We start from the raw sequence: 48651 nt of genomic DNA, 5'->3' as shown, positions 1-48651 counted from the left end.
TAGAGAAACCTTGGTAGATGCTATGGAAAATCCAGAAAAGTATCCGACACTTACAATAAGAGTATCAGGATATGCTGTTCATTTTAACAGATTAACTAGAGAGCAGCAAATGGAAGTTATAAGCAGAACTTTCCATGAAAAGATGTAGTTTAAAATGCCAGATTCAGGTGCTTGAAAAGAAAAATCTTTTCAAATGCCTAAAATATAATAAAATCCTTATAATAAATGTACCCGTTGTATTAAGCAGCGGGTATATTTACAATTAAGATAGTGAATTAAAAAAAGTTTTTGAATAAGGAGGTAAAAGTATGACTTTGGGTAAAATGCATTCATTTGAAAGTATGGGGCTAGTTGATGGACCAGGAATAAGAACAGTGGTATTTATGCAGGGGTGTTCTCTAAGATGTGCATATTGTCATAATCCTGATACTTGGAACTTTCAAGGAGGAACAGAAATTACACCAGAAGAACTTGTTAAAAAAATTGTTAGATTTAAGCCTTATTTTAAAAATGGCGGCGGAGTTACGTTTTCAGGTGGAGATCCTCTAATGCAGCCAGATTTTTTAATAGAAGCATTAAAATTATGTAAGGAACAAGGAATTCATACTACAATAGATACTGCTGGATATGGTGTAGGAAAATATGATGAAATTTTGAAGTATACAGATTTAGTATTACTTGACATAAAACATGTAGATGATTGTGGGTATAGAAATTTAGTAGGCCAAAGTAAAAAAGGTTTTGATGAATTTTTACAAGCAGTTCAGGAAGCCAATACAAAGTTATGGATAAGACATGTAGTAGTACCAGGAATAACTGATTCAGAAGAACATATAAAAAAGCTAGCTAGCATAATAAAAAGTATAAAAAATGTAGAAAAAGTAGAGCTTCTTCCATATCATACTTTAGGAGTGGAAAAATATAATAAAATGGGAATTGAATATAAATTATCGAATGTAGATTCTATGAATAAAGAAGAATTAAATAAGTTATATAAAATACTTAACAAGGAAATGGAAGATAGGTAATGAAAACTAAAAAAGAACCTGTAACTTCAAAGTTCAGGTTCTTTTTTAGTTTTTATTATTGGAGAATGAAAAATGAGTAAAACAACTAAATAAAAATATATTAAAAATTATTTTGAACCAGTTTGTGTAAGTAATTCTAGAAAAAGCTTATTTAGTAGTCATTTTGATATTAAACGTGTGAATCATTATCATTATTGCGCATAACTCTTCCTTTGGCTGCATAAACGGATGGATTTCCTCTTTCCATATATCCATTTTGAGATTCTTGGCTATTATCGCTGTGATCTAATGCAGATCTAAGCTTTGCATCTTCGCCATGATGTGGTTTCTTTTTAGTCATAAGTATAACCTCCTATCTTCCAGAAAATTTACCGGATACTCCAGGTGTTTCCTTCTGTTGTCGTTTTTCGTCTTCGTATTTAGGTTCGTTTCTAAATTCTTTATCTCTTGTATATAGATCTTCTCTGTTATATATATTTGGTTTCTTTTTTGGCATAGCTAAGCACTCCTTTCGTATTTATATTTTCCTGTAAAAAAACTTTTATACTTGTGTGTTGATACGTTTAAAAATTAATTGGATGTGTTAAAATAATATTAAGACAAAAAGGAGATGGTGATTCTGTATACAAATATCTTGAAAATTGATAATGCATGCATATTTATTGCTGATATAAAAGAAGAATCAAATATAGTTATAGGAGTACCTCATCATACTCCATCTGGTACAATAAAGATGCCGTGTAATTCTCATCCATATAGTGACGAAAATGCGGGATATATAGGAAATTACATTGCAGAAAAGCTTAAAGCTTCTTTTTTATGTGCATGTAATTACTTTATAGATGTAAATAAAAATCACAATGATAATTACAGTGACTATTATACAGCACTTAAAAAATGTAACCCTAGCTATCTAATAGAAATTCATGGACATGGTATAGAACATTCAGGAAATGATATAGAAATATCCAGTGGGTGTAAAGAAGATGAAAAATATGCATTGGAATTGAAAGAAAGCTTAGAAAGTATTATTTTTAGAAAATGGAATGAAGATAGAGAAGATAGAGATATTTGTAAGATTAAAGAACTTAAGATAAATGCAAGCTTTGATAAAATATACTTTAAAGCTACAAAATCTTCTACAATAATAGATAAAAGATGGAGTAGCTATCACATAGAATTACCAGTAATATTAAGAATAATTCCTGGTGAAAAAAATAAATTACCTTCTTGTGGACAAAAATTCACTGAAATACTTTATGAAGCTATAAAAAGTGTATGTTAGTAATTTGAAAATTAGTTATCTTAAATAAATTTTAAAAAATGGTTGACATGTTTCGATTGAAATGGTATTATATAATAAATTTAAAAGTAAATCCTTTGATAAGGAAGAGTAACCAGGATGTTTAGTCATAGAGAGTTGAGGATGGTGTAATCTCAATACAATAACGAATGGTGAATGGACCTTTTAGGAGTAAATCGAAATTCAAAGTTTTGAAGAGTAGTGGTTACCGTTATCCATACGTTACAATGGATAGGATATGTTAGTATCCGAAAGAGTGGTGTTTTAGTACACAATTTAGGTGGTACCGCGGAAGTATCTCCGTCCTAATATATTTTTTAGGACGGAGTTTTTTTTATGCAAATTTATAAAGCCGGCTTTTTATATAAATTTGATTGTAGACATCTTGATGAAACTAGTATTTCAGCTATAAGGCATCATTCATTATACAAATGTTAATTGAATTTGGAAATATAAACTGTATATTTAAAAAAAGTATTAATTTTTAATTGAAAAGGAGATATTTATTATGAATTTAAAGAGATTGATTACAAATTCACTACTTTTAGCTATAGGTGCAGTATTGCATCAGATTACCCCTCCATTAGTACTTGGAATGAAACCAGATTTTTCACTAGCTATGCTATTTATAATAATGATACTAAATGAGGATTATAAATCTTGTATAAGTGCAGGGCTTATAGCAGGTATATTAGCAGCTGCAACTACAGGATTTCCAGGTGGACAAATACCAAATGTAATAGACAAATTGATAACTGCTAATTTAATGTTTTTATTCTTGAAACCTATTAGAAAAGCTTTGAATAATCAAATAAAAATAATTATAACTACGGCTATAGGAACACTTATAAGTGGTACAGCATTTTTGACATTAGCTTCAATTATGGTAGGTCTTCCAACTAGCTTCCGTGTATTATTTTTATCAGTAGTACTTCCAGCTATTGTTATAAATACTGTTGCAGGCTCAGTTTTATTTAATGCTATAAATGTAGCGCTTAAGAGAAGAGCAACAACTTAAAAAATGGTAATTTCATGAAAGTAAAATTTTTAAATGCAGTTAGTTTTCAATGAATTAAAACTAGCTGTATTTTTTATTGAAATAGTTTGCTATTGTAAAATACCTGTATATGGACATAATAATATAATCATATTAATAAATTTGATAAGAAAGTTGGAATGTTATGGTACAGGTTGGAATACTTCATTACACATATATAGCAATAATAGTATTTATTTTAATTATGATGATTTATAAAAAAGATATAGTTTTGCCTTGTCTTATAGGAATAGGAATTATAGGATATATTGCTACAGGAAATGTTTTAAATTCAGTACAAATTATATATAAAGCATTAGTGGTATCTGCAAGAGAATTTATCGAAATAATAGTTATAATTTCATTAATAAGTGCTATGTCTAAATCGTTGAGAGATATTAGAGCAGATGAGTTTATGGTGAAACCTATAAAAAAGTTTATGACAAATCCTACATTATCTTTTTTTATATTAGGATTTACAATGCTTATTGTATCATGGTTTATATGGCCGACTCCTGCAGTAGCTTTTATAGGAACTATAATGGTTCCAGCAGCACTAAAATCTGGCTTGCCAGCCATCTGGGTTGCAGTAGCTTTAAATTTATTTGGAAATGGAATGGCACTATCAAGTGATTTTTTCATACAAGCAGCACCAGCCATTACGTCTAAAGCATTAGGGCTTGATAATCCATTTTATTTAATAAAATCTAGTTTATTGCTTTGGTCAGTAATGAGCATATCAACCATTGTAAGTTCCTTTATTATGCTGAAAAAAGATATTGTAAAAAACCCAAAAGAAGAATTAGAAGAAGTTAATGAAGTTAAAACTATTTTAGTAAAAATCTCTACAAAGGTGATAGCTGTAGCTACACCCTTAATATTTATTATGGATATATTCTTAATATATAAATTTAAATTGAAGGGAACAGAAGCTACATCACTTATAGGTGGTACTGCAGTAATAGTTACTGTGGCGGTTTCTATAATAAAGTATAGTTTTAAAAGTGCTTTAGGAGAAGTGGCAGGGAGTATAAAGGATGGTTTTGTATTTGGCATGAAGGCATTTGCACAAGTTATTATTATAGGAGCTTTCTTTTTTCTTGGAAGCAAGGAAACTGCTTTGGATATATTAGGTAAAAGTGCTGGTTCTACAGGGATTCTTTCAGATTTAGGATTATATATATCTGAAAGGTTTCCTATAAATAAAATTTCGGTAATAACAATGCAATCATTTATAAGTGCTCTTTTAGGAGTTGGAGGTTCAGGATTTTCTGGGTTACCTCTTATAGGAACCTTGTCACAAGTTTTTTCTTCTAGTATTAATATAAATAAAGAGGGGCTTGCAGCTTTAGGACAGATAATAACTATATGGGTTGGGGGAGGAACTATAATTCCATGGAGTTTAGTACCCATTGCTGCTATATGTGATGTACAGCCTTTCGAGCTTGCAAAAAAGAATTTAATGCCTGTGTTTATAGGAATTATATGTACTGTTATAACAGCTATAGTATTTTTATAGAATTAAATAAAGTTCAACTAAACTTTTTTATGTCATAAGTTTAGTTGAACTTTATTTTTAGTTTTATAAGGAGTTTTATACATGGTCTAATAAGTTAGATTCTTCATGCTTAAATCTAAGACTTTAAATGAATGCGTTATAGCACCTGTTGATATATAATTTATCTTTAATTTGGATAAATTTTTGATGCTTTTCAAATCTACGTTACCCGAAACTTCTATTTCAGCGTTACCATTTATTATTTTTATAGCAGATTCCATTGTAGGAATGTCCATATTGTCTAGCATTATTATGTCAGCTTTGGCATCTAAAGCTTCAGTCAACTGTTCTAAACTTTCAACTTCAACTTCTATTTTTCTAACAAAAGGAGCATTGGATTTTACCATGTTAACTGCATTTTTTATGTTTCCAGCAGCAGCTATATGATTATCTTTTATGAGAACTCCATCATTAAGTCCAAATCTATGATTACAACCTCCACCAATGGTTACGGAATACTTTTCAAATATCCTTAAATTAGGTGTAGTTTTACGTGTATCTAAAAGTTTAATTTTAGTATTTTCAAGTTCGGCTGCAAAATTTCTTGTGAGAGTTGCTATTCCACTCATTCTTTGGAGAAAGTTTAAAGCAACTCTTTCACCGGTGAGAAGAATTCGTACATCTCCAGAAAGTTCTCCTATTTTTTTACCTTTAAAAACATGATTACCATCTTCTACAAAGAATTTAACTTCAGCATTTTGAAGAATAGTAAAAACTCTTTTAAAAACCTCTAAACCACATATTATTCCATCTTCTTTTGCTATTAAATCTACTTTTGCTTTTTTATAATTTTTTATAATGGATTCTGTGGTTATATCTCCATAGGAGATATCTTCATTGAGAGCATTTTTAATTATTTCATCAGCAATTAACCAATTCATTTTTTATATCTCCTCTCACCTTAACTAAAGAATCTATAAATATTTTATTATTTAATTCTTCATAGTATTTTTTATCATAATCTAATGAAGGCGTATCAAAGTCAATCATGGGAACTTCAAAAATGTTATTATTTATTTTTTTTGCACCACGTTTTGAAAAAACTAATGCTTCCAGTAAAGAATTACTTGCAAGTCTGTTAGCTCCATGAACGCCAGTACAGCTACACTCTCCAAAGGCAAAAAGATTTTTCATAGAAGTTCTTCCAAAGGTGTCTACTTCTATACCGCCCATAAAATAGTGTTGGGCTGGAGAAACAGGGATAAATTCTTTAGATATATTTATTCCATTTTCTAAACATTTTTTATATATAGTTGGAAATCTGTTTTTCAAAAATTCTTCTTCCATAAAGGTTACATCAAGATATACATTTGAAGTATGGGTGCTTTTTTCTTCTTCATATATATATTTGGTAACTACATCTCTAGGAAGCAATTCGTCTACGAATCTGTTTCCGTTACAATTTATGAGCTTTCCACCTTCACCTCTAACAGATTCTGATATTAAAAATTTTCTCTCATGTTCATTAGAGTTGAAGAAAGCTGTAGGATGAAATTGAATATAGCCCAGATTTTTTACTTTTATGTTATTTTTTAAAGCTATAGCAACCCCATCTGCAGTTAATATTTTTTGATTAGTGGAATTTCTAAATAGACCACCAATACCTCCAGCAGCCATAATTGTAATTTTAGCATGAATATTAAATTGACTATCGTCCTTTATGCATAGAGCACCTGCACAAACATTATCTTTTTTTAAAATATCCAGCATGGTGCAATTTTCAAAAATAGTTATATTTTTTTTTGATGGAATTTGCTTTAATAGAGTTTCTTCTAATTTTTCACCGGTTTTATCTTTATAATGTACTATTCTATTTATGCTATGGGCTCCTTCTCGAGTATAAGATAATTCATCATTATCGCTATCAAAATCAAAATCCATTTTACAAAGATCATCTATATTCTCCATGGATTCTTCTGCAAGTATTTTTACAGCATTAATATCATTTTTGTAGGAACCTGCCATTAAGGTGTCATTTACAAATAAATCTATATCATTTGTACCCCTAGCTACAGAAATACCACCTTGTGCTAGAGCGGTATTACATTGGTCTATTTTACCCTTTGAAATCATTGTTATTTTTAAGTTTTCTCTCAAGTTTAGTGCTGAATAAAGTCCTGAAACTCCAGTACCTATAACTAAAATATCAGTATAAATATCCATTTTATTTTCCTCCAAGTTCATGCATATTAATAAGTGCTTTATAAGCTTTCTTTCTTATGGATTCATCAAGTTCTATAGCATACTCCATATTTAATAGACTTTCATAAACATTATTTAAATAAGTTTTTTTCATATTTATGCAGGTCATACCTCCACTTGGAATATAAAATTCTTTATCTTTATTTTTAAGCTTAATTTTATGAAGAACACCTTCTTCAGTACAAATTAAGAATTTTTTATCAGTACTATTGTTTACAAAATTTATGATTTGCCCTGTACTTCCTAAAAAATCAGCAAGTTCTCTCACAGATTTTTCACATTCAGGATGTACCAATACTTTTATGTCAGGATGAAGCCTTTTAGCTTTCAAAATTTCTGTTGCTGAAACTTTTTTGTGAGTTATGCAGAAACCATTCCAAAGTATAATTTTTTTGTTTTTTACTTGTTGCTGAACATATTCTCCTAAATTTTTATCAGGAAGAAAAATTATTTCATCTTCTTGCAAATTATTTATTATAGTTACAGCATTAGAAGAAGTACAGCATATATCTGATATTGCTTTAACTTCAGCAGAAGAATTTATATAACACACAACTTTAGCATTAGGATGCTTGTCTTTTAATTCTAAAATATCATTAGGATTAGCCATATCAGCCATAGGACAACCAGCATCAAAGGCAGGTAGTAAAACTGTCTTTTCAGGTGATAATATCTTTGCACTTTCAGCCATAAATTTAACACCACAAAAAACTATTATATTTTCACTGCAATCTTTTGCAATTTTACTTAGATAGTAAGAATCTCCAACAGCATCTGCAATATCTTGTATTTCAGGTCTTTGATAATAATGAGCTAGAATTATTGCTCCCTTATCTTTTTTCAACTTTAGCAGTTTATCTTTTAAATCATTTTTCATATTCATACCTCCGATGTATACATATATTATTTTACATGTGTATATACAGTTATATATAGAATATAACATCAAAAATAAATAATATCAACTACATATATAAGTAAGTTAAGAGAATTTTACTTATAGTTATCCAGTATATGGTTGCTAAATTAACTTGATGAATTTTCAATGTAATGATAAAATATTTTTTATAGATACAAGTTTATTAATTCAGATACTTTGGATAACATCTGATGTATTTGATGCAATAAGTGTTATTTTAGTTCTAATTAAAAATGATGCCACCTAACAGAAAGGAATAGTCTAATCTGGAAGGGAAGTTTAAATACAAAAGGTGTTTGTAAAATAATGACCTTCCCTGAAACTATTGTTTTGGGGAAGTTTTTTGTATTCAAGAAAGGAATTATATGAAAAAATTTAAAGGATTAGTCATACCGTTAGTTATTATATTTATATGGTGTATTGGTTCTAAATTTCACATATTTAATGATTATATAATACCTAGTCCAATGACTGTGGCTAACACTACTTTAGAATTAATTAAGAGTGGTATACTCATAAAGAGCTTAGGAGTGAGCTTTAGTAGAGTTTTTATAGGATTTTTTATAACTTTTGCAATAGCATTTCCAATGGCTATTGTTTTAGGAATGAAGAAAGAACTTTTACCTTATTTAGAACCCTTTTTAGAATTTATGAGACACGTACCGCCTATTGCAGTTATTCCTATATTAATACTATGGTTTGGAATAGGAGAAACTTCAAAACTAGCAGTCATATTCCTTGCTACATTTTTTCCTATATTTTCAAATACTTTAAATGGAGTTACTAATTATGATGAAAAACTTCTAGAGGTAGGTGAAATCTTTGGATTTACCACTACGGATAAGTTTTTTAAGATAATTTTACCTCAAGCAGTACCTTCTATAATAACAGGTATTCAATTAGGATTAGGATACAGCTGGAGATCACTTATGGGTGCAGAACTTATAGCAGCTTCCTCTGGTATAGGATATATGATAATGGATGCAGAGCAATTATCCAGACCAGACATAATACTAGTTGGAATTTTTTCTATAGGAATTTTAGGGTATTTGGTTGATTATATTTTCATTAGGATAACTAGTAAGTTTGCACATTCTTATGGGAGAGAGGTGGACTATGGCAGGACTGGAAATAAAAAAGCTGTGCAAGAGCTTTGATATAAAAGGTACTAAGGTCAGTGCATTGAATAATATTAACTTATTAATAGAAGACGAAAGTTTTGTTACTATAGTTGGAAAAAGTGGATGTGGTAAAACTACTTTACTTAGAATAATATGTGGACTTGAAAATCAGACAGAAGGAAATATAAGTTTTATATATAGAGATGGAAAACTAAAAGAGAAGGATTCTAAAAAGAAGGTTGGTATAGTTTTTCAAGAACCCAGATTGATGCCATGGCTTACAGTAGAACAAAATATGGCTTTTCCACTTATTAAAAATAAGAATAGACAGGAAGTTTGTGATATAGTTCATAAATATTTAAATATGCTGGGATTGGAAAATTTTAAAGAAGCTTATCCTTCTCAGATTTCAGGAGGTATGGCTCAAAGAGTATCATTAGGAAGAACCCTTTGTTATAATCCTGAAATAATTCTCATGGATGAACCCTTAGGTGCTCTTGATGCATTTAATAGGAGTAAACTTCAAAGAGAGTTTATAAACATATTTTTAGAAAATAAAAAGACTATAGTTTTTGTTACTCATGATGTGGATGAAGCTATTTACTTAGGACAAAAAATAGTAGTTATGGACAAAGGTCATATAATAAAGGAAGAAATTATTGATATGGATTATTATAGAGATAGTTCTTCCAATAAGTTTTTAGAGATAAAAAACAGCTTGCTCAAAGAAATTTTAGCCTAAAGAACAAATGAAAATGTTAATTAGCCTATGGCTTAAATTAATAAAAAACAAGGGGGACTAACAATGAAAGCATTAAGAAAATTAAGCTTAGTATTAACAGCTGCTATGATTACTACAGCATTAGCAGGTTGTGGTGAGGCTCAAAAAAGTTCTAATAGCGCTGCTCAGCAGAAGGTAAGCAACATAAATATTTCTTATGTTAAATCACCTTTAAATGTACCATCTATAATAGAAAAGAGAAAAAATTTATTCCAGGATGAGTTTTCAAAGGATAACATAAAAGTAACATTTCCTGAGATTACAGAAGGATCAAAGATGACAGAAGCTGTAGCTGCAGGTTCATTAGATTTTTGTAATGCAATTGGAGCTACTTCAGTTATTTTAGGTGCTGCCAATGGTGTTGATATTAAGATAATAGGAATGTACAGTAGAGCACCAAAAGCATTTACAATTATGGCTAAAGATCCAAGTATAAAATCTATAGAAGATTTAAAAGGAAAAAAGGTAGTAGGTCCTAAGGGAACAATACTTCATCAATTACTTTTAGGTGCACTTAAAAATAAAAATATGAAAGCAAGCGATGTTCAATTTATAAATATGGGAATACCACAGGGAGTTTCAGCATTAATGTCTGGTAGTGCAGATGCAGCATTAGTTGCAGGAGCATCAGTACCACAAGCTTTGACAAAAGGAGCACATATTGTTACCACAGGTGAAGGAATACTAGATGCTACTATAGTGATTGCAGCTAGAAAGGATTTCTTGGATAAACATATGGATATAGCCAAAAGATATATGAATGTTCATAATAAGAGTCTTCAATTCATGAAGGATAATCCAGATGAAACTTATAAATTAGCTTCAGAAGAAACCCAGATATCTGTTGACCAAGTTAAGGAAATGTACAATTGGTATGATTTTAGTCCTAAGATAACGGATAAAGATATAAAAGAACTGGAAAAAACACAGGATTTCTTAATGGAAAATGGAATGCTTAAAAAGAAAGTTGATATAAAATCATTAATACAGGATATTAGTAAGTAATTTAAATTTTAGTTACATCATAACTAAATTAGGGAGCGTAAACAGATTTGTATAAGTTTAAATCTATTTACGCTTTTTTTATGTTTCAATTGACTTTAACTTTTTAACACCATATTGTAAAAATTCATATAATGAAGCAGGAGTCATGTTAAATATAAGGAGATGATGTTTTGGATAAAGTATGTGTAAAAAGTATTTATATGAACTACCATTCTTTAAAAGGTTTTACTAAGGCATTAGCAAATATAAATTTTGCTGTAGAGGAAGGGGAATTTTTAAGTATAGTTGGACCTTCTGGTTGTGGTAAATCAACACTTTTAAATATAATAGCAGGATTATTGAAGCCTTCTTTTGGCGAAATATATATAGATAATGAAAGTTTAACTAGTTTTTCTAGTAAAATGGGTTATATGTTTCAGCGTGACCAATTATTTGAATGGATTACTGTGTGGGATAATATAATGTTAGGTATTAAAATTCAACATAAAAAGGTAAGCGATTATACTGAGAATATAAATAAATTGCTTAGAAATTATGGATTATGGGATTTTAGATTTCATTATCCAAAGGAACTTTCTGGTGGAATGAGACAAAAGGTAGCACTAATAAGAACTTTAGCTGTAAACCCTGAAGTATTGCTTTTAGATGAACCTTTTTCAGCATTAGATTATCAAACTAGACTTAATATAAGTGATGAAATATTCAAGATAATAAAAAAGGAAGGTAAAACGGCAATTATGGTAACTCATGACATATCAGAGGCTATATCTATGTCTAATAGAGTTATAGTGTTATCCAGTAGACCTGCACAAATAAGAAAAATATTTAATATAGAATTTTCAGTTCCACAGGAATCACCATTGAAATCCAGGGAAGAACCAGAATTCAGAATATATTTCAATAATATATGGAAGGAGCTAAATTCATAATGATAGATGAAGTAAAGGAACATTCCTTATATATTAGTAATGTTGAAAAAAGAAAAAGAGAAATAGTATTTACGAGATTTTTAATTTTGATATTAATTTTTGCTTTATGGGAAATATTGGGAGATTTAAAGATAATGGATCCATTTTTAACTAGCACTCCATCAAGAATGTGGAAAAGCTTATTAAAATTATATTCAGAAGGCGCTTTATTTAATAACATAGGAATTACATGTATAGAAACTATATTTGGATTTTTATTAAGCACTATTCTTGGTACTTTAATTGCCATACTTCTATGGTGGTCGGATTTTGTATGTAAGGTTTTAGATCCATACATTGTAGTACTTAATGCACTTCCTAAAATAGCACTTGCTCCTATTATAATATTTTGGGTTGGAAATGGAATTAAGGCAATAGTAGTAGTAACGTTACTTATAGCTATAGTAGTTACGATAATATCCGTATTGAATGGATTTAAAGAGGTTGATACGGATAAAATCAAACTTCTCAGAACATTTGGTGCGTCTAAACTTCAAATATTGATACATCTTATAATTCCAAGTTCAGTACCCACTTTAGTTTCTGCTCTTAAAATAAATGTGGGTCTTTCTTGGGTAGGCGTTATAATGGGTGAATTTTTAGTAGCAAAGGAAGGGCTTGGTTTCTTGATAATATATGGAGGTCAGATCTCTCAATTAGATACAGTTATGCTAAGTGTGATAATATTATCTGTTTTAGCTTATGTAATGTATGAAGGTGTTGAATTTGTTGAAAAAAGACTTATATTGAGACGTTAATAATTAAACTATAAATAGCCTTAGGGTATAAGGCTATTTTTTACTATTTCTGATTTATGATGTAGGATTATTTTCAACAATATCAAGTTATATACAATTAAAATGAAGTGATAGTTTAGATTTTAATTGAATATATTTCATTGCATACATATGGATAATATAAAAAAGATAAATATTCTGCACAAATATTCTAATTATTTAGTATTTGTCATATTTCCTTGTTTTAAGCATTTTTTATTGATTATTATAACTTTAAGTCATTATATCTCAAAATATGACATTGGAAAGTATTGTAGGTTATTTGTTATAATGCTACTTAATTAATATAAATTTTAAATATTGCCAATTAAAACTGCTTACAAGAACTGAGTGCTATATATTAATGTTTTTAAAGCAATTATAAGCAGACAGAGAATTACTTTTACGACAATAATGATCTTGTAAAGAGTGGTATTTGTAGGAGAACAGTATAATTTAGAAGGAGTGACAAGATAATGGTATCAAAAGAGATGCATGAATTAGGATCAAAACGTTCCGTAATTAGAGAATTATTTGAGTATGGAAAACAGCAGGCTGCAATTGTTGGAAAAGAAAATGTATTTGATTTCAGTATTGGAAATCCAACTGTTCCAGCACCAGAATGTGTAAAAGAAGCTATTATAGAATTGCTGGAAACAAAAAAGTCAGATGAAATTCATGGATATACTTCTGCACAGGGAGATTTTGAAGTAAGAAAAGGTATAGCTGATTATATGAACAATACATATAATTCACAGCTTAAAGCAGACAATTTTTACATGACATGTGGTGCTGCAGCTTCATTATGTATTACACTTAAGGCCCTTACCGTAAATTCAGAAGATGAATTTATTATTGTTGCACCTTATTTTCCGGAATATCTAGTTTTTATAAAAAGTGCAGGTGCAAAGGCTGTAGTAGTACCAGCAGATACAGAAAACTTTCAAATTCAGATGGATTTATTAGAAAAATCTATTACTTCTCATACAAAAGGAATTATAATAAATTCGCCTAATAATCCATCAGGCGTTGTGTATTCAGAAAAAACCTTTAAGAATTTAGCAGATTTGTTAAAAAAGAAATCTGAAGAATATCAAAATACTTTATATCTAATATCAGATGAACCTTATAGAGAGATTGTTTATGATGATATACAGATACCATATGTTCCATCTTATTATGATAATACGATTTTATGTTACTCATATAGTAAGTCAATTTCCCTTCCAGGAGAAAGAATAGGGTATATATTAGTTCCTGATTCTGTGGAAAATGCTAAGGATGTTTATACAGCAGTATGTGGAGCTGGACGTTCACTTGGATATGTATGTGCGCCAAGTTTATTTCAAAAGGTAGTATTTAAGTGTTTAGGCAAAACATCAGATATAGCGCTATATGATACAAATAGAAAATTATTATACAATGAACTTACTAAAATGGGTTATCAATGTGTAAAGCCAGATGGTGCTTTTTACTTGTTTGTAAAGGCTTTAGAGGAAGATGATGTGAATTTTTCTGAAAATGCGAAGAAATTTAATCTTCTAATTGTTCCAGGAGGAGATTTTGGATGTCCAGGATATGTGAGAGTTTCTTATTGTGTTGATACAGAAATGCTAAAAAGATCTTTTGATGCATTTAAGAAGTTAAGAGATTTGTATAAATAAAAGTAGATGTAAATTGGACTATATCTAGGAATTAGTATTAATTTTTAGATATAGTCTTTTTTATATGATGCTGCAATATTTTTAGATTTATAATAAAATTTGCTACTTGAGTAAAGTTTTAAGTTTTATACCACTACTGTTAAATAAGATGTTATAATGTATTTGAATTAAAAAGTGTGTGAAGATTATAATAATTTAGAAATGGAGGGAATCTAGTTAAAAAGTTAGTTTAACTAGAGATTTGTATGACTAAAATAATGAGAATAGGAAAGAAAGATTTTGAAATTGGTAAAAGAACTTATATAATGGGTATTTTAAATGTTACTCCAGACTCTTTTTCAGATGGTGGTAAATTTAATGATATAGAAAAAGCTATACAGCATGCCAAGGAGATGATAGAGCAGGGGGTAGATATAATAGATATAGGTGGAGAATCTACGAGACCTAATCATACATCAGTGTCAGAGGAAGAAGAATTAAACAGAGTTGTTCCTGCAATAAGAGCATTAGTTAAGGAAATAGATGTACCAATTTCTGTTGATACATATAAGGGGAAAGTAGCAGAAGAAGCTGTAAAAGCAGGTGCTGCTCTTATAAATGATGTTTGGGGATTTAAAAAGGATAATTATATAGCAAAAGTAGCAGCAAAGTATGAAGTACCATGCTGTTTAATGCATAATAGAGAAAATAAGGATTATAAAAACTTAATGGAAGATGTATTAAGTGATTTAAAAGATAGTATAGATATTGCATTAAAAGCAGGTGTAAAACCTAAAAACATCATTTTAGATCCAGGAATAGGTTTTGCTAAAACTTATGAACAAAATTTGATTGTTATGAACCATTTAGAGGATTTTCGTAAATTTGGATATCCGTTGCTTTTAGGAACTTCAAGAAAGTCTATGATAGGCAATGCTTTAAATCTTCCTACAGAAGAAAGAGTTGAAGGTACTGTAGCTACTACAGTTATAGGAATAATGAAAGGCTATGATTTTGTAAGGGTTCATGATATAAAAGAAAATAAAAGAGCATCTATTATGACTGATGCTATAGTTAGGTTAAGTTAATAGAAAAGTGTATATAAATTTCTAATATTAATCACAAAGTAGCTAGTTTTTTAATAGTATAATATAGTGTATTAATATTAAAAAGGTGATGTAGCTTGAAGGCATATGCTGTTTTTCAAGGTGGAGGAGTTAAGGCTATAGGATTTGTAGGAGCAATTACTAAGTTTGAACAAATGGGATATAAATGGGAGAAGTTAGCTGGAACTTCTGCAGGGGCAATTATAGCTTCATTATTGGCAGTAGGATATACTAGCAAAGAATTGAAAAATGTAATGAGTACATTGGATTATACTAGATTTTTAGATAAAAATAGATTACAGTCTATTCCTATTATAGGCAAAGTGCTAGGAATTGTTGCTCAAAAAGGACTTTATCAAGGAAATTATATAGAAATTTGGATGGATGAGCTATTAAAAGCTAAAGGTAAAACTAAATTTAAAGATGTAAGTAAAAATGGAGCATCAAATCTTAAAATAATAGCTTCGGATATAACCAAAAAGAGTATCCTTATTCTACCAGATGATCTTGGGAAATATGGAATTGACCCTATGGAATTTGAAATTGCAAAAGCCGTCAGAATGAGCACTAGTATACCTTTTTATTTTAAACCTGAAAAATTAAGATATAGAGATAAATATAGTTTTATAGTAGATGGAGGAATATTAAGTAATTTTCCAGTTTGGATATTTGATGTTACAGGAGTGCCTAAATTGCCTACTTTTGGATTTAAGTTTCAAAAAGTATCTAAATCATGTGGTGAAAAAGAAAGAAATGATTTTTTATGTTTTGTAATGGATTTAGTGGAATCTGTAATTGATAATTATGATGAAACTTATTTAACAGATAAAGATCGAGTGAGGACTATATCTATACCTACTGCTGATGTCAAAACTACAGATTTTGATATAACAAGAGGTAAGGGGTTAAAGCTATTTGATTTAGGATATGAAAGTGCAGAAAGGTTTCTTAGTGAATGGGATTTTAGAGAGTACATTAGATGTTATGTTCAGAAAAAAGTTTCAATATAAAAATATTGCGAAGCAATATTTTAAGAGGACAATTAACAATTGTCCTCTTAAAGATGTATTTTCAAAAAGTGGTATTTAGGTGATTTCCAAGTTTTTAAATAGGATATGTTTAATGCTTCACGAGAATGTTGAGAAATTAAGGGCTTATTTTGAGAAAAACCTGTTATAATTGCTGAGTGAAATATAATTTTTTTACTATTTTCATAAAATATTAAATCTCCTAATTTTAGAGAATTAATATCAGTTGTTTCAACTCCTTTACAGCCAGGAAGATTTAATTCTGTATTTATTTTTAAATACCAGTAAAGAGAATGTGCTAAAGTCCAAGAAAGTGACTGATTAATATTGTTGTACCACCATGGATTTTTGGAGTTAAAAATCATTGGTGCTCCTCCAGCATATAAGCATTGTGAAACAAAATTTGAACAATCACCACTGTTATTTTCTATTAAAGGAAAATATCTATATTTTTTATTAGGGTTTAAAGCATACTTCAAAGCGTATTTTACAGAATCGCTTTTGGAATATTGTGATGCTCTAAGTATATACATAATTATTTATACCACCGTAATTATAGTATTATAGTAATAGTATATGTATTATATAGTGTAATGTTAAATGTATCTTCTCTATAGATATTTAAGAGAAGATACATTTAAAAGTTTATCTATGCTTTTTACTCCATTGTTTATATAAATATGGGTATTCTTCCTTCAATATTTCCATAAATTTAGATAATACTGATAGTTCTCTTAATCCTTTCATTATTTTGAGAGGGTAGTTAAGTTTCCTTTCAAAAACTTTTCTAGGATCTATTACTCTAACATCTTCATTAGGTTGAACAAAAATATGAGCAAGTCTTATATCTAGTTTTTGGAATCCATCAGCTTTAAAGCTTTCTACAAGTTTAATAAGATTTATAGCTAATTTTTTAGAAAGTCCATTTTTGCTTATATAATTTTTAATGCATATTCCAGGAATATATTCCCTTATCATAGCTTTATTACTATAAGAATATACTTTAGCAAAATGAGGATTATTTTGTACCCTTAGTAATATTTCTGTTTCACCTTTGCAACCTTTTTCTTTATTGTATATTTTAATAATTCTTTTTTTGTCTGGAAGAAGGTATACTGATCCTTGACGACCCTTACCAATGAATTTACATTCCTTTAGATTAACTCCTAAATACTTCTTATCTACTGAGTTATTCATTTTTTTACCTCCATATTACGTGATTTTAACAGTATATGATGTCTGTTTAGTATATAATATTAAATGTTATTTAAATTTGACATCACTATAATAAAAAATTACTATAAATATAGATGATGATTATAAATAATAAAATTTGAAGGGAGATTTATATAATGAATAATATATTAAAAATAATAAAAGATAAGACATTAACTTATCAACAAAGATTAATAGCGCTTGCAGGTGGAGCAGAATCCAGCTTAAACGTATTAAATATAAGTGATGATGTACAAAAACTTAGAGAGGAAGGAGTAATTTGTGACCTTAATGAAGGTAATGCACCTTATAGGCCAAGATATGTATTGCCTGATTATGAAAAATTCATGGAACAAGGAAGTGAATTTTTAGGATTGAAGCCTCCAAAAGATATTTGGGAAGCTGTAAATAATTTATTAATACTGTATAAGCATGTGCCATCAGTTACAACAATGCCTGTTTATGTAGGAAATGTTGATACTTTATTAGAACCTTTTATTGAGGATGAAGAAGAAGCGTATAAGGCAATAAAATTATTCTTCATTCATATAGATAGAACTGTAACAGATTCTTTTTGCCATGGTAATATAGGGCCTAAGGATACAAAGGCAGGTAGAATAATATTAAAGGTACAAAGGGAAATCCAAACAGCTATACCTAATATAAGTTTAAAATATAGTAAAGAAGAAACATGTGATGATTTTGCTGTGGATGCTGTAAGTACAGCATTAGTTACAGCAAAGCCAAGTTTTGCAAATCATGAAATGTTTTTAGAAGAGTTTAAACCTAATAGATATGCTATAGCAAGTTGTTACAATGGTCTATGTATAGGTGGAGGAAGTTATACTCTAGTTAGATTAAATTTAAAAGCTTTAGCTGAAAAAGCTAGTAGTGAGGAAGAATTTATAAATGAACTTTTACCTAATACTATGGAAAAAATGGCTTTATATATGGATGAAAGAATAAGGTTTTTAGTAGAAGAAAGTGGATTCTTTGATTCTAACTTTCTTGTAAAAGAAGGTCTTATAAGTAGAAATAAATTTACAGCTATGTTTGGTATGTTTGGACTTGCTGAATGTGTAAATACACTTTTAGGTGCGGAAAACTTAGATAAGAGATTTGGGCATAATAAGAAAGCTGATGAACTAGGGTTGAGAATTATACAAAAAATGTATGATGTAGTGAATAAGAGAACTAATCCATATTGTGAATCAGCTAAAGGTCATTTTTTACTTCATGCTCAAGTTGGAATAGAAACTGATAAGGGAACAAGTCCAGGATGTAGAATACCTATAGGAGAAGAGCCAGAATTATACGAACATCTAATTCAAAGTGCTAAATTCCATAAGTATTTTCCATCTGGAATAGGAGATATATTTCCATTTGAAGTAACAGCAAAGAAAAACCCAGAAGCTATTTTAGACATAATAAAAGGTGCATTTAATAATGGAATGAGATATTTTTCATTATACTCATCAGATAGTGATGTAATAAGAATAACTGGATATCTTGTGAAAAAATCAGATTTGGAAAAGTTAGATAGAGGAGAAGCTGTACTTCAGGATACAGTAGCATTAGGATTGGGTGCAGTTAAAAATTCGAAAATATTGGAGAGAAAGGTAAGAGGATGTTAAAGGGAATTGTAAGGAAAATTATACTGTTTAGTTTTGTAGATGGTCCAGGAAATAGGGCAGCTATATTTTTTCAAGGATGTAATTTTGATTGCCTTTATTGTCACAATCCAGAAACTATAAAAAGCTGTATTCAGTGTGGAGAATGTGTGGATAATTGTCCATATGGTGCAATATCTTTAGTTGAAAAGTCCGTGATATGGAATCCAGAAAAGTGTGAGGATTGTGGGTTGTGTGTTAAGATATGTAAAAATCAATGTGGACCTAAATTTAGAAGTATGGATACAGATGATATATTAGAACAGATATTAAAGGTTAAGCCTTTTATTTCTGGAATAACTGTATCAGGAGGAGAATGTACCCTTCAATGGGAATTCCTCGTGGAGTTATTTGAAAAGGTAAAAAAGTTAGGATTGACAATATTTGTAGATAGCAATGGAAGTACTGATTTTAAGCAGCATAAAGAACTTACTGATTTGTTAGATATGGTTATGCTAGATGTGAAATCCTTCGATAAAGATGAACATAAGATGCTTACGGGAAAAGATAATAGTATAGTTATAGAAAATGCAAAATATTTAGGTGGTATAAATAAGTTATACGAAATTAGAACAGTAATAGTACCTGAAGTTTTAGATAACTATAGAAATGTAGATGAAATAAGTAAGCTTATAGTCAGTATTAATCCTAAAATAAGATATAAACTTATAAAGTATAGAAGCATAGGTACTCGTGATGATAAGATTAATACACATCAACCTACTAATGAAATGATGGAACAACTTAAAACTAAAGCTTGTAGTAATGGATGTGAAAATGTAATTATAGTGTAAGGTTTTTATTAACATAACTTTTACAGTTTAAAAGTTATGCGATGCAAGGGTGCAGTGGAAGTTTGGATTTTAACTTTCATTCCGTGATACCCTTATCATATATCACTGCATAAAAGTTAAAATTCAAACTAGTAACTTCAAGTATATGCACATAATTAAATTGTTATAAGTTGCTTTCTATTCTGTTGAAATGTCTTAAAAGAGGCTTATTATTTATGTGATTGAAAAATGTGATACTAAAACATACAAATATTTTAAACTTACTACTTTTTTCTAAAGAGCTATAATTATAAGCAATTTGTCATATTAGAATTACAATAGTTACTACACAACTTTTTAGGTGGAGGGAGCTTTGAATATATGATGTATAAAAGCTTCTGAGAGAATTTAGAAGCTGTTAAGCAGTGAACCAAAATCTATGATTTTGTGTGAATCGCTTACTCCTCTGACATAAGGAAGAGGAGTTTCCTTAACTAAAAAATTCCGTAATTTGAATCAGGACGATTCAAGCCGCGAAAGTCCCAGGACGGGGCATTTGAGCGGGTATGGATTTTTCTAATTTTAGGCATTAGAGCTCCTTAATGAACGGTTGGCTTTTATACACCATATATTCAATGCGGACTCCACCTAAAAAGTTGTGTAGCAATGTACTTGCATTAAGTTAAAATTTTGTTCTTAAATATGTTTTATTGTATAGAGTAGCCTGTATTTCTAATGCACTGCTCTATTTTTTTTGTATCTGCAGGAGTATTAAATTCTACTTCCACAGTTCCACGAGCTATGTCTACTGCAATTTCTTGAACTCCTTCTATTTTATCTAAGGCATTTTTAAGTTTAGTTTTACTTTCAGGATATACCATTCCTGAAACATTATAATGAACTGTTTTCATTTTTTATCAACTCCTTAATATATTTAAAATACATATTTTAGTATTATGAGAAATATAAATTTTTATTCAAAATACATATAATGTTAAAAAAGAAGTATTATAATTAAAGTATATTCAATAGTTAAAAGTATGAAAGTAAAGGTGAGTTCAATGCCAGAAAAATATTGGCCTGAAACCGTAATATTATGGGGAGCTGGTGCTACCAATTCTTTAGGACTTTATGCTACAAAAGAATTAATTCAAATTGTAATAAAGATAAATAAAAGTGATTTTTCTTTTTTAGATGGTAAAGATGAAAAATTGAAATCATCTTTTAAAAAATTAGTGACAGAGTATTTAATAGAAGATGGAGAGCTTTCACAGACATATGATTTAAAAGCGTTGCAAACTATTATAAATACAAATACAAAAATTAATATGCATGAACTTTTTACTATGTTGGATCAATTAATAGATAGTAATATGGGGTTTAATGCCTTTTGTAATGGGAAAACAGAATTTTTAAGAGTAGAGAGAGTAAAGGCCGCTAAGAGGTGCTTAATTCTTTTGATTGAGGAATTAGAAAGGTTAAGCATACAAAAAAAACCAGGGTATATGGATAGAAAAAGTTTAGATCCATATTATCAATTTACTAAAATATTGACAGATATTATGAAAGAAGAAGGAGATATTTTTGATAGGCGAGGTTATAAAAGAGATACAAGAAGATTTTATTTATATTCTTATGCTATAATATCATTTAATTGGGATCCTGTGATTCTATGGAATATATTTAATTCGCATAAGGAACAAAATGATAATTCATATTATTTAAAAGATGGTCTAAAGCTTAGGCTTTTTGATGATTTTGGTACTCAAATTGCTTCTATAAAAATAGACAGTGATGAGCCAGAAATATGGTATACAGTAGAGGAATCACAATGTAAAAGGATAAATGATTATAAGTATCCATCTAGAGTTGTAAGAATAGGAAAAATTCTTTTTCCTCATGGTATTTTTGGATCAAGGATATGTCCTGAGTGTGGAAAGTATATAACAACCTTTGGAGGAACCTGGAATAGATTATCTACAGAAGCTTTCGGACCATCTGTATTGGAAGATTTACAAAGATCATGGAAATATAAAAGTGAAAATGAAAAAAAGAACAAAAAAGGAGCTATAGAGTGTCCGTACTGTGGACAAATAACTTATCCTTTTGATATGCCGCTTATAATGCAAACTTTAGCAAAACAAAAAAGTATAGCGCCTTTAGAGGAAATAAAAACAGAAATGGGACTTTTAATGAAGAATGCAAAACATATAATATTTGCAGGATATAGTTTGCCATTGGATGATATTATGGTGAAAACCTTTTTTATGTCTTCAATTTCAGGAAACGATAAAAATAAACTTAAGTGTACAGTTGTAAATTATGATGAGGATTATAAATGTTCAAAGGAATGGCTTAATGGCAGTGATATAGAGAGATATTTAAAGAAAAGTAAGAATTCTACTGTAGTAGAATGTATAGAAAATGTCTGTGATATATTTAATTTAGAAAATGTAAGAGTTTCTCTCAAGGGAATACCTAATGTTTTTATGAAAAATGGAAAATGTAACAGGCATAAAATTATAGATTTATTGTATCCAAAAGAATATTTTCCAGAAGGTTTTCCTGTTAGCAGAGAATAGAGTGTTATTAACTCAGTTTTATATATAAGATTTTTAACTAGTACAAAAGTTGTGTCGCAATGAGTTCAAATTGTGAAAGTTAGCTATTGAATCGTAATTGTAAATTGTAAGTAAACTTGGTATATGGTGGTTATAATATAAATAATGTGGTATAATTGTTAAAATAAAAATTATTAGGGGGCTAACTAATGAGTGTAGAAAGTGTAAAAAAACAATTTCATGATGAAAATTTAAAATTGAAAGTATTTGAGCTTGATGAAAGCACAGCAACTGTACAATTGGCAGCTCAGGCCATAGGGGTAGAGCCTGAACGTATAGCAAAAACTATGGCTTTTAAATTAAAGGATAGGGATATTTTGATAGTTTCAAAAGGTGATGCCAAAATAGATAACAGAAAATTTAAAGATTGCTTTAGTACTAAAGCTAAAATGCTAAACTCAGATGAAGTGCTAGAAGTAACTGGTCATCCTGTAGGAGGAGTTTGTCCTTTTGGACTTAAGAATCATATGGATACATATTTGGATGTATCACTCAAAGAATTTGATTTTGTGTATCCAGCAGCAGGATCACCACATGCTGCAGTAAAAGTAGCTGTTAATGAATTAGAAAATATAACTAAAGGTACATGGGCAGATTTATGCAAGTAAATGCGTAAGTAATCATGAAGGTTGAAGAATTATATTAAGTACAATATGATTCTTCAACTTTTTTATTGAAAATATTAAAAAAATGTATTGCAATTCAAATTTAAATAAGCTAAAATTAATTTAGTAAACAAAAGTTAAGAAAAATGAAAGTTATATTATAAAGAGAGGGAGTTACGTGACAAATAGAGAAGAAGAAATTTTAAAGCTTATAAAAAGTAATCCTATGATTTCTCAAAAAGAGCTTTCAGAAATTTTGGGTATTACCCGTTCTTCAGCAGCAGTACACATTACAAATTTAATGAAAAAAGGATATATAAAGGGGAAAGGATATGTATTAAATGAAGCCCCTTATGTATGTGTAATAGGTGGTGCAAATGTTGATATTCAGGGATTTCCTAATCAGATATTAATACAAAAGGATTCTAATCCTGGTCAGGTAAAAATATCATTAGGTGGTGTTGGAAGAAACATAGGAGAAAACTTAAGAAAAATGGATGTAGAGACTAAACTTATTACTGTTATAGGTAATGATGTATATGGTAATAAAATAATAGAAGAGGGAAGAAACATAGGACTTGATATGGAACACTCTCTTAGACTTCAAGAACAGCCAACTTCTACTTACTTATGCATATTAAATGAAAAAGGAGATATGCAGGTTGCCATTGCATATATGGATATTTTAGAGCAAATGACAGTTGAATTTATACAGAAGAAAAAACATGTAATAGATAATGCTAGCATTTGTGTTATAGATACAAATATACCACAGAAAACTATTGAATACATTGTAACAAATCATAAAGATACTGAACTATTTTTAGATACAGTATCCACAACTAAGGCAAAAAAAGTTAAGGATATTATAGGATGTTTTCATACTATAAAGCCTAATAAAATTGAGGCAGAAATCCTTTCAGGGATAGAAATTAAAAGTAATGATGATTTGAATAAATGTGGAAAGTATTTTTTAGATAAAGGTGTTAAAAGAGTATTCATAACGCTTGGAGAAGATGGAGTTTATTATAATGATGGATGTGAAGAAAATATTGTAAAAACACCGAAAGTTAATGTTGTAAATGCTACAGGAGCAGGTGATGCATTCCTGGCAGGATTAGTTTTTTCCAGAATGAATAAGTTATCAATGGAAGATAGTACTAAGGTTGCAATGACAGCATCTATTTTAGCTCTATCTCATGAGAATACCATAAATCCTAATATGTCAATTGAAAATATAAATAAAAAAATGGAGGAATTAAAATTATGTTAGAAAAATACTTAGATATAAATCCTGAGGTTAAAAAAGCACTAGAGGAAGGTAAACCAGTTGTGGCATTAGAGTCTACTATAATATCTCATGGTATGCCATATCCTAAAAATGTTGAAACAGCAAGAAATGTTGAAAAAATTATAAGAGATAAGGGAGCAATTCCAGCAACTATTGCTATTTTAAATGGTAAATTAAAAGTTGGTCTTACTAATGATGAACTTGAATACTTGGGTAATGGTAAAAATGTGATAAAAACAAGTAGAAGAGATATTCCATTCATAATTGCAAAAAAAATGGATGGAGCAACTACTGTGGCATCTACAATGATTATTGCAGAACTCGCAGGAATAAAAGTATTTGCTACAGGTGGAATTGGAGGAGTTCATAGAGGAGCTCAGCAAACTTTTGATATATCAGCAGATTTAGAAGAATTAGCACATACAAATGTAGCAGTAGTTTGTGCAGGTGCAAAATCTATATTGGATATAGGATTAACTTTAGAATATTTAGAAACTAATGGAGTTCCAGTAGTGGGATTTGGAACAGATGAAATGCCAGCTTTCTACACAAGAAAAAGTGGTTTCGGAGTTGATTATAAAATTGATTCAGTTAAAGAACTTTCAGATGCTATAAAAGCTAAATGGGATTTAGGATTACAAGGTGGGCTTATAGTTGCAAATCCGATTCCTGAGCAATATCAAATGGATTATGATATAATAAGCAAAGCTATTGAGGCTGCCTTAAAGGAATCAGAAGAAAAAGGTATAAGAGGTAAGGAATCAACACCATTTTTACTTGCTAAGATAAAAGAAATAACTGGAGGAGACAGTCTAGAATCCAACATAAGACTTGTTTATAATAATGCTGCATTAGGTGCAGAATTAGCAGTAGAATTATGTAAATAAAATTTTGTAGTATGTAAGCATAGATATATCGCACTAGTTGTGAATATCTATGCTTACTTTTACAGTGTATTTATTTGAAAATATGCAATGTTTAGAAAAAATAAAATTATTTTTTTTTTACTTTTTATATTGAATTTTATCTCCTAGGTGATAAAATTAAATCGTCGGTATTCTTTGAAACCGAACGGAAATTTTTTAATAAGAAATTCCGAATTATATCCAGAAAAAGGAATAAGAACGGAGGTAATTATCAATGGAAAGAGGATTAAAATCTACAACCAAGTTTAGCACAAGACAACTTGCTGTTATAGGCATGTTGTCATCAATTTCAATCATACTTGGGGTAACTGGGTTAGGGTTTATACCAGTACCACCTGTAAAAGCAACTATTATGCATGTTCCAGTTATTATTGGAGCTATACTAGAAGGGCCTGTAGTAGGTGCTATGGTAGGATTGATTTTTGGGATATTTAGTGTTGTACAATCAATAATTGAACCAACGCCAGTTTCTTTTGTATTTATGAACCCATTGGTCTCTGTATTGCCTAGAGTACTTATAGGATTAACATCTTATTATATTTATAAGATTGTTAAGTTAAAGTCAAAATCTCTAGGAATTGCAATAGGAGCTGCAGTAGGTACACTTACCAATACTATAGGTGTACTTGGAATGATATACCTTATATACTTGGGGCCTTATGCAAAAGCTTTAAATTTAAGCTTAAGTGCTGCTAAAAAAGGTATAATAGCAGTTGCTGTAACAAATGGTATTCCAGAAATAATTTTGTCAATGATTATCGTAGTCTCAGTAGTAACTGCAATTAATAAAATAAAGCATAGATAGAAAAATCTTCCTTGAGTTCAGAATTAATTGAACTCAAGGATTTTTTAAATTCTAAATTTAATAAATATTAGAAAATTATAGGTATACTGTGCTATAATAAATTTGAATTCTATTTTTACTAGGAGGAAGAGGAATGTTAAAAAAGAAATTTTGTTTATTAGTTTCAGTTGCAGCAGTTGGTTTATCAATGTTATGTACAAGTAAAGTTAATGCTGCGTCTCCTGAAGTTAAAAGAATTTGGGGAGCCGATAGATATGAAACTTGCAGTAAAATTGTACAAGAAGGATGGAAGAGTACAAGTGAATATGCAGTAATAGTTAATGGAGAAAATTTTCCGGATGCTTTAAGTTCATCTGTACTAGCTAAAAAATATAATGCACCTATATTGCTAGCTAAAGGTAGCATTTTAGGTGATAAAACTTATAATGAATTAAAAAGATTAAAAGTACAACATGCATTTATTGTAGGTGGAACAGCTGTTATTACTCCTAGTGTAGAAAATACAATGAAAAGCATGGGAATAACTACTGAAAGATTAAGTGGACAAGATAGAAATGGAACTTCAGCAGCAGTAGCTGAGAAAATTGGCACTGATAATGGAGTTATACTTACGACAGATAATGATTTTACAGATGCATTATCTATTGCACCAATAGCGGCTAGATATCAAATGCCTATTATTTTAATGCCTAAAGATGGAATACCTGGTTCTGTTGAAAAATTTATGGCTGGTAAAAATATTTCTAAAACTTACATAATAGGGGGAGCGGATGTAATATCTGAAGATACAGCACTTAAATTTTCTAATGTTGAGAGAATTGATGGTAAGGATAAGTATGAGAGAAATATAAATATCATTAAAGCTTTTGGAGATAAGGTTAATTTTAGTAATGTATGTATGGCTTATTCCGAGCAATTTGCAGATGCTTTAAGTGGTTCTGCTTTTGCAGCACAAGGAGCTAATCCTATTATATTGATGGGTGATAAAAGTAGTGAGTATACTAAATACTTTTTAACTACTAAAGAAAGTGAAATTAAAAATATTACTGTTTTTGGTGGAACTTCGGGAATTAAAGAATTACATGAACAGGATGTATTTAATGGTGCTAGTGACGATAATTCAAATAGTACTTCAACTACAGAGGTAGGGGTTGAGAATAATGGTTCAGCTATAGTTAAACAGGGAAATTGGGTTTATTATAGTGTAAATGATGGTAAGTCATTATCAACTAGCAAATTTTATAAGGAAAAAAGTGATGGATCAGACAAGGTGAAATTATCTAATGATTTTGCAAAAAAAATCTGGATTGATGGTGATTATATTTATTATATTAATTACTATGGAGAAAATCAAAAAAACTGTTTTTATAAAATGAAAAATGATGGTAGTGAAAGAAGCGAAGTGACAAATGATGCACCGGTCTATGTGAATTTTCAAGATGATTGTATTTACTATGCTAAATATAATAAGGTAGATTCAGACAAGTTCTCCATATATAAAATAAAAAAAGATGGAACTGGAAAACAAGCTATAGGAAATGAACATGGAATGTATCTAACATTAAAGGATGGTTGGTTATATTATGCTAATTTAGATGATGGATCTAAGATATATAAAATGAGAACAGATGGATCAGACAAAAAGCTTTTATGCAATGATTCTGCAGAAAATTATATGAATATTATAGGTAATTGGATCTACTATTGTGACAATGAGAATAATAATTTATATAGAATTAAACTAGATGGTTCAGAAAAACAAAAACTTAATAATTCAAAAAGTAGAAATATAAATATTGTAGGAAATTATATATATTACAGCTCAATAGATGATAATGATAATGGTTTGTTATGTAAAATGAAATTAGATGGATCAGAAAATAGGACATTAAGTGATGTAGATTGCTCTACTGCAATAGAGGTCCAAGGTGATTATATTTATTGTTCAGGATTCAACTCAAATGGAATTTATAAAGTAAAAAATGATGGAACTGGATATGAAAAGATAAGCGAAGATAAATATGTTATTTCTTTGTATGTATTAGGGGATTGGGTATACCATGTAGATCTTATGTCTGGCAATATGACAAGTAAATTATATAGAATGAAACTGAATGGATCTTTAGATCAAATTGTTCAATAAAAATTTTAGCCTATAATAATATAGTTTAAGTGAAAATTATTTATTTATAATTTGTAAAATTAGTGCGTTTTTTATATTCGCACTAATTTTTATTTTAAATTTTAATTTTTTGCATATAAGAATATTTTTATTATTTAGACTTGGACTATATTACCAATAGATGTGTCAAAAATAATTGTTTATGTGAAATTAAAGTATTGACAGTAAAGACTGCATGTACTATTATGTAATAAAGTAAACTTATAGTTTACTTTATTACATAATTGTGTTGGAGGGCTTTATGGGAATAAGAGAACGAAAAGAAAAAGAATTATTAATAAAGAAGAATGATATTATAGATGCAGCAGAAAGAGTTTTTTTTCAGAAGAGTATGCAGCAAGCCACTATGGATGAAGTTGCAAAAGAAGCTGAATTCAGTAAGAGAACGGTTTATGTTTATTTTAAAAGTAAAGAACAGATTTATTGTGAAATTATGCTTAGGGCATTCAAAAATTTAAATAGTATGATAAATGAAAATTTGAGAAAATATAATTCGGTTAATAGTATAGAAAAAATCAAATTGTTAGGAAAAACTTTCATTGATTTTAGTATTAAGTATCCTGATTATTTTAGAGTTATAGTAGACTATGAAAATCAGCAATCAGATTTTACCAGTAATAATAAAGTAATTATGGAATGTTATAAAGAAGGTGAAAAGGCATTAGATAATTTGAAAGAGATACTAAGGCAAGGAATGGATGAAGGAGAGGTATTGGAAAACATAAATATAGATAATACTGCAATTATTTTATGGTCAAGCATTTCAGGTATTTTCAATAACATTGTTAAAAAACAAGACTATTTAGAACATTATTACCGTATAAAAGCATCTCAGCTAATAGAGGAAACATTTGAATTCATGATAAGATCTATAGTTAAATGTAAAGGTGGGAATTGATTATGAAAAAGAGAATAGTGTTTTTATTTATGGCATTTGTTATTGCAGCGTTGGCATTGTATAAAATTATAGATACAATAAAAATTAACAAAACCAGTAATATTTCAATAACAAGTGAAAATCAAGGAAAAAAATTATCTTTTTCAGTTATAAAAGGACAAGAATATCTTCATAAATTCCACATTAATTCTTTTATTAGCATAAAAACGCCTCCACAATTTGCTATTTGGATAGAAGATTTAAATGGAAATTATGTTGATACAATATATGCAACTTCCAAAATTGTTAATCAAAATTGGAGTAGGTCGCCAGGCGATTCAGAACAAGGTGGCAAAATCAAACGAAAGGAAGCATTGCCTTATTGGACTCATAAACGTGGAAATAACAAAATTAATCCAGATACTATGTCATCAGCTACACCTAAGGGCAGTTCTGTAATAAGTAGTAAAATTAATGAAAAGCAAGGTGAATATATAATTTTTGCTGAAGTTAACATGTCAACAGATTTTAATGAATATTACCCTAAAAACGCTGAACAAGGAAAGGATAATTATTCAGGTGGGCCTTGGGGGAGTGGTCAACCAGCTTTGATTTATAGCTCAAAGATTAATTTAAATTCAATAAATAAAATATATGATTTAAAACTTATTGGACATAGTAGCCCTGATGGATCTGATGGAAATTTATATGAAGATTTATCCAAAGTAACTACAGCAAAAAATATAATTAATAAGATAACAGTTCAAATAAAGTAAAATATGTTTTATATTATTTAAAGTAGAGGATAGTGAATGGTGTGTAATGAAAAAGATACTTGTATTAAATGGAAGTCCACGTAAAGGTGGTATAGTTTATAATTTATTAAAAGAAATAGTTAATGGTTCAAAAGATAATAATGAAATAGAATGGATTGATGTATATAATTTAAAAATGAAACCATGTATAGCTTGCATGAAATGTAGGACAAATAATAAATGTATATTGACTGAAGATGATGCGCATATTGTTGGAGAAAAGATACGAAAGTCAGATGTATTGATAGTTGGTACTCCAACTTATTGGGGAAATATGAGTTCTCAATTGAAAGTTTTGTTTGAACGTAATGTTCCAGTTTTTATGGGAGAAAGTGATAGTGGTATGCCAATAGCAAGGCAGAAAGGAAAAATAGCAGTTATAGTTGCAGCATGTAGTACACCATGGCCATTTAACTTTATAGCGTCAGAAAGTAGGGGAGCAGTAAAAGCTATAAAAGAGGTTTTGCATTATGGTGGATATAAGATAGTAGGTAAGATTGTAAAGTCAGGAACTAAAACAAATAGAAATATTTCTGAAAAAATGTTAGATAAAGCAAGAAAAATAGGAGCTAAATTGTAGTAAGCATAATGCGACACAAGAATGCAGTGGAAGCTTGAATTTTAACTTTTACTCCGTGATATATGATAAGTGTGTCATCACGGCTAAATGTTTTAATTATTCTAAAGCTCGAAGTTTTTGAAAGCCTAAGAACTTTGTCAAACTCGGTTCCCTCAGACAGGACTAAAGTTCTAAGACTTTCAAAAACTTCAAGCTAAGAATAATACTAAAACAATTTAGCTAATGTGATGAAACACTTATCATATATCACTGCATAAAAGTTAAAATTCAAACTAGTAACTTCAAGTGTAGGCACCTAAGTTCATTATTATAGGTAATTTTAGTAAGCAAAAATTATATTTATAACTATAACTTATAATGATTAAAAATTAATGCGAAGTATGCTGTTGTGCTAATATATTTAGTTTTCTCCTAAAAAATATTATCTATATTATGATAAAATTATAGAAAAGGTTTTAAATAAGGAGTATAAAAAATGAAAGAAATAAGTTTTAGTAACATAGAAGGAATAAAAATAGGAAATTTTCAGGATTTAAATGGACCAACGGGCTGTACAGTAGTAATTTGTGAAGAAGGTGCATCTGCTGGAGTAGATGTTAGAGGAGGATCGCCAGGTACTAGAGAAACAGATTTACTGGACCCTGTAAATTTGGTAGATAAAATTCATGCAGTAACATTAGCAGGAGGAAGCGCTTTTGGATTGGATGCAGCTAGTGGAGTAATGGAATATTTAGAGAAAAAAAATGTAGGTTTTGATGTTAAGGTTACAAAAATACCAATAGTATGTTCTGCTGTATTATTTGATCTAGTTATTGGAGATTATAGAATAAGGCCAGATAAACTTATGGGATACAAAGCTTGTGAAAATGCTGAATTAAATGAATGTAAAGAAGGTAATGTAGGAGCTGGTACAGGTGCCACAGTTGGTAAGATATTGGGCAGTGAATATTCAATGAAGGGCGGCCTAGGTTGTTATGCTGTTCAAGTAGGAGAACTTCAAGTTGGTGCATGTATTGCAGTTAATTGTCTTGGCGATGTAATAGATCCTTTAACAGGAAAAATTATAGCTGGAGTCTTGAAGGAAGATAAAAAAACTTTTGCAAGTACAGAAGAAATTATGATATCGCGATATTCAGAAAAGAAAAATTTGTTTAGTGGTAATACTACAATAGGAGTAGTAGCTACTAATGGTAAATTTACAAAGTCAGAAATGAATAAAATAGCTTCCATGGCTCACAATGGTTATGCAAGAACTATGAGACCTGCTCATTCAATGTTTGACGGAGATACAATATTTACTATGGCCACAGGAAAGATAGAAGCGGATATAAGTGTAGTAGGACTTTTATCTGCTAGAGTAGTTGAACAAGCAGTTATAAGAGCTGTGAAAAGCGCAAAATCAATATTAGGATACAAAGCATATAAAGATTTAACTAAATAGTAGATAGCACTATAATTTTTAAATATTACTTGAACAGTAGCCGTAAATATTATAAAATTTATTTGCAGAGATAAAAACACAGTTCGGTAGGTAGTCCGGACGCATATTAAGTAATTTTAATATGTCAGTAGCCTTCCCCCTCGGGATGTCCATTTTCTGTATGAATTTAACTTGGAGGGGAAAAAATGAATATCAAACTTACTGTCTATTTTGAAGATCCGTTTTGGGTAGGAGTTTTTGAAAGAACTTCAAATAATCTTTATGAGATTTCTAAAGTAACATTTGGTTCTGAACCTAAGGATTATGAGATTTATGAATTTGTGCTTCATAATTTTTATAACCTAAAGTTTAGTAAACCTGTTAAGCTAATGGACTTGAGAGAAAAGAAAATAAATGCTAAAAGGCTTCAGAAAAAAGTAAAAAAAGAAACTGAAAAAAAAGGAATATCAACTAAAGCTCAAGAAACAATGAAACTAGAACAAGAAAGTAAAAAAGTAGAAAGAAAAGAAATTTCTAAGGATAAGAAAGATGAAGAAAAGAAAAGGCGATTTGAACTTAAACAGGAAAAAAAGAAAAAAAAGAAAAAAGGGCATTAGATAGATGTTTTAGACAAAAATTATTAAGTTAGGAGAGATAAAGATGGCAGAAGAAATTAAAGATACAAACTCTATGAAGGGATTCATGGAGGATATAGAATCTTCTATGAAATCAATTAGAAGAGGAGAAATTGTAAAAGGAAAAATTATATCTGTAACAGAAAAAGTTGCAATAGTAAATATAGGATATATGTCAGATGGAATATTATCTAAAGATGAAGTTGTTGAAAATGAAGAAGACAATCTTATGAATGTTTTAAAGGAAAATGAAGAAATATATGTTTATGTATTAGACATGAATGATGGAGAAGGTAATGTGCTTTTATCTAAAAAGGCAGCAGATAAAATAAAGTCTTGGGATGAATTAGAAAAGATTTTTGAAGAAAAAACAGATATTGAAACAACAGTAAAAGAAGTAGTAAAAGGTGGAGTTGTAACATACATAAAGGGTATAAGAGCATTTATACCTGCATCTCAGTTATCATTATCTTATGTAGAAGATTTGAAATCATTTGTAGGTAAAACATTAACTGTAAAAGTAATAGAATTTGATAAAGATAAGCAAAAGGTTGTTTTATCAAGAAAAGTAATAGAGAGGGTTGAAGCTGAAAACAAAAAACAACAGCTTCTAAATAGTCTTAAACCAGGAGAAAAAAGAAGCGGTGTAGTAAGTAGACTTGCTAAATTTGGAGCCTTTGTTGACTTAGGTGGAGTAGATGGACTTATTCATGTTTCAGAATTATCATGGAAGAGAGTTAATAATCCAGCAGATGTGGTTTCTGTAGGAGATAAGGTTGAAGTTTATATATTGTCTGTGGATAAAGAAAGTAATAGAATAGCATTAGCATTAAAAGATGTAAATGAAAACCCATGGAAAAGTATAGGTGATAAGTTCAAAGTTGGAGATGTAGTAGATGGTGAAGTTTCAAAACTTGCAAGCTTTGGAGCTTTTATAGGAATTCAGCCTGGTATAGAAGGTCTTGTACATATTTCAGAAATATCAGAGGAAAGAATAGTAAAACCTTCAGATGTACTAAACTTAGGAGATAAAGTTAGAGTAAAAATATTAGATATAGACAATAAGGAAAATAGAATTAGCTTAAGCATTAAAGATGCGATTGAAAGACCAAAAGAGGATTTAGATAAATTTAATGATAATGAAAGTGCAGGTACCAGCTTAGCAGATTTATTAAAAGATTTTAAATTTTAAAGTGAAAAAATAAGCTTCTAATGGATTTGAAATTCATTGAAGCTTATTTTTAATTTCAGTGCTGAATATGGGTATATATTATTATCTATTGTAAACGATAATAACTTTATTTTAATGAATTATTTTCCATAATGTAACTTTAAAAAAGCATGTAAATAGTATATTATTATAGTTAGGCTATGTAAATTGATATTAAATTGTATTTAGTAATATAGCTTTATTATAAGTTCACAAAATATTTTATAATAATAAATATTTTTTAGTTATAAGTATTTTTTGTTATTATATTGATATAGAGGTGGTATTGTTTGAATTATGAATTGAAAAAAAGTGAACTGGATTTACAAAGTTTTATTAGTAGCACAACACGTTTAAAAAAGTATGAAGCAAGTAACATAAATTATACCTTGGAACTTTTAGAAAGTGTATTAAAAGGAATTCCTGATATTATTAGAGTGTTTGATTCAGATAATACAATTTTGTTTTTTAATGAAGCTGGATACAAATTTTATAATAAGACTCGAGGTGAAGTCAGAGGAAAGAAGTGTTTTGAAACTTTAAACAGAAGAAAAAATTGTGAAAGTTGTGATGTAGAAAAAGCCATAAAAACTAAACAAATGATAATGATAGAAAAGTATGTTCCAGAATTTAACTTGTTTATGGAATGTACTTACAATCCAGTTTTAGATGACTCTGGCGAAATAATATTTGTTGTTGAACAATTAAGAGATATTACTGAAAAAAAGATAATGGCTAATACTGTTAAAGAAAGTGAAGAAAGATATCGTAAAATAGTTAATCTTTCACCTGAAGCTATATCTATTGTGGTTGACAATAGAATTGTTCTAACAAATCATCAAGCTTGCAAGTTAGTAGGTACAGAGTATAGTAAAATTATTGGAGAAAGTATATATAAATATATAGAAAGCGAAAGTGTAAAACCTATTCGTAAAAAAATGAAACAAATATTAGAAGAAAAAATAACAAAGAGTACATCTGACCATAAAATTGTTAGATATGATAAAACTACAGTGGAAGTGGAGATATCTGCTAGCTACCTAATATATAAAGGTAGACCAGCTATTCAAGCAGTAATTAGAAATATTACAGAAACTAAAAGGGCGTTAAATCAGGCTGCTAAATTTCAAAAAAAATATATCGAAAGCATATCGCCTATTCCAGAAAAAATTCAAATGGAAACATTATATATGCCAGCTAGAACTGTAACAGGAGATTTTTTTAAAATATATAAGGTTAATGAAGATTTGGCAATTGGCATAGTTGGAGATGTTAGTGGTAAGGGAATCACAGCAGCTCTTAGTGTGCTGGCGTTTTTTGTGCTATTTCGTGAGGCAATTTTAATTAGTTATGACCCAAGTGAGATAGTTAAAATTTTGAACAAAAAAATTGTCAATTACTTAGACAAATATATAGCAGCATGTTGTTTTAGTTTAGACTTAAAGAAAAATGAAGCGAGAATAGCAGGTGCAGGAATAAATCAATTTATGTTTCAAAAAAGTAATTGCAGTGCTGAAGAATTTATTGTAAAAGGACCTTTTTTAGGCATGTTTGAAGATGGAGAATTTGATGAGAAAGTAATCTCTTTTGAAAAGGGAGATAGATTTTATTTTCCTACAGATGGATTGGAATTTATATTTAATGATTATGAAATTAAAAATAATTATCTTAAAGAGCATACAATAACTGAATTTATAGAGTATATGAAAAAATTTTTAAATAATGTAATTACTGATTTTGGAGCTTTGAAGGATGATAGCACACTTGTTGCTTTAGAAATTAAATAGTTAGGAGGAATGCAAATGAAAAGTAATGAATTTATTTTATATGGTCTATCAGAATATAAAAAGGTTATTGATAAAGTTATTTCGGAATTAAATGCTTCACAATATGATTTTGATATAAAACTAATTTTAACAGAAGCTTTGACAAATGCATTTAAGCATGGAAATAACATGAATAAGGATAAACCTATTTACTTGAGATATTTATATAATAATTCAAATGTAAAATTTGAAATTCAAGATTGTGGAACTGGACTTAAAAATGTAATAATTAATGACAATTTGGGTAATGAAGATATTTTAGAAGATAAGGGAAGAGGATTATTTATTATAAAAAATCTTTCAGATAATATTGAGTTAAAGCCAAATATGTTGATTATAGAAAAAACGTTAGCAGGATAAATTATCATAATTATAAATATGGAGGTATTAAAATGAGGACGAGTTTAAAAAACAAATTAGGTTTGATGTTTTTTGTATTTATAGCTATTCCTCTTATTGTTTTGGGAAGTTTTTCGTATTTTAGAACTTCGAGTTTAATGCAAAATACAGTTGAACAACAATTAGAGGGAACTACAAATCAAACAGCTAAATTAATAAATGAAAATATAAATTCAGTAAATAGTTATGTTGAAATGTTGAGTTTAGATGGTAGATTATCTAGCATTGCAAGTGGTGATGAGAAAAATAGTGCTGATGTTTTTAGCTATTTATCTCAATTACAAAAACAAAATAGTAATCAACTAGAGGATCTATTCATTACCAATGTTTCTGGTAAGGAAGTTATAAGCAGCGAAGCTGAAAAACCTAATGTTGATCTAAGTGATCGTAATTATGTACAAGATGCTTTAAAAGGAAACAAGAATATAAGCCAGGTTATAACATCTAAAACTACAGGAAAACCAGTAATAGTAATTGCTGCTCCATTAAAACTTAATGATAAAGTTATAGGTATAGTAGGAGCTACTATTAAATTTGAATATATTTCAAAATATGCTTCACAGGTGAAAATAGGAAATAACGGTTATAGCTATATAGTAGATAAAAATGGGTTAATTGATTATCATCCTACAAGTGAAAAGGTACTTAAGGAGAACATTTTAAATGATAACAATGATCAGTTAAAAGCTTTATTTAATAAAGCTAAATCTGGACAAGCTTCAGAAGGATATTATACTTATGGTGGAAATAGAAAATTTGTAAAATTTGTTCCTGTTAGTAATTGGTTTATAGCAGTAACAGCTGATTATAAAGAATATATGTCTCCCGCTGCAACTATCAGGAAATTTACTATACTAATAGCTGTATTATCTGTAATTATTGCAGTATTTTTAGCATACAGGCTTACTGTAAGAAACATAATAAATCCTATTAAATACTTAGAAGGTTTAATGACAAAGGCTGGAGATGGAGACTTAACAGTAAGAGCTGAAATAAATACAAAAGACGAAATACAAACTTTAGGTGAATATTTTAACAAAATGATTGACCATCAAGATAATACAATACACCATATTCGAGAAGCATCTGAAAGTTTAACAGCTTCTTCGGAAGAACTAGCTGCTTCTAATGAAGAAATAAGTTCTACAACAGAACAAATAGCAAGTACAATAGAGCAGGTTGCACAAAATTCCCAAGCTCAAAGTGATTCAGTTGTAGAAGTGTCAGAAGTTTTAGTTCAACTATCAAGCTTGGTTCAAATATCACAAAGTAGAGCGGTTACAGCCAAAAAAAATTCACAGCATACTATGGATACTGCAGAACAAGGAAGAAGTAAGATTGAACAAACAGTTTCGGCTATTGAGAATATTAACGAAGCATCAATGGAAACAGAAAATACGCTAAAGGTTTTACAAGAACTTTCTAAAAAAGTTAGTGGAATAATTGGTACTATAAATAATATTTCATCTCAAACCAACTTATTAGCATTAAATGCAGCTATTGAAGCAGCTAGAGCCGGAGAACATGGAAAGGGATTTACTGTAGTGGCAGAAGAGGTTCGTAAACTTTCGGAGGAAACTAATGTTGGTGCAAATGAGGTATCTTCATTGATAGGTGAAATGGTAACTAAAATAGGAAAAGCTGTAGAAAGTATGAGTTTAAGTAAAGATGCAGTAGAAAATGGAGTTACCATAGTAAAAAATACAGATAAATCTTTTGTTAGTATTATAGACGCTGTAAAACAAATATCAAAGGATATAGATCAAATAGTAGATGTTACAAAGGATGAAGTGGCTACATCTGATAAGATAATAGATCTTATTAATACAGTTGCAACTGCTACAGAGAATAATGCGGCTAATAGTGAAGAGGTTGCTGCATCAGCAGAAGAACAAAATTCGGCAATTGAAAATGTGGCTGCTAGTGCTCAAGAATCTAGTGCATTAGCCATATCATTAAACAATCTTGTGGAAAAATTTATAGTTTGAGGTGATTTAAATGAATGAATTTAAAATTGAAATGCCAGAGAATTTCGCAGTAGATGAAGCAGATGAACTTAGAGAAAAGTTTAATTATTTAATGAAGGATGGGGAAAAAAATTTTGTATTAGATTTTAGAAAATGTACTTTTATTGACAGCACAGGACTTGGAGTTTTGGTTTCAGTTTATAAAAAGTGCAAAAGTATAAATGGTAGTATTAAGCTTTATTCCATCAATGAACAGGTTATGAAGATCTTTAGTATGACTAGATTAGATAAGATATTTGAAATATACAAATAGACTATAAAGAAGCAGTTTTTAGAGGATAGTGAAGGATGATTTTATCCTCCACTATCCTCTGTCAATTGTCCTCTATTTTAGTACACTAATTACATCTTTTCTTTTTAACAATAATCTGAACAAAGGATAGCCTATGCAGGTTACAACAACAAACTCTCCTAGACAAACATATAATGTAGATATCCAAAATGGTTGATGTAGTACAAAGTAAAGTTCAGCACCTACAAATACACAATTTATAGTAGGCCAAAGAGTAGCAATAAATAAACTTTTAGTTTTACTTATCATATAAACGCTTATGAATGTAGCTGTAGTTCCCACTAACACATCAATAATACCTAGAGGACTATATATATTTGATAATGCACACCCAAGTACTAAACCAGGAATATAAACAGGGTCTATAAAAGCTAAGAGTGTCATAATCTCCGAAAATCTAAATTGTATAGCTCCATAACTTAAAGGAGCTATAGCCATAGTACATGCTGCATATAGTGCAGCTGTTATTGCAATTTTAATTAATTTTTTTATATTCATTTTAATTACCTCCAACACCAAAATCAGTATTATTCCAAAGTATTTCTATATTATCATTTTCCTCAAGAAAACTATAATTATCTATAAACCAGCTAATTAGTTCTTCATCTCTTTTAAATGGAGTAGAATTTTCCATGTAAATATTTACACATCCATGTTTAAAATACTTTAATAGATATTCTATATCTGTTTTTATCATGGATTTTGTTTGGCCTTTAATTCCTACCATAAGGCAAATGGAGTTAAAGTATTTTGATACTTCTTCTGGACCAGAAAATACAGCTCCTTTTTTTAGAACTTCACATCTAAAATGGTTGTCAAAAGTTTCAATGCCACATTTAAATATAATAGGAATGTTAAAAAATTGTTTCATTTCTTCAAGTCTGTTTCTATAAATCCAATGACTTTCAAAAAATAGTTTTTTTATACCATTAGAGTCTACAACATTTTTTATATCCTGTAGAGTTTCTTTAGAAAGTTCAAAACAACTGCCTGAATTTATAACTTCCAGTACCTTATGTTTTCCTGTAACATTTTTTAAAATTTCCTTATTGAAATTTACATTGAACTGAATGTCACTATTGTTATCTTCTATATAATCACAGAAGGTGCATTTTCCCCATACGCATGGTGAAGCTTTTAATAGGACAATTTCTCTTTGATTTTTGTTGATTATATCACTGTAACGAATCATATATTTTCCTCCTTGTTTTATTATTTTAAGAAGTGGTTGATCAAGGTGAACACTTCTTATTGAATTGTATGATCGATATTAAGTGTTTAAATTTATAGAATACTTTACTATTATAGTATTTATTTTTAGAAACGTCCATGCCAAAATTAAAAATTTTTTTGTGTTTATTTGCAATAAAACTAATAAAAATTTTATAATAAATTCATTAATTGTAAATATCTAGAATGTATTATAGTTATAAAATGGATAAATAAGAAAGAAGGTATGTAATTTGAAAAAGGCAACAATCAAAATAATATGGGTTATTGTGGCAGCTGCAATGCTATTTCCCTTTATATTAACCATATTAATAAATTCACCTAAAGTAATACATTGGATAATAAATTAATAATTTATTAGTATTGCAATTTAAGTTACAAAAGTGCCTAATTTGTAGAAAAGAATGCATAATAGAAAATATAATAAAAAAATGCAAAAAACTGTTGACAAATTATATGTTTGCCAGTATAATTAATAACTGTGCTAAGGAAATGCACAATACAAATTGGGGTGTCGCCAAGCGGTAAGGCATAGCACTTTGACTGCTACATGCGTAGGTTCAAATCCTGCCATCCCAGCCATTGGTTTACTAGCTCAGTTGGTAGAGCACATGACTTTTAATCATGTTGTCCGGGGTTCGATTCCCCGGTAAGCCACCAAAATAAATTATATAATAAATGCAGGTGTGGCGGAATTGGCAGACGCACTAGACTTAGGATCTAGCGCCAACGGCGTGGGGGTTCGACTCCCTTCACCTGCACCAATTATTTAGATGAGTGATAGTAAGTATTGCTTATTTTTTTATTTCAAAAATAATTTAATGAATTAAAAATATGATGAATTTTGTAAAGTCATGGCTTGCTTATAGTAAGTCATGTTTTTTCTTTATATTACAAAATTAAAGCTACATATAAGTATTGAAAGTTGTATAAATGCATATTATAATTTAATTATATAAATTAACAGAATTAATCGAAAAATATGTAAAAAGATAAAAATCAAAATATTTTAGTTAAATTTGCGGAGGTGAATTTATTTGAAAAAATTAGGAACAAAAACATCAATTACTATTGCTGTATTTTCATTGATGATAGCCATTATGGGAGCATTTGCTTTTTTTAAGAGAAAGTAGTTAGATATTTAGATAAGCTATTGAAACAAGTTTAATTAAGCTGAAATTTTTCAACTTAGATTAATGTATTAATTTTCCTAGGAGTTTTTTGTAAAGGAGTATTGGTTATAATAAATAATTAGAAAAATTTACTTGTATTTAGTTTGTTATTGAAATAAGGTGATTAAAGCCTTATTTTTTTAATTTTTTTAATATTATGCATAACAGCATAAAACGACTTTTTTCGATTATAATGAAATATATATTTATATAAATGGGGAGTTGTTTTATGAAAATCAATAATTTTGTATTATATGAAAATAATAAAAACGACAGCTTTGCATATGGCACAAAATTCATACCAAAAAGAACATTAAATAAGTCAACAGATTTTATGGTTGCTTCTATAGAAAAATATGTTAGTGGGAAAGATACTTACAATATATCATTTAAAAAGAATAATAACGGTAAAACTTATTCAAATAGCTATAGTTTTACTAAGAAAATTTTTAAACAATATATAAATTTTTTAACTAACTTTACTATTGGTACGGTAAATAATCAATTAAATTTAGAAAAGAGTTTTACTGTAGAACCTAAATGTGAAATAATTTTAAGTTTTCTTGATAAGGATCATGTTAAAATATGTTCTGTAAAGCATAAACAAAATTCTTTGAATAGAATATTTTTTACACTGTTAAAAAAGGAATTATTAACTTATATAAATGTTTTAGAAAGCATTTATGAAGGTAAGGAAACTATGAGTTCTTTAGGTTATGAGATGGGGTTTTTGATTAATCCATTGAGTAAAAAAGAAAGAGACGAATTATATTTAAGCACACTTTATGCGTTAGTAGATGGTGCATTAGATGGAAAAGATGAAAAAGCATTTTATAATATATCAAAAGAAATAAAAAGAATCTTAAATTATTAAAAAATAAGTTAGCTGTAATTTAACAGTTAACTTATTTTGTTATATAGGATATTAACCTTTAATTTTTTATTCTAAAATAGTATTCAGGTGTATCTGGAGTAATAGGTTTAAAATGATAGCCTAAATTTTTGTAGTATAGTATCACAGAGTCTAAGCAATTACAGGTGCTTTTATTGTTTGCATCACAGTGCATGAGTAAAAATATTTTGTTAGGATTAATACATTTTTGTGTAGCTTCTCTATATAATTTATTTGGTTTAATATGATAATTAATTCCATCAGAAGTACATAAATTCCAATCATATATTTTATAATTTTCAGCATGTAATTTTTCTAGAAGATTTTTAGTTAAGTGCTTTTTACTTCCAGAAGGAAATCTTATTATTTTAGGTTCTATATTAAGTACTTTTTTTATTTCCATAGAAGTTTCATTCATTTCGTTTATAAAATCTTTATCACTTGCATAAATCTTTTTATATTCATGAGTATATGTATGTAATCCTATGCTGTGACCTTCGTTATACATTCTTTTTAAAATATCTTCACGACCATTTATTTTGTAGCCAACCACAAAAAAAGTAGCTTTTACATTTTGTTGTTTTAAAATATCTAACATTTTATTTGTTACATTAGTACTAGGACCATCATCAAAAGTTAAATATATAATTTTTTCCTCCATAGAACTTGGTGAGGCTTTAACATTATTGTAAAAATTTATTGGTATAGTATAGTTGAATAATATAAAGATGATAGATAGAAATAAAACTGACATCAATACTGTTTTATTCGTTGTTTTCATAGTGTATTCCTCCATATTGTATTTATATTTTTAAGTTTATCATTAAAAATTACTTATATTGAGTTTATAGCTAGTATATGCACTATGAAAAATTTTAATAGTTAGTATAGCTAAAAAGAAGCTGTTGCATTAAGGATAAATATCAAAATATACTGTATATAAACTCCTTAGTGTAACAGCCTTTTTTTATTAATATCTTTAAAAAAAGTTTTTTAATTTATTAAATGGGAAAATTCTTACAATAGCATGTCCTTTTACATCATTTAAGTTGATTGGTCCTAATATTCTACTATCAGTGCTGTTGGTTCTATTGTCTCCAAGCACAAATATGCAGCCTTTAGGAACTGTAAACTTTGTTTGAGAAGTAAGAGGTTGTGTAACTGCTTGAGGATCTAGATAAGGTTCATTAAGTTCTTGATCATTTAAATATACTTTACCATCTTTTAATTCTATTTTATCATTTTCTATACCAATGACTCTTTTAATGTAATTAGATCCATTAGCGTCTTTAGAATCAAATACTACTATATCCCCTCTTTTAACTTTTTTCATTTCTGTACTTACTTTTTCAATAAACAGAACATCTTTATTATGAAGAGTTGATTGCATAGATGGTCCATCTACATCAACTCTTGCAAAAACATAACTATGAATTAGCAAAGCCATAATTAAAGCAGTTACTATAACAAATACTAGATCTTTAGCTTCTTTCATAAAATTACTTTTATTCAATTTACCTTCTTTATCCATTTTTTCACTCCCTAATTTGTTATTATAATTCTTATAATAACAAAAATATGTGAATTTTTAATTGATTGTTTATGTAATTTTTGTAAATAAGATTTGTTCAATAATTTACATTTCTCTAATATTAAGAAAATATTAAGAAACTATAAAGCTTTATTTTAAGATTTATAATATACAATGAATACATAATAAAGTTTAAATAATAAGGAGTGTATATATCGTGAAAAATTCAAAAAGTATGGCAACCTTCTTTGCTATGTTACCAGGAGCAGGACATATGTATTTAGGACTTACAAAACAAGGAATCGAGCTTATGATGCTATTTTTCTTTACTATTTTTTTAAGTTCTAGTATTGGTTTGGAGTTTTTAGGTGTTTTTTTACCAATAATATGGTTCTATAGTATTTTTGATGTAAGATCAAAAGCTATGAGTGAAGAACCTTTAGTGGATTCAAATTTAAAAATATTTTCTAATATGAAGCATAAGGAAGATTTTTTAGGAAACAGATCTATGGAAAAATATATTGGATATTTTTTAATTATTGTAGGTATATTGGCATTAATTAATAATATAATAGTTCCATTAGCAAGTAGCTATATCGATTATTCAGTAATAAGATATATAAAATGTGTTGGAACATCTGCTTTCTTCATTGTTTTAGGATTATTTCTTTTAAGAAAAAAAAAGGTCTTTTATCTAAAGGCAGGTGAAGAAAAATGCAAGGAAGAAGAGTAGGAACTTTAACGCTAGGTGGAGTATTTATAATTGTTGGGGTATTATATCTTTTAATAAATATTTTTAACTTTCCGATTAATTTTACTATTGTTAAGTTTTGGCCATTAGCATTAATATCATTAGGCGTAGAAGTTTTAATTTATAGATACTATTCATTAAAAAGTGATTCTGTAGTAAAGTTTGATATTTTAAGTATTTTTCTAATAATGGTAGTATTGATATTTTCCTTTGGTCTTTATGCATTTGGTAAATTTAGCACCGAGTTATTAGATCCAGCATCACCATTATTTTATAAAAGACATGTTAGCTATATACCTTATATGTTTACATCATTAAAGTATGTTGTATAAGTCTTTGAAATTCTAATATGAGAGTTAAATATACGAAGGTGGATTGTTGTTTATGAATAATAGGAAAAGTGCTATTGTGTTATTTATTATATGCATAGGAATAGGTATTTTTCTTATAGCAGAATATTTTATTTCCTTAGTAAAGTGTCTATAAAAAATATTGAATGGCAATTTAGAAGTGATTCTTAATAAAAAAGTATAATCTTGAATTTTATTTTTAAGATTATACTTCTTTTAATTATTCCAATAGTTTTAATAATAGTGTAATATTAAAAAGCTTTATTTATAAATCTTTATTAATGTAAAATTTTATTGAGATAAGTATGGAAATAAGTAACAGTATAAGTCCTAGTACAATAATAAAACAAGTTACTAACCAATCAGGTTGACTATTTAAATAAGTTACAAAACTTATGTGAAGTTTTATAGTATTAGTAAAAATAGTTGCAGAACTTAAAACAAAAAGGAATAAAGCCATAAGGAAATATTTTGATTTTTTATAATCAAATTTAAAAAATAAAGGAAGGTATAAGCAACTTATAATTAAAGTGGCAATACTAGCACCAAAAATGTCTTCCAAATTCATCAGTCTACCAATATGAAAAAAACCAGCAAAACTTAATATAGTTGTAAAAATGAATGATAAAAGTATCCCTATAAATATAAAAAGAAATGAAGATATATATTTTGATATAACTAAGTTAACTCTATTTACAGGTAAGCTATTTAACATTATGTCAGATTTATTTTTATCATCAAAAGCGCAAGCACCACCTATAAGTAGATATGCGATCATAGTTGGAACCATGTTAAATACCATAGAAGGGTTCGATTTAAAACACAAAGAAAATAAAAAAGCATATAAAACAGAAACAATTAAATATTTTTTTTGAATAAGGACATCTTTTAAAACTAAATTTAACATTTTTATACCCCCTTTACTGTATAAACCATAATATCTTCTAAAGTAGCTTTTTCAATTAAAGCATTATTTTTAAATAGTCTTTTAATATTTTCAGTTTTATTAGTTAAAGCTTCAAATCCAAAGGAATTTTCTCTTATGCCAATAAATTCTTTTTTTGTATCGCTGTCTAAAAGAGATTTATCACCTTTTATAATGTTGTAGTTTTCAAGAATATTATCTTTTGTATCAGAAAATATTATCTTTCCTTTATTTAAAAAAGTTATATAATCTGCAACCTTTTCTAAATCTGTAGTAATATGTGTAGAAAAGAGTATTCCTTTATTTTCATCCTGTATTATTGAATAGAGAATATCCAGCATTTCACTTCTGAAAATCGGGTCAAGACCAGAAGTAGGTTCATCCATAATAATAAATTCTGCACTGTGAGAAAGTGCGATAGCAAGAGAATATTTCATTTTCATTCCCTTTGATAATTCTTTAATTTTTTTCTTTATAGGTAAATTAAAATCTGAGATATATTTATTAAAAGTTTTGTTATCCCAATTTTTATAAAAAGGAGCTATTAAATTTTTCATCTCTATTAAAGTTAATTCTTCATAAAAATAATTTTCATCATAAACAAAACCTATTTTTTGTTTTATATCTTTTTCATATTTAATATTATCAAGTCCAAAGATTTTTATTTCACCAGAATTTCTTTTAATTAAATTCATAATAAGCTTTATAGTAGTACTCTTACCAGCTCCATTTGGACCTATAAAGCCCATAATAAAGCCTTTTTCTAAATTAAAGCTTATATTTTCTAATGTAAAACCCTTGTATTCTTTTCTTAAATTTTTAATTTCTAAGATATTACTCATATTAACCCTCCATAATTAGTATCATTATAATATAGTTAATTGCGTGAAGTATCAGATAATATTTCTAGCATTTCTTTTAAATCATTTAATGACAGACCTAAAAGTTTACTTTCTTCAAGGACTTCTAAAAGCTTATCTTCAATAAGCTTTATTCTTTTCTCTTTTATCAACTCCTTGTTTTGTCCAGCAACATATGAGCCTTTTCCAGGAATAGTTTCAATAAATCCATCTCGTTCCAGTTCTTCATAGGCTCGTTTTGTAGTAATAACACTTATTTTTAATTCTTGTGCTAGGTTTCTTATAGATGGTAAAGGATCACCTTCACAAAGAGCACCGTTAAAAATAAGATTTTTTATTTGTTTCGTAATTTGTTCATATATTGGTTCACCAACTGAGTTTGAAATAATTATATTCATAGTAAAATTCTCCTTGCAAAAGAGTGTGCATATATAATATACTGTGTATAAACAGTATATACAGTTATAACAGTTATGTCAATATTATTAAAAAATAATTTAATAAATTTGCTAATTTTAAAATAAAGTTTTATTATTAGAAAGATATTGATAGAGGAGGAAATAAATAGTATGGGTGGTTATAATAATTTATTAAAACTAAGTAGGTATATTAAAAAATGTAAATTCAACTTTTTTGCAGGTATAGCGGGAATGATTATTTGCTCAATTATGTATACCCCTGTACCTTATCTAATGGGATATGTAATAGATAAAGTTTTAATACCTCATAAAAGTTATATAGAATTATATAAGATTATTGCTGTGCTAATTTTATTACATGTGTTAAGGTATGTAATAAGTATTTTTTCAAAAAGTATTTTTATAAAAGTTCAAAATTCTGTAGTTAATGAAGTCAGAGTATCTATGATGGATAAAATAATAGATTTGCCCATGAGCTTTCTAGGTAAGAAGGAAAAAGGATATATACTTAGCAGGATATCTGAATGTGGAAATATAGGAAGTTTGTTTTCACCTATGTTTATAAATACATTTTTAAGTATTTTTGACTTTATATTTGCACTAATTATGATGATTACTTTGAGCTATAAGCTAACCATTATAGTAATAATTATAGTTCCAGTATATTTTTTTACTGTAAGACATTCATCAAATCAATTATCAGAAAGCACAAAATTGATGTTGGAAACAGGAGCTGTTTTAAGTGGCGAAACTTATGAAGTTTTAAATGGTATAGAAGAAATAAAGATATTGAATGGAAAAAAGATTCAACTTAGAAAATTTAAGAATAAGTTAAACCAAATGGTGAAAAGTAGTATAAAACAAAGTAAACAAATCTTATTTTTCATGGAGAATATACTTTTAGTAAATAATTTAGCAGCAATTTTAATATTATTATTTTCAGGAATATTTATTTTAAATAATCAATTAACCATAGGAATATATACTGCATTTATCGCATACATGAATAAAATATTTGCAACTACATCAAGCTTTGCTAGTTTGGGAATGACTGTGAAACCTGTGTGTGTAAGTATTGAAAGAACACAAGAATTTTTAGAAATGAATGATGAGAACACAGAAAAATGTGAAATAATAAATGAAAACATAGATAGTATTTCTATTGAAAATTTAAGCTTTAAATATGAGGAAAATGGTGAAAATATAATAGATAAATTAAATTTTAAAATGAATAAAGGTGATAAAGTTCTTATAAAAGGAGAGAATGGAACAGGTAAATCTACATTGATTAAAAATATTTTAGGATTATATTCTCCAACTGAAGGTGAAATTTTTATAAATGATAAGAAATATTCTCTTATTGATAAAAGAAGTATAAGAAGTAAAATAGGAGTTGTATCTCAAAATGTATTTTTGTTTAGAGGTAGTATTTTAGATAATATACTATATGGACAAACTAATAAAAGTAAGGAAGATGTAGTATCCCTAATCAAAAAATATAATTTAGAAAAATATATTCAGGGCTTTGAAAATGGTCTGGAAACTGAAATCAATCAAAATGGAATTGGAATATCAGGAGGACAAACTCAAATCATTGCTTTCTTAAGAGCAACCATTGCAAAAAAAGATGTAATTATTTTAGATGAAGGAACAAGCAATATGGATACTGAAACTAGAAAAATTATTCTTAAGATACTTAGTGAAAGGGATATATGTAATATTTTAATGATTATTTCTCATCAAGAAGACGGAATAGAGTTTGTTAATAAAACACTATGTTTGAAGAAAACAAATGACAATTAGTTTAACAATATAAAAATATTACGACGTAAGCATATGTAAGCGAAGTAACTTTCAACTGTATTCCGGCTGATATAT

General features: G+C 28.5%; 50 protein-coding genes, 3 tRNA genes and 1 other annotated feature. Of the genes, 38 read left to right on the top strand and 15 right to left on the bottom strand.

Annotation, left to right across the window (positions count from 1 at the left end):
• Together EG57_RS27340 and pflA are read left to right on the top strand one after the other, a co-directional pair.
• Window positions 1-148: glycine radical domain-containing protein (locus tag EG57_RS27340; RefSeq protein WP_032078785.1), on the top strand; the 148-nt coding region annotated here is incomplete at its 5' end.
• Between the two features lie 160 nt (window positions 149-308).
• A complete protein-coding gene (gene pflA, locus EG57_RS0219375) occupies window positions 309-1028 on the top strand; it encodes a pyruvate formate-lyase-activating protein (protein ID WP_032078784.1) in 720 nt (239 codons plus the stop codon).
• Window positions 1029-1197: 169 nt separating this feature from the next.
• Here pflA and EG57_RS26790 read toward each other — a convergent pair whose 3' ends face one another.
• Both EG57_RS26790 and EG57_RS26785 read right to left on the bottom strand, forming a co-directional pair.
• Window positions 1198-1368, bottom strand: coding sequence for a hypothetical protein (locus tag EG57_RS26790; RefSeq protein WP_200880580.1), 171 nt, complete (start codon window positions 1366-1368; stop codon window positions 1198-1200).
• A gap of 12 nt (window positions 1369-1380) precedes the next feature.
• Window positions 1381-1524, bottom strand: a complete 144-nt coding sequence (locus EG57_RS26785) for a hypothetical protein (protein ID WP_007064254.1) — start codon at window positions 1522-1524, stop codon at window positions 1381-1383.
• Window positions 1525-1638: 114 nt separating this feature from the next.
• Between EG57_RS26785 and EG57_RS0219370 the strand changes: the two genes are divergently transcribed.
• The 3 genes from EG57_RS0219370 (at window position 1639) to EG57_RS0219360 (ending at window position 4886) form a co-directional block, all read left to right on the top strand.
• The gene (locus EG57_RS0219370) at window positions 1639-2313 is read left to right on the top strand and encodes a hypothetical protein (protein WP_032078783.1); all 675 of its coding nucleotides are present in this window, start codon (window positions 1639-1641) and stop codon (window positions 2311-2313) included.
• 86 nt (window positions 2314-2399) lie between these two features.
• Window positions 2400-2642, top strand: a binding site (T-box leader).
• 197 nt (window positions 2643-2839) lie between these two features.
• Window positions 2840-3349: a tryptophan transporter gene (locus EG57_RS0219365; protein ID WP_032078782.1), complete on the top strand. Its 510-nt coding sequence runs from the start codon at window positions 2840-2842 to the stop codon at window positions 3347-3349.
• Between the two features lie 163 nt (window positions 3350-3512).
• Complete coding sequence (locus EG57_RS0219360) at window positions 3513-4886, top strand: hypothetical protein (protein ID WP_032078781.1); 1374 nt, start codon at window positions 3513-3515, stop codon at window positions 4884-4886.
• An 86-nt stretch (window positions 4887-4972) separates the two neighbouring features.
• Here the strand turns inward: EG57_RS0219360 and nadC are convergent, their stop codons facing one another.
• The 3 genes from nadC to nadA are packed head-to-tail and all read right to left on the bottom strand — an operon-like array spanning window position 4973 to window position 8004.
• Window positions 4973-5806 (bottom strand): carboxylating nicotinate-nucleotide diphosphorylase, encoded by an 834-nt coding sequence (nadC, locus tag EG57_RS0219355; RefSeq protein WP_032078780.1) that lies wholly within the window; start codon window positions 5804-5806, stop codon window positions 4973-4975.
• Window positions 5787-7088 (bottom strand): L-aspartate oxidase, encoded by a 1302-nt coding sequence (locus tag EG57_RS0219350; protein WP_032078779.1) that lies wholly within the window; start codon window positions 7086-7088, stop codon window positions 5787-5789. The genes nadC and EG57_RS0219350 overlap by 20 nt, the downstream gene beginning before the upstream one ends.
• Window position 7089: 1 nt before the next feature.
• Window positions 7090-8004 (bottom strand): quinolinate synthase NadA, encoded by a 915-nt coding sequence (gene nadA / locus EG57_RS0219345; RefSeq protein ID WP_032078778.1) that lies wholly within the window; start codon window positions 8002-8004, stop codon window positions 7090-7092.
• A gap of 407 nt (window positions 8005-8411) precedes the next feature.
• Here nadA and EG57_RS0219340 point away from each other — a divergent pair, with 407 nt between their 5' ends.
• The 8 genes from EG57_RS0219340 to EG57_RS0219305 all read left to right on the top strand — a co-directional run bounded on the left by EG57_RS0219340 (window position 8412) and on the right by EG57_RS0219305 (window position 16456).
• A complete protein-coding gene (locus EG57_RS0219340; protein ID WP_032078777.1) occupies window positions 8412-9203 on the top strand; it encodes an ABC transporter permease in 792 nt (263 codons plus the stop codon).
• A complete protein-coding gene (locus tag EG57_RS0219335) occupies window positions 9163-9909 on the top strand; it encodes an ABC transporter ATP-binding protein (protein ID WP_032078776.1) in 747 nt (248 codons plus the stop codon). The genes EG57_RS0219340 and EG57_RS0219335 overlap by 41 nt, the downstream gene beginning before the upstream one ends.
• Before the next feature lie 63 nt (window positions 9910-9972).
• Window positions 9973-10953, top strand: coding sequence for an ABC transporter substrate-binding protein (locus EG57_RS0219330; protein ID WP_032078775.1), 981 nt, complete (start codon window positions 9973-9975; stop codon window positions 10951-10953).
• Between the two features lie 170 nt (window positions 10954-11123).
• Window positions 11124-11882, top strand: a complete 759-nt coding sequence (locus EG57_RS0219325; RefSeq protein ID WP_032078774.1) for an ABC transporter ATP-binding protein — start codon at window positions 11124-11126, stop codon at window positions 11880-11882.
• A complete protein-coding gene (locus EG57_RS0219320) occupies window positions 11882-12679 on the top strand; it encodes an ABC transporter permease (RefSeq protein ID WP_032078773.1) in 798 nt (265 codons plus the stop codon). Before EG57_RS0219325 ends, EG57_RS0219320 begins: the two co-directional genes overlap by 1 nt.
• Window positions 12680-13173: 494 nt before the next feature.
• Window positions 13174-14361 (top strand): pyridoxal phosphate-dependent aminotransferase, encoded by a 1188-nt coding sequence (locus EG57_RS0219315; RefSeq protein WP_032078772.1) that lies wholly within the window; start codon window positions 13174-13176, stop codon window positions 14359-14361.
• 257 nt (window positions 14362-14618) lie between these two features.
• Window positions 14619-15428, top strand: a complete 810-nt coding sequence (folP, locus tag EG57_RS0219310; RefSeq protein WP_200880582.1) for a dihydropteroate synthase — start codon at window positions 14619-14621, stop codon at window positions 15426-15428.
• A 95-nt stretch (window positions 15429-15523) separates the two neighbouring features.
• Window positions 15524-16456 (top strand): patatin-like phospholipase family protein, encoded by a 933-nt coding sequence (locus EG57_RS0219305; RefSeq protein ID WP_032078770.1) that lies wholly within the window; start codon window positions 15524-15526, stop codon window positions 16454-16456.
• Window positions 16457-16503: 47 nt separating this feature from the next.
• Here EG57_RS0219305 and EG57_RS0219300 read toward each other — a convergent pair whose 3' ends face one another.
• Window positions 16504-17007 carry an amidase domain-containing protein gene (locus EG57_RS0219300; RefSeq protein ID WP_032078769.1) on the bottom strand — a complete coding sequence of 168 codons (504 nt, stop codon included), beginning with the start codon at window positions 17005-17007 and terminating at the stop codon, window positions 16504-16506.
• Window positions 17008-17119: 112 nt separating this feature from the next.
• The gene (locus EG57_RS0219295) at window positions 17120-17671 is read right to left on the bottom strand and encodes a serine/threonine protein kinase (RefSeq protein WP_032078768.1); all 552 of its coding nucleotides are present in this window, start codon (window positions 17669-17671) and stop codon (window positions 17120-17122) included.
• A gap of 155 nt (window positions 17672-17826) precedes the next feature.
• On the opposite strand from EG57_RS0219295, the gene EG57_RS0219290 reads away from it, so the two are divergent.
• Together EG57_RS0219290 and EG57_RS0219285 are read left to right on the top strand one after the other, a co-directional pair.
• Complete coding sequence (locus EG57_RS0219290; RefSeq protein ID WP_032078767.1) at window positions 17827-19323, top strand: YjjI family glycine radical enzyme; 1497 nt, start codon at window positions 17827-17829, stop codon at window positions 19321-19323.
• Window positions 19317-20153, top strand: a complete 837-nt coding sequence (locus tag EG57_RS0219285) for a YjjW family glycine radical enzyme activase (RefSeq protein WP_032078766.1) — start codon at window positions 19317-19319, stop codon at window positions 20151-20153. The genes EG57_RS0219290 and EG57_RS0219285 overlap by 7 nt, the downstream gene beginning before the upstream one ends.
• A 686-nt stretch (window positions 20154-20839) precedes the next feature.
• Here EG57_RS0219285 and EG57_RS0219280 read toward each other — a convergent pair.
• A complete protein-coding gene (locus tag EG57_RS0219280; RefSeq protein WP_032078765.1) occupies window positions 20840-21043 on the bottom strand; it encodes a heavy-metal-associated domain-containing protein in 204 nt (67 codons plus the stop codon).
• Window positions 21044-21193: 150 nt separating this feature from the next.
• On the opposite strand from EG57_RS0219280, the gene EG57_RS0219275 reads away from it, so the two are divergent.
• The 16 genes from EG57_RS0219275 (at window position 21194) to EG57_RS0219195 (ending at window position 38604) form a co-directional block, all read left to right on the top strand.
• Complete coding sequence (locus tag EG57_RS0219275; protein ID WP_032078764.1) at window positions 21194-22714, top strand: hypothetical protein; 1521 nt, start codon at window positions 21194-21196, stop codon at window positions 22712-22714.
• Window positions 22715-22902: 188 nt separating this feature from the next.
• The gene (locus EG57_RS0219270) at window positions 22903-23361 is read left to right on the top strand and encodes a YbaK/EbsC family protein (RefSeq protein ID WP_032078763.1); all 459 of its coding nucleotides are present in this window, start codon (window positions 22903-22905) and stop codon (window positions 23359-23361) included.
• Window positions 23362-23536: 175 nt separating this feature from the next.
• Window positions 23537-24631 (top strand): PfkB family carbohydrate kinase, encoded by a 1095-nt coding sequence (locus EG57_RS0219265; RefSeq protein ID WP_032078762.1) that lies wholly within the window; start codon window positions 23537-23539, stop codon window positions 24629-24631.
• On the top strand, window positions 24625-25536 hold the full coding sequence (locus EG57_RS0219260) for a pseudouridine-5'-phosphate glycosidase (protein WP_032078761.1): 912 nt from the start codon (window positions 24625-24627) through the stop codon (window positions 25534-25536). The genes EG57_RS0219265 and EG57_RS0219260 overlap by 7 nt, the downstream gene beginning before the upstream one ends.
• 253 nt (window positions 25537-25789) lie before the next feature.
• Window positions 25790-26380: an ECF transporter S component gene (locus tag EG57_RS0219255; RefSeq protein WP_032078760.1), complete on the top strand. Its 591-nt coding sequence runs from the start codon at window positions 25790-25792 to the stop codon at window positions 26378-26380.
• A gap of 133 nt (window positions 26381-26513) precedes the next feature.
• Window positions 26514-28523: a DUF5050 domain-containing protein gene (locus EG57_RS27085; RefSeq protein WP_084572273.1), complete on the top strand. Its 2010-nt coding sequence runs from the start codon at window positions 26514-26516 to the stop codon at window positions 28521-28523.
• 280 nt (window positions 28524-28803) lie between these two features.
• Window positions 28804-29460, top strand: a complete 657-nt coding sequence (locus EG57_RS0219240; protein WP_032078759.1) for a TetR/AcrR family transcriptional regulator — start codon at window positions 28804-28806, stop codon at window positions 29458-29460.
• 2 nt (window positions 29461-29462) lie between these two features.
• Window positions 29463-30215, top strand: coding sequence for a T9SS type B sorting domain-containing protein (locus EG57_RS0219235; RefSeq protein ID WP_032078758.1), 753 nt, complete (start codon window positions 29463-29465; stop codon window positions 30213-30215).
• 46 nt (window positions 30216-30261) lie between these two features.
• Complete coding sequence (locus EG57_RS0219230) at window positions 30262-30834, top strand: flavodoxin family protein (protein WP_032078757.1); 573 nt, start codon at window positions 30262-30264, stop codon at window positions 30832-30834.
• Window positions 30835-31309: 475 nt separating this feature from the next.
• Entirely contained in the window at window positions 31310-32275 is a 966-nt protein-coding gene (locus EG57_RS0219225) for a P1 family peptidase (protein WP_032078756.1), read from the top strand.
• Window positions 32276-32460: 185 nt separating this feature from the next.
• On the top strand, window positions 32461-32871 hold the full coding sequence (locus tag EG57_RS0219220) for a YjdF family protein (RefSeq protein ID WP_032078755.1): 411 nt from the start codon (window positions 32461-32463) through the stop codon (window positions 32869-32871).
• A gap of 43 nt (window positions 32872-32914) precedes the next feature.
• Entirely contained in the window at window positions 32915-34081 is a 1167-nt protein-coding gene (rpsA, locus tag EG57_RS0219215; RefSeq protein ID WP_032078754.1) for a 30S ribosomal protein S1, read from the top strand.
• A gap of 308 nt (window positions 34082-34389) precedes the next feature.
• A complete protein-coding gene (locus tag EG57_RS0219210) occupies window positions 34390-35886 on the top strand; it encodes a SpoIIE family protein phosphatase (RefSeq protein ID WP_084572272.1) in 1497 nt (498 codons plus the stop codon).
• A 15-nt stretch (window positions 35887-35901) separates the two neighbouring features.
• Window positions 35902-36285, top strand: a complete 384-nt coding sequence (locus EG57_RS0219205; RefSeq protein ID WP_032078753.1) for an ATP-binding protein — start codon at window positions 35902-35904, stop codon at window positions 36283-36285.
• Window positions 36286-36317: 32 nt separating this feature from the next.
• A complete protein-coding gene (locus EG57_RS0219200) occupies window positions 36318-38312 on the top strand; it encodes a methyl-accepting chemotaxis protein (protein WP_032078752.1) in 1995 nt (664 codons plus the stop codon).
• A 10-nt stretch (window positions 38313-38322) separates the two neighbouring features.
• Complete coding sequence (locus EG57_RS0219195) at window positions 38323-38604, top strand: STAS domain-containing protein (protein WP_032078751.1); 282 nt, start codon at window positions 38323-38325, stop codon at window positions 38602-38604.
• Between the two features lie 72 nt (window positions 38605-38676).
• Here the strand turns inward: EG57_RS0219195 and EG57_RS0219190 are convergent, their stop codons facing one another.
• The gene (locus EG57_RS0219190; protein ID WP_032078750.1) at window positions 38677-39141 is read right to left on the bottom strand and encodes a QueT transporter family protein; all 465 of its coding nucleotides are present in this window, start codon (window positions 39139-39141) and stop codon (window positions 38677-38679) included.
• 1 nt (window position 39142) lies between these two features.
• Entirely contained in the window at window positions 39143-39835 is a 693-nt protein-coding gene (locus EG57_RS0219185; protein WP_032078749.1) for a radical SAM protein, read from the bottom strand.
• A gap of 545 nt (window positions 39836-40380) precedes the next feature.
• Between EG57_RS0219185 and EG57_RS0219180 the strand changes: the two genes are divergently transcribed.
• The 4 genes from EG57_RS0219180 (at window position 40381) to EG57_RS0219165 (ending at window position 41919) form a co-directional block, all read left to right on the top strand.
• Window positions 40381-40455: transfer RNA gene (locus EG57_RS0219180), tRNA-Gln, on the top strand.
• A gap of 2 nt (window positions 40456-40457) precedes the next feature.
• A tRNA-Lys gene (locus tag EG57_RS0219175) sits at window positions 40458-40533 on the top strand.
• A gap of 20 nt (window positions 40534-40553) precedes the next feature.
• Window positions 40554-40637, top strand: a tRNA-Leu gene (locus EG57_RS0219170).
• A gap of 637 nt (window positions 40638-41274) precedes the next feature.
• Window positions 41275-41919: a hypothetical protein gene (locus EG57_RS0219165; RefSeq protein ID WP_032078748.1), complete on the top strand. Its 645-nt coding sequence runs from the start codon at window positions 41275-41277 to the stop codon at window positions 41917-41919.
• 58 nt (window positions 41920-41977) lie between these two features.
• Here the strand turns inward: EG57_RS0219165 and EG57_RS0219160 are convergent, their stop codons facing one another.
• Window positions 41978-42718: a polysaccharide deacetylase family protein gene (locus EG57_RS0219160; RefSeq protein ID WP_032078747.1), complete on the bottom strand. Its 741-nt coding sequence runs from the start codon at window positions 42716-42718 to the stop codon at window positions 41978-41980.
• Between the two features lie 198 nt (window positions 42719-42916).
• Window positions 42917-43468: a signal peptidase I gene (gene lepB / locus EG57_RS0219155; RefSeq protein ID WP_032078746.1), complete on the bottom strand. Its 552-nt coding sequence runs from the start codon at window positions 43466-43468 to the stop codon at window positions 42917-42919.
• A 217-nt stretch (window positions 43469-43685) separates the two neighbouring features.
• On the opposite strand from lepB, the gene EG57_RS0219150 reads away from it, so the two are divergent.
• A complete protein-coding gene (locus tag EG57_RS0219150) occupies window positions 43686-44201 on the top strand; it encodes a hypothetical protein (protein WP_032078745.1) in 516 nt (171 codons plus the stop codon).
• Window positions 44183-44551 carry a LiaI-LiaF-like domain-containing protein gene (locus tag EG57_RS0219145; protein ID WP_032078744.1) on the top strand — a complete coding sequence of 123 codons (369 nt, stop codon included), beginning with the start codon at window positions 44183-44185 and terminating at the stop codon, window positions 44549-44551. The genes EG57_RS0219150 and EG57_RS0219145 overlap by 19 nt, the downstream gene beginning before the upstream one ends.
• A gap of 283 nt (window positions 44552-44834) precedes the next feature.
• Here the strand turns inward: EG57_RS0219145 and EG57_RS0219140 are convergent, their stop codons facing one another.
• The 3 genes from EG57_RS0219140 to EG57_RS0219130 are packed head-to-tail and all read right to left on the bottom strand — an operon-like array spanning window position 44835 to window position 46752.
• The gene (locus EG57_RS0219140) at window positions 44835-45476 is read right to left on the bottom strand and encodes an ABC-2 transporter permease (RefSeq protein ID WP_032078743.1); all 642 of its coding nucleotides are present in this window, start codon (window positions 45474-45476) and stop codon (window positions 44835-44837) included.
• Window positions 45477-45478: 2 nt separating this feature from the next.
• A complete protein-coding gene (locus EG57_RS0219135) occupies window positions 45479-46336 on the bottom strand; it encodes an ABC transporter ATP-binding protein (protein WP_032078742.1) in 858 nt (285 codons plus the stop codon).
• A 35-nt stretch (window positions 46337-46371) separates the two neighbouring features.
• Complete coding sequence (locus tag EG57_RS0219130) at window positions 46372-46752, bottom strand: GntR family transcriptional regulator (protein ID WP_026366552.1); 381 nt, start codon at window positions 46750-46752, stop codon at window positions 46372-46374.
• Window positions 46753-46923: 171 nt separating this feature from the next.
• On the opposite strand from EG57_RS0219130, the gene EG57_RS0219125 reads away from it, so the two are divergent.
• Entirely contained in the window at window positions 46924-48576 is a 1653-nt protein-coding gene (locus EG57_RS0219125; protein ID WP_032078741.1) for an ABC transporter ATP-binding protein, read from the top strand.
• Window positions 48577-48651 lie beyond the last annotated feature (75 nt).

This window comes from Clostridium drakei (genome assembly GCF_000633595.2).
GTDB classification, from domain to species: domain Bacteria; phylum Bacillota; class Clostridia; order Clostridiales; family Clostridiaceae; genus Clostridium_AM; species Clostridium_AM drakei.
This window is presented reverse-complemented; position numbering and strand designations above follow the sequence as displayed.

Bases quoted from the DNA above. Each gene is read 5' to 3' on its own strand.
- pflA (WP_032078784.1), top strand. From the start codon at position 309: ATGACTTTGGGTAAAATGCATTCATTTGAAAGTATGGGGCTAGTTGAT.
- EG57_RS26790 (WP_200880580.1), bottom strand. From the start codon at position 1,368: ATGACTAAAAAGAAACCACATCATGGCGAAGATGCAAAGCTTAGATCT.
- EG57_RS26785 (WP_007064254.1), bottom strand. From the start codon at position 1,524: ATGCCAAAAAAGAAACCAAATATATATAACAGAGAAGATCTATATACA.
- EG57_RS0219370 (WP_032078783.1), top strand. From the start codon at position 1,639: ATGGTGATTCTGTATACAAATATCTTGAAAATTGATAATGCATGCATA.
- EG57_RS0219365 (WP_032078782.1), top strand. From the start codon at position 2,840: ATGAATTTAAAGAGATTGATTACAAATTCACTACTTTTAGCTATAGGT.
- EG57_RS0219360 (WP_032078781.1), top strand. From the start codon at position 3,513: ATGGTACAGGTTGGAATACTTCATTACACATATATAGCAATAATAGTA.
- nadC (WP_032078780.1), bottom strand. From the start codon at position 5,806: ATGAATTGGTTAATTGCTGATGAAATAATTAAAAATGCTCTCAATGAA.
- EG57_RS0219350 (WP_032078779.1), bottom strand. From the start codon at position 7,088: ATGGATATTTATACTGATATTTTAGTTATAGGTACTGGAGTTTCAGGA.
- nadA (WP_032078778.1), bottom strand. From the start codon at position 8,004: ATGAAAAATGATTTAAAAGATAAACTGCTAAAGTTGAAAAAAGATAAG.
- EG57_RS0219340 (WP_032078777.1), top strand. From the start codon at position 8,412: ATGAAAAAATTTAAAGGATTAGTCATACCGTTAGTTATTATATTTATA.
- EG57_RS0219335 (WP_032078776.1), top strand. From the start codon at position 9,163: ATGGCAGGACTGGAAATAAAAAAGCTGTGCAAGAGCTTTGATATAAAA.
- EG57_RS0219330 (WP_032078775.1), top strand. From the start codon at position 9,973: ATGAAAGCATTAAGAAAATTAAGCTTAGTATTAACAGCTGCTATGATT.
- EG57_RS0219320 (WP_032078773.1), top strand. From the start codon at position 11,882: ATGATAGATGAAGTAAAGGAACATTCCTTATATATTAGTAATGTTGAA.
- EG57_RS0219315 (WP_032078772.1), top strand. From the start codon at position 13,174: ATGGTATCAAAAGAGATGCATGAATTAGGATCAAAACGTTCCGTAATT.
- folP (WP_200880582.1), top strand. From the start codon at position 14,619: ATGAGAATAGGAAAGAAAGATTTTGAAATTGGTAAAAGAACTTATATA.
- EG57_RS0219300 (WP_032078769.1), bottom strand. From the start codon at position 17,007: ATGTATATACTTAGAGCATCACAATATTCCAAAAGCGATTCTGTAAAA.
- EG57_RS0219295 (WP_032078768.1), bottom strand. From the start codon at position 17,671: ATGAATAACTCAGTAGATAAGAAGTATTTAGGAGTTAATCTAAAGGAA.
- EG57_RS0219290 (WP_032078767.1), top strand. From the start codon at position 17,827: ATGAATAATATATTAAAAATAATAAAAGATAAGACATTAACTTATCAA.
- EG57_RS0219285 (WP_032078766.1), top strand. From the start codon at position 19,317: ATGTTAAAGGGAATTGTAAGGAAAATTATACTGTTTAGTTTTGTAGAT.
- EG57_RS0219280 (WP_032078765.1), bottom strand. From the start codon at position 21,043: ATGAAAACAGTTCATTATAATGTTTCAGGAATGGTATATCCTGAAAGT.
- EG57_RS0219275 (WP_032078764.1), top strand. From the start codon at position 21,194: ATGCCAGAAAAATATTGGCCTGAAACCGTAATATTATGGGGAGCTGGT.
- EG57_RS0219270 (WP_032078763.1), top strand. From the start codon at position 22,903: ATGAGTGTAGAAAGTGTAAAAAAACAATTTCATGATGAAAATTTAAAA.
- EG57_RS0219260 (WP_032078761.1), top strand. From the start codon at position 24,625: ATGTTAGAAAAATACTTAGATATAAATCCTGAGGTTAAAAAAGCACTA.
- EG57_RS0219255 (WP_032078760.1), top strand. From the start codon at position 25,790: ATGGAAAGAGGATTAAAATCTACAACCAAGTTTAGCACAAGACAACTT.
- EG57_RS27085 (WP_084572273.1), top strand. From the start codon at position 26,514: ATGTTAAAAAAGAAATTTTGTTTATTAGTTTCAGTTGCAGCAGTTGGT.
- EG57_RS0219240 (WP_032078759.1), top strand. From the start codon at position 28,804: ATGGGAATAAGAGAACGAAAAGAAAAAGAATTATTAATAAAGAAGAAT.
- EG57_RS0219235 (WP_032078758.1), top strand. From the start codon at position 29,463: ATGAAAAAGAGAATAGTGTTTTTATTTATGGCATTTGTTATTGCAGCG.
- EG57_RS0219230 (WP_032078757.1), top strand. From the start codon at position 30,262: ATGAAAAAGATACTTGTATTAAATGGAAGTCCACGTAAAGGTGGTATA.
- EG57_RS0219225 (WP_032078756.1), top strand. From the start codon at position 31,310: ATGAAAGAAATAAGTTTTAGTAACATAGAAGGAATAAAAATAGGAAAT.
- EG57_RS0219220 (WP_032078755.1), top strand. From the start codon at position 32,461: ATGAATATCAAACTTACTGTCTATTTTGAAGATCCGTTTTGGGTAGGA.
- rpsA (WP_032078754.1), top strand. From the start codon at position 32,915: ATGGCAGAAGAAATTAAAGATACAAACTCTATGAAGGGATTCATGGAG.
- EG57_RS0219205 (WP_032078753.1), top strand. From the start codon at position 35,902: ATGAAAAGTAATGAATTTATTTTATATGGTCTATCAGAATATAAAAAG.
- EG57_RS0219200 (WP_032078752.1), top strand. From the start codon at position 36,318: ATGAGGACGAGTTTAAAAAACAAATTAGGTTTGATGTTTTTTGTATTT.
- EG57_RS0219195 (WP_032078751.1), top strand. From the start codon at position 38,323: ATGAATGAATTTAAAATTGAAATGCCAGAGAATTTCGCAGTAGATGAA.
- EG57_RS0219190 (WP_032078750.1), bottom strand. From the start codon at position 39,141: ATGAATATAAAAAAATTAATTAAAATTGCAATAACAGCTGCACTATAT.
- EG57_RS0219185 (WP_032078749.1), bottom strand. From the start codon at position 39,835: ATGATTCGTTACAGTGATATAATCAACAAAAATCAAAGAGAAATTGTC.
- EG57_RS0219165 (WP_032078748.1), top strand. From the start codon at position 41,275: ATGAAAATCAATAATTTTGTATTATATGAAAATAATAAAAACGACAGC.
- EG57_RS0219160 (WP_032078747.1), bottom strand. From the start codon at position 42,718: ATGAAAACAACGAATAAAACAGTATTGATGTCAGTTTTATTTCTATCT.
- lepB (WP_032078746.1), bottom strand. From the start codon at position 43,468: ATGGATAAAGAAGGTAAATTGAATAAAAGTAATTTTATGAAAGAAGCT.
- EG57_RS0219145 (WP_032078744.1), top strand. From the start codon at position 44,183: ATGCAAGGAAGAAGAGTAGGAACTTTAACGCTAGGTGGAGTATTTATA.
- EG57_RS0219140 (WP_032078743.1), bottom strand. From the start codon at position 45,476: ATGTTAAATTTAGTTTTAAAAGATGTCCTTATTCAAAAAAAATATTTA.
- EG57_RS0219135 (WP_032078742.1), bottom strand. From the start codon at position 46,336: ATGAGTAATATCTTAGAAATTAAAAATTTAAGAAAAGAATACAAGGGT.
- EG57_RS0219130 (WP_026366552.1), bottom strand. From the start codon at position 46,752: ATGAATATAATTATTTCAAACTCAGTTGGTGAACCAATATATGAACAA.
- EG57_RS0219125 (WP_032078741.1), top strand. From the start codon at position 46,924: ATGGGTGGTTATAATAATTTATTAAAACTAAGTAGGTATATTAAAAAA.